General features: G+C 36.7%; 56 protein-coding genes (1 of these 56 only partly in view). 27 read left to right on the top strand and 29 right to left on the bottom strand.

Annotation, left to right across the window (positions count from 1 at the left end; translation table 11 throughout):
• On the top strand, positions 1-1,655 hold the 3' portion of the coding sequence (locus ACO052_RS05275) for a carboxypeptidase-like regulatory domain-containing protein (protein ID WP_422106952.1). Its footprint begins 925 nt before the window's first position; 1,655 of the gene's 2,580 nt are visible here — the last part of the coding sequence; its start codon lies beyond the left edge, outside the window; it ends in the stop codon at positions 1,653-1,655.
• A 77-nt stretch (positions 1,656-1,732) separates the two neighbouring features.
• Here ACO052_RS05275 and gldD read toward each other — a convergent pair whose 3' ends face one another.
• The 4 genes from gldD to mutY all read right to left on the bottom strand — a co-directional run bounded on the left by gldD (position 1,733) and on the right by mutY (position 5,209).
• The gene (gene gldD / locus ACO052_RS05280; protein WP_422106953.1) at positions 1,733-2,302 is read right to left on the bottom strand and encodes a gliding motility lipoprotein GldD; all 570 of its coding nucleotides are present in this window, start codon (positions 2,300-2,302) and stop codon (positions 1,733-1,735) included.
• A complete protein-coding gene (locus ACO052_RS05285; RefSeq protein ID WP_422106954.1) occupies positions 2,299-3,618 on the bottom strand; it encodes a gliding motility-associated protein GldE in 1,320 nt (439 codons plus the stop codon). Before ACO052_RS05285 ends, gldD begins: the two co-directional genes overlap by 4 nt.
• Before the next feature lie 17 nt (positions 3,619-3,635).
• Positions 3,636-4,085: a single-stranded DNA-binding protein gene (locus ACO052_RS05290; RefSeq protein ID WP_422106955.1), complete on the bottom strand. Its 450-nt coding sequence runs from the start codon at positions 4,083-4,085 to the stop codon at positions 3,636-3,638.
• Between the two features lie 74 nt (positions 4,086-4,159).
• Positions 4,160-5,209: an A/G-specific adenine glycosylase gene (mutY, locus tag ACO052_RS05295; RefSeq protein ID WP_422106956.1), complete on the bottom strand. Its 1,050-nt coding sequence runs from the start codon at positions 5,207-5,209 to the stop codon at positions 4,160-4,162.
• A 133-nt stretch (positions 5,210-5,342) separates the two neighbouring features.
• Here mutY and ACO052_RS05300 point away from each other — a divergent pair, with 133 nt between their 5' ends.
• A complete protein-coding gene (locus ACO052_RS05300; RefSeq protein WP_076619727.1) occupies positions 5,343-5,633 on the top strand; it encodes an HU family DNA-binding protein in 291 nt (96 codons plus the stop codon).
• Positions 5,634-5,949: 316 nt separating this feature from the next.
• Positions 5,950-7,494, top strand: a complete 1,545-nt coding sequence (locus ACO052_RS05305) for an Rne/Rng family ribonuclease (RefSeq protein ID WP_422106957.1) — start codon at positions 5,950-5,952, stop codon at positions 7,492-7,494.
• Positions 7,495-7,571: 77 nt separating this feature from the next.
• On the opposite strand, the gene ACO052_RS05310 is transcribed toward ACO052_RS05305, so the two are convergent.
• From ACO052_RS05310 to ACO052_RS05320, 3 genes are all read right to left on the bottom strand, one after another.
• Complete coding sequence (locus ACO052_RS05310) at positions 7,572-8,609, bottom strand: aldo/keto reductase (RefSeq protein ID WP_422106958.1); 1,038 nt, start codon at positions 8,607-8,609, stop codon at positions 7,572-7,574.
• An 80-nt stretch (positions 8,610-8,689) separates the two neighbouring features.
• Positions 8,690-9,649, bottom strand: a complete 960-nt coding sequence (locus ACO052_RS05315; protein WP_422106959.1) for an OmpA family protein — start codon at positions 9,647-9,649, stop codon at positions 8,690-8,692.
• Positions 9,650-9,713: 64 nt separating this feature from the next.
• Entirely contained in the window at positions 9,714-10,475 is a 762-nt protein-coding gene (locus ACO052_RS05320) for an exodeoxyribonuclease III (RefSeq protein WP_422106960.1), read from the bottom strand.
• Positions 10,476-10,699: 224 nt separating this feature from the next.
• Here ACO052_RS05320 and ACO052_RS05325 point away from each other — a divergent pair, with 224 nt between their 5' ends.
• Together ACO052_RS05325 and ACO052_RS05330 are read left to right on the top strand one after the other, a co-directional pair.
• Positions 10,700-14,125: a hypothetical protein gene (locus ACO052_RS05325; RefSeq protein WP_422106961.1), complete on the top strand. Its 3,426-nt coding sequence runs from the start codon at positions 10,700-10,702 to the stop codon at positions 14,123-14,125.
• 79 nt (positions 14,126-14,204) lie between these two features.
• Positions 14,205-14,753 (top strand): hypothetical protein, encoded by a 549-nt coding sequence (locus ACO052_RS05330; protein ID WP_422106962.1) that lies wholly within the window; start codon positions 14,205-14,207, stop codon positions 14,751-14,753.
• Between the two features lie 67 nt (positions 14,754-14,820).
• On the opposite strand, the gene ACO052_RS05335 is transcribed toward ACO052_RS05330, so the two are convergent.
• Together ACO052_RS05335 and ACO052_RS05340 are read right to left on the bottom strand one after the other, a co-directional pair.
• Entirely contained in the window at positions 14,821-16,362 is a 1,542-nt protein-coding gene (locus ACO052_RS05335; protein ID WP_422106963.1) for a glycine--tRNA ligase, read from the bottom strand.
• Positions 16,363-16,424: 62 nt separating this feature from the next.
• Entirely contained in the window at positions 16,425-17,312 is an 888-nt protein-coding gene (locus tag ACO052_RS05340) for a hypothetical protein (RefSeq protein WP_422106964.1), read from the bottom strand.
• Between the two features lie 75 nt (positions 17,313-17,387).
• Between ACO052_RS05340 and ACO052_RS05345 the strand changes: the two genes are divergently transcribed.
• On the top strand, positions 17,388-18,056 hold the full coding sequence (locus ACO052_RS05345; RefSeq protein WP_422106965.1) for a ComF family protein: 669 nt from the start codon (positions 17,388-17,390) through the stop codon (positions 18,054-18,056).
• A 55-nt stretch (positions 18,057-18,111) separates the two neighbouring features.
• Positions 18,112-19,728 carry an Ig-like domain-containing protein gene (locus ACO052_RS05350; protein WP_422106966.1) on the top strand — a complete coding sequence of 539 codons (1,617 nt, stop codon included), beginning with the start codon at positions 18,112-18,114 and terminating at the stop codon, positions 19,726-19,728.
• Here the strand turns inward: ACO052_RS05350 and ACO052_RS05355 are convergent.
• The 3 genes from ACO052_RS05355 to ACO052_RS05365 are packed head-to-tail and all read right to left on the bottom strand — an operon-like array spanning position 19,712 to position 22,176.
• The gene (locus ACO052_RS05355; RefSeq protein WP_422106967.1) at positions 19,712-20,491 is read right to left on the bottom strand and encodes an amidohydrolase; all 780 of its coding nucleotides are present in this window, start codon (positions 20,489-20,491) and stop codon (positions 19,712-19,714) included. The genes ACO052_RS05350 and ACO052_RS05355 overlap by 17 nt on opposite strands.
• Before the next feature lie 3 nt (positions 20,492-20,494).
• Complete coding sequence (locus ACO052_RS05360; RefSeq protein WP_422106968.1) at positions 20,495-20,983, bottom strand: hypothetical protein; 489 nt, start codon at positions 20,981-20,983, stop codon at positions 20,495-20,497.
• Between the two features lie 50 nt (positions 20,984-21,033).
• Positions 21,034-22,176, bottom strand: a complete 1,143-nt coding sequence (locus ACO052_RS05365) for a methionine aminotransferase (RefSeq protein WP_422106969.1) — start codon at positions 22,174-22,176, stop codon at positions 21,034-21,036.
• Positions 22,177-22,359: 183 nt separating this feature from the next.
• On the opposite strand from ACO052_RS05365, the gene ACO052_RS05370 reads away from it, so the two are divergent.
• The 4 genes from ACO052_RS05370 (at position 22,360) to ACO052_RS05385 (ending at position 29,240) form a co-directional block, all read left to right on the top strand.
• A complete protein-coding gene (locus ACO052_RS05370; protein WP_422106970.1) occupies positions 22,360-25,212 on the top strand; it encodes a TonB-dependent receptor in 2,853 nt (950 codons plus the stop codon).
• The gene (locus tag ACO052_RS05375) at positions 25,190-26,221 is read left to right on the top strand and encodes a phytase (RefSeq protein ID WP_422106971.1); all 1,032 of its coding nucleotides are present in this window, start codon (positions 25,190-25,192) and stop codon (positions 26,219-26,221) included. Before ACO052_RS05370 ends, ACO052_RS05375 begins: the two co-directional genes overlap by 23 nt.
• Positions 26,222-26,322: 101 nt before the next feature.
• Entirely contained in the window at positions 26,323-27,099 is a 777-nt protein-coding gene (locus tag ACO052_RS05380) for a hypothetical protein (protein ID WP_422106972.1), read from the top strand.
• A gap of 50 nt (positions 27,100-27,149) precedes the next feature.
• Complete coding sequence (locus ACO052_RS05385; RefSeq protein WP_422106973.1) at positions 27,150-29,240, top strand: S46 family peptidase; 2,091 nt, start codon at positions 27,150-27,152, stop codon at positions 29,238-29,240.
• A gap of 208 nt (positions 29,241-29,448) precedes the next feature.
• Here the strand turns inward: ACO052_RS05385 and ACO052_RS05390 are convergent, their stop codons facing one another.
• The 3 genes from ACO052_RS05390 to ACO052_RS05400 form a co-directional block, all read right to left on the bottom strand.
• On the bottom strand, positions 29,449-29,994 hold the full coding sequence (locus tag ACO052_RS05390) for a DUF1569 domain-containing protein (RefSeq protein ID WP_422106974.1): 546 nt from the start codon (positions 29,992-29,994) through the stop codon (positions 29,449-29,451).
• Positions 29,995-30,810: an SDR family NAD(P)-dependent oxidoreductase gene (locus ACO052_RS05395; protein WP_422106975.1), complete on the bottom strand. Its 816-nt coding sequence runs from the start codon at positions 30,808-30,810 to the stop codon at positions 29,995-29,997.
• 81 nt (positions 30,811-30,891) lie between these two features.
• The gene (locus ACO052_RS05400) at positions 30,892-33,273 is read right to left on the bottom strand and encodes a TonB-dependent receptor (RefSeq protein WP_422106976.1); all 2,382 of its coding nucleotides are present in this window, start codon (positions 33,271-33,273) and stop codon (positions 30,892-30,894) included.
• Positions 33,274-33,532: 259 nt separating this feature from the next.
• Between ACO052_RS05400 and ACO052_RS05405 the strand changes: the two genes are divergently transcribed.
• Entirely contained in the window at positions 33,533-34,606 is a 1,074-nt protein-coding gene (locus ACO052_RS05405; protein ID WP_422106977.1) for a sensor histidine kinase, read from the top strand.
• Positions 34,607-34,609: 3 nt separating this feature from the next.
• Complete coding sequence (locus ACO052_RS05410) at positions 34,610-35,362, top strand: LytR/AlgR family response regulator transcription factor (protein WP_422106978.1); 753 nt, start codon at positions 34,610-34,612, stop codon at positions 35,360-35,362.
• Positions 35,363-35,384: 22 nt separating this feature from the next.
• Here ACO052_RS05410 and ACO052_RS05415 read toward each other — a convergent pair whose 3' ends face one another.
• Both ACO052_RS05415 and ahcY read right to left on the bottom strand, forming a co-directional pair.
• A complete protein-coding gene (locus ACO052_RS05415; RefSeq protein ID WP_422106979.1) occupies positions 35,385-35,855 on the bottom strand; it encodes a very short patch repair endonuclease in 471 nt (156 codons plus the stop codon).
• Between the two features lie 240 nt (positions 35,856-36,095).
• Positions 36,096-37,412 carry an adenosylhomocysteinase gene (gene ahcY, locus ACO052_RS05420; RefSeq protein WP_422106980.1) on the bottom strand — a complete coding sequence of 439 codons (1,317 nt, stop codon included), beginning with the start codon at positions 37,410-37,412 and terminating at the stop codon, positions 36,096-36,098.
• A gap of 131 nt (positions 37,413-37,543) precedes the next feature.
• On the opposite strand from ahcY, the gene ACO052_RS05425 reads away from it, so the two are divergent.
• The 8 genes from ACO052_RS05425 (at position 37,544) to ACO052_RS05460 (ending at position 45,256) form a co-directional block, all read left to right on the top strand.
• Positions 37,544-38,176 carry a 4'-phosphopantetheinyl transferase family protein gene (locus tag ACO052_RS05425; protein ID WP_422106981.1) on the top strand — a complete coding sequence of 211 codons (633 nt, stop codon included), beginning with the start codon at positions 37,544-37,546 and terminating at the stop codon, positions 38,174-38,176.
• Positions 38,169-38,900, top strand: a complete 732-nt coding sequence (locus ACO052_RS05430; RefSeq protein ID WP_422106982.1) for a geranylgeranylglyceryl/heptaprenylglyceryl phosphate synthase — start codon at positions 38,169-38,171, stop codon at positions 38,898-38,900. Before ACO052_RS05425 ends, ACO052_RS05430 begins: the two co-directional genes overlap by 8 nt.
• A gap of 86 nt (positions 38,901-38,986) precedes the next feature.
• Complete coding sequence (locus ACO052_RS05435) at positions 38,987-39,247, top strand: hypothetical protein (protein ID WP_422106983.1); 261 nt, start codon at positions 38,987-38,989, stop codon at positions 39,245-39,247.
• On the top strand, positions 39,231-39,863 hold the full coding sequence (pnuC, locus tag ACO052_RS05440) for a nicotinamide riboside transporter PnuC (protein ID WP_422106984.1): 633 nt from the start codon (positions 39,231-39,233) through the stop codon (positions 39,861-39,863). Before ACO052_RS05435 ends, pnuC begins: the two co-directional genes overlap by 17 nt.
• Entirely contained in the window at positions 39,824-40,393 is a 570-nt protein-coding gene (locus ACO052_RS05445) for an AAA family ATPase (RefSeq protein ID WP_422106985.1), read from the top strand. Before pnuC ends, ACO052_RS05445 begins: the two co-directional genes overlap by 40 nt.
• A complete protein-coding gene (locus ACO052_RS05450) occupies positions 40,390-41,946 on the top strand; it encodes a DUF4301 family protein (protein WP_422106986.1) in 1,557 nt (518 codons plus the stop codon). Before ACO052_RS05445 ends, ACO052_RS05450 begins: the two co-directional genes overlap by 4 nt.
• 2 nt (positions 41,947-41,948) lie before the next feature.
• Complete coding sequence (gene arfB, locus ACO052_RS05455) at positions 41,949-42,353, top strand: alternative ribosome rescue aminoacyl-tRNA hydrolase ArfB (RefSeq protein ID WP_422106987.1); 405 nt, start codon at positions 41,949-41,951, stop codon at positions 42,351-42,353.
• Between the two features lie 662 nt (positions 42,354-43,015).
• Positions 43,016-45,256 (top strand): TonB-dependent receptor, encoded by a 2,241-nt coding sequence (locus tag ACO052_RS05460; RefSeq protein ID WP_422106988.1) that lies wholly within the window; start codon positions 43,016-43,018, stop codon positions 45,254-45,256.
• Between the two features lie 61 nt (positions 45,257-45,317).
• On the opposite strand, the gene ACO052_RS05465 is transcribed toward ACO052_RS05460, so the two are convergent.
• A complete protein-coding gene (locus tag ACO052_RS05465; protein WP_422106989.1) occupies positions 45,318-45,758 on the bottom strand; it encodes a hypothetical protein in 441 nt (146 codons plus the stop codon).
• Positions 45,759-45,943: 185 nt separating this feature from the next.
• On the opposite strand from ACO052_RS05465, the gene greA reads away from it, so the two are divergent.
• Positions 45,944-46,417, top strand: a complete 474-nt coding sequence (greA, locus tag ACO052_RS05470) for a transcription elongation factor GreA (protein WP_422106990.1) — start codon at positions 45,944-45,946, stop codon at positions 46,415-46,417.
• Between the two features lie 100 nt (positions 46,418-46,517).
• Positions 46,518-46,913, top strand: a complete 396-nt coding sequence (locus ACO052_RS05475; RefSeq protein WP_422106991.1) for an HIT family protein — start codon at positions 46,518-46,520, stop codon at positions 46,911-46,913.
• Position 46,914: 1 nt separating this feature from the next.
• Here the strand turns inward: ACO052_RS05475 and ACO052_RS05480 are convergent, their stop codons facing one another.
• Positions 46,915-48,126, bottom strand: a complete 1,212-nt coding sequence (locus ACO052_RS05480; protein ID WP_422106992.1) for a sensor histidine kinase — start codon at positions 48,124-48,126, stop codon at positions 46,915-46,917.
• 123 nt (positions 48,127-48,249) lie between these two features.
• On the opposite strand from ACO052_RS05480, the gene ACO052_RS05485 reads away from it, so the two are divergent.
• The 3 genes from ACO052_RS05485 to aat all read left to right on the top strand — a co-directional run bounded on the left by ACO052_RS05485 (position 48,250) and on the right by aat (position 50,515).
• A complete protein-coding gene (locus tag ACO052_RS05485) occupies positions 48,250-49,119 on the top strand; it encodes a flavin reductase family protein (protein WP_422106993.1) in 870 nt (289 codons plus the stop codon).
• Positions 49,120-49,252: 133 nt separating this feature from the next.
• Positions 49,253-49,630, top strand: coding sequence for a DUF3127 domain-containing protein (locus tag ACO052_RS05490; protein WP_422106994.1), 378 nt, complete (start codon positions 49,253-49,255; stop codon positions 49,628-49,630).
• Between the two features lie 261 nt (positions 49,631-49,891).
• Positions 49,892-50,515 (top strand): leucyl/phenylalanyl-tRNA--protein transferase, encoded by a 624-nt coding sequence (gene aat / locus ACO052_RS05495; protein ID WP_422106995.1) that lies wholly within the window; start codon positions 49,892-49,894, stop codon positions 50,513-50,515.
• Here the strand turns inward: aat and ACO052_RS05500 are convergent.
• The 3 genes from ACO052_RS05500 to ACO052_RS05510 are packed head-to-tail and all read right to left on the bottom strand — an operon-like array spanning position 50,512 to position 52,348.
• The gene (locus ACO052_RS05500; RefSeq protein WP_422106996.1) at positions 50,512-51,192 is read right to left on the bottom strand and encodes a DUF2490 domain-containing protein; all 681 of its coding nucleotides are present in this window, start codon (positions 51,190-51,192) and stop codon (positions 50,512-50,514) included. The genes aat and ACO052_RS05500 overlap by 4 nt on opposite strands.
• Positions 51,179-51,757 carry a hypothetical protein gene (locus ACO052_RS05505; protein ID WP_422106998.1) on the bottom strand — a complete coding sequence of 193 codons (579 nt, stop codon included), beginning with the start codon at positions 51,755-51,757 and terminating at the stop codon, positions 51,179-51,181. Before ACO052_RS05505 ends, ACO052_RS05500 begins: the two co-directional genes overlap by 14 nt.
• A gap of 18 nt (positions 51,758-51,775) precedes the next feature.
• A complete protein-coding gene (locus ACO052_RS05510) occupies positions 51,776-52,348 on the bottom strand; it encodes a DNA-3-methyladenine glycosylase I (RefSeq protein WP_422106999.1) in 573 nt (190 codons plus the stop codon).
• An 82-nt stretch (positions 52,349-52,430) separates the two neighbouring features.
• On the opposite strand from ACO052_RS05510, the gene ACO052_RS05515 reads away from it, so the two are divergent.
• On the top strand, positions 52,431-53,048 hold the full coding sequence (locus ACO052_RS05515; RefSeq protein WP_422107000.1) for a thioredoxin family protein: 618 nt from the start codon (positions 52,431-52,433) through the stop codon (positions 53,046-53,048).
• A gap of 41 nt (positions 53,049-53,089) precedes the next feature.
• Here the strand turns inward: ACO052_RS05515 and ACO052_RS05520 are convergent, their stop codons facing one another.
• From ACO052_RS05520 to ACO052_RS05550, 7 genes are all read right to left on the bottom strand, one after another.
• Positions 53,090-53,824, bottom strand: coding sequence for an energy transducer TonB family protein (locus ACO052_RS05520; protein WP_422107001.1), 735 nt, complete (start codon positions 53,822-53,824; stop codon positions 53,090-53,092).
• A gap of 89 nt (positions 53,825-53,913) precedes the next feature.
• Positions 53,914-54,672: a tRNA pseudouridine(55) synthase TruB gene (gene truB, locus ACO052_RS05525; RefSeq protein WP_422107002.1), complete on the bottom strand. Its 759-nt coding sequence runs from the start codon at positions 54,670-54,672 to the stop codon at positions 53,914-53,916.
• Positions 54,669-55,463 (bottom strand): undecaprenyl-diphosphate phosphatase, encoded by a 795-nt coding sequence (locus ACO052_RS05530; RefSeq protein WP_422107003.1) that lies wholly within the window; start codon positions 55,461-55,463, stop codon positions 54,669-54,671. The genes truB and ACO052_RS05530 overlap by 4 nt, the downstream gene beginning before the upstream one ends.
• A gap of 60 nt (positions 55,464-55,523) precedes the next feature.
• Positions 55,524-55,793 (bottom strand): DUF3098 domain-containing protein, encoded by a 270-nt coding sequence (locus ACO052_RS05535; protein ID WP_422107004.1) that lies wholly within the window; start codon positions 55,791-55,793, stop codon positions 55,524-55,526.
• 40 nt (positions 55,794-55,833) lie between these two features.
• Positions 55,834-56,193 (bottom strand): hypothetical protein, encoded by a 360-nt coding sequence (locus ACO052_RS05540; protein ID WP_422107005.1) that lies wholly within the window; start codon positions 56,191-56,193, stop codon positions 55,834-55,836.
• 41 nt (positions 56,194-56,234) lie between these two features.
• A complete protein-coding gene (locus ACO052_RS05545; protein WP_422107006.1) occupies positions 56,235-56,777 on the bottom strand; it encodes a hypothetical protein in 543 nt (180 codons plus the stop codon).
• A gap of 5 nt (positions 56,778-56,782) precedes the next feature.
• Positions 56,783-57,661, bottom strand: coding sequence for a cell division protein FtsX (locus tag ACO052_RS05550; protein WP_422107007.1), 879 nt, complete (start codon positions 57,659-57,661; stop codon positions 56,783-56,785).
• Positions 57,662-57,671 lie beyond the last annotated feature (10 nt).

A 57,671-nucleotide genomic window follows, 5' to 3' on the forward strand; every position in this document is an offset into this window, starting at 1 on the left:
TTAACTTCTTAATCACAGGTGCTCCTCAATATCACGGTCAACGTTGGTCACAAAGTGAATCGACTATAGATCGCGATCCAAAATTCAACCAGCACTGGGGATTCACTGAAAGTGCGGTTAATGGTCAGTATACATCAGAAATAGATTCTGAAAGACGTAATTTTTACCACAAGCCAGTTATCAACTTAAACTGGGACTGGACCATAAGCGATAAATCTAGCCTTTCTACCGTATTATATGCCTCGTTTGGACGTGGTGGTGGAACGGGCCCTAGAGGTGAGGGACGTATAAGAACTGATGATGGACAAGTTGATTACTTTGCTATAGAGCAAGCCAATGAGGCCATAGGTGTTTCTATGGGCGGTGATGATGGTCCTGGTTACATTCGAAGAGCGTCTATGAATAACCATGCCTGGTATGGAATCGTATCGAACTTTAATACCGAATTAAGCGAAAACTTATCATTTAATGTAGGTACGGATTTAAGATATTACGTAGGGGATCACTTTAGACAAATTGTTGACTTATATGGTTTACAAGGCTGGGAAGAAGATGGTGTGACTTATACTGAGACTTTTGAAGCGGATCCTTGGGCAGCATTATTTAATTTTGCCGATGAAGAAGACCGTATCGATTACGACTATTCAGAAACTATTACTTACCAAGGGGTATTTACGCAATTGGAATATTCAACAGATAAATTCTCTACCTTTATTCAAGGAGCAGTGTCTAATCAATCGTATGTAAGAGAAGGAAGACACGTTTCTTATTCTGATGCAGATCGCGGTGAATCCGATAAGTTAAACAAGATTGGATTTAACTTAAAGGGTGGTGTAGCTTACACCTTGGACGATGCTAATAAATTCTTCTTTAATGCAGGGTATTACTCGAGACAACCCTTTTTAGATAATGTCTTTGAACAAATTAGACGTAGCAATGATCTTGTAAGCCCAGAAGTGGATAACGAGGATATTACTGGTTTTGAAGCGGGGTACCAATTTAAGATAGGAGATAACTTTACAGCTTCAGCTAACTTTTATCATACAACATGGGAAAATAGAGTTCTTGTCGGAGGTGGCGGAATAGAAATTATTGATGGTCAAGAAGTAGAAGTTAGCTTCTTTGAAAGAGGTATTAACCAAAAACATATTGGTGCAGAATTAGATTTCATATTTCGTCCAGTAACCTGGTTGCGAATAAATGGATATTTATCAGCAGGTAGTTGGAAGTTTGAAGGATCTAGTACCTCTGACATATTCAATGAGGATACAGGTGATTTAATTACCTCAAGTACCGCGGAAAACAGAGATGGTGTAAGAGTTCCGGGAATTGCGCAAACTACTGCAGGTTTATCGGCAAGTGCAAATATTATAGAAGGCTTATCTGTAGATGGTGGCTTCAACTATTTTGATAATATTTATCAGCACGAATTTTTTGCAGATATTCAAACTAAGGACGTTGGTAAACTTGATGCTTACATCTTAACTGATTTTGGTTTAACCTATACCTATAAGTTAGGAAATAATGACTCATTAGTATTGAGAGGAAACGTATTTAATGCTTTCGATGAAGTGGTATTAAGTAATACAGACAGATTCGGATTCTTTAATACTGATGGTAGAACTTATAACGTAAGTTTAAGATACAACTTCTAGTACATTAGAAGTATTTAAATAGGACAAAAAAGCAGCCTGATGGCTGCTTTTTTTTATGTCTTATCTCGTTAAGAAAATTACTCTTCCCAACGTACCGATTCCATAAGACGTTTAATGTCTTTTTTTAGATATTCTGAAGCTGGGTATATAGAGTCGTAATTGGGCTTTGCATAGAAATACAAAGATCCACTCAAAAAATGGTTAATACTGTCTGTGACATAAAACTGGGATTGAGAGGCCGCGTCACCTCCTATTTCGTAGAACATACCATATACCTTATGCTCATGGTTTTCGTAAGGGTTATAAGAGATCTCATCGGCTTTAATCGTGTGTTTTTGAGTAAGGTTTTGCGCATCGCGAAGTAGACTATCCAAGTTATTATCTCTAACTTCCTTGTAGGTAAGATATATCGTAGCTTTGAGAGATGGGTATTTTACGTCGACTCCTTTAGTTTTACCCGATGTTTTTACGTTCGGGATAGGCGCTGATAAGGTGTTCTTCTCAAAAGTAAATGGAAGTGGAACTACAGTTTTTTTGTAAATAGCCTTTGGATATTCTAATCTTAAATAGCCCTTGGGCTTAGGTAGTGGATCATCTCCACAACCTAATAAGAAGAGACTCAATATAGGTGCGATTAGGCGCTTCATAGATTTGTATTCAATAAAGTAAGCTTGATCTGTTTTATACGCTTGCGCTCAAGAGCTTCAATAGTAAAAACGTAATTTTTGAAATTTATTTTACTTCCTACCCTTGGAAAACCACCAGAAATTTCCAAAACAAAACCAGCGAGTGTTTCGGCTTCACCTTTACGGTTTTCAAAATCCTCGGTTTCATCTTCTATGCCTATAATTTTATAGACATCTTTTAGGGGTGTTTTGCCTTCAAAACTATAGTTATAATCATCGAGTTTGGTGTAAATGAGATCATCATCATCATATTCATCACTGATGTCGCCTACAATTTCTTCAATGACATCTTCAAGTGAGACAAGCCCCGAAGTGCCACCATATTCATCAACGACGACAGCAAGGTGAACTTTCTTAGTTTGAAATTCCACCATGAGGTCATCTAACTTTTTATTTTCTGGTACAAAGAAGGGTTCTCGCAAAAGACGTGTCCAATCGAATGTTTGCTTGTTTAAATGCGGTAGTAGATCTTTGACGTAAAGTATCCCTTTAATGGTATCAATGCTTTCTTCATAAACAGGAATCCTCGAGTATCCTTTGTCAACGATTTCTTCTAAAATAGCTTCAAATGGGGTCTCTATATTGAGCGCGAATAAATCCATACGTGGTCGCATCACTTGTTTTGTATCCGTATTGCCAAAAGAAACAATCCCTTGAAGTAGTTTTTGTTCTTCTTGGGTCGTATCGTTATCGTCTGTTAATTCTAAGGCCTGTGACAACTGATCAACACTGAGATTGGATCGCTGCTTTCCAAACCGGTCTTCGATTTTTAGCGTCCCATAACGCATTGGGAGACTAATCGGAGAAAACACAACATCTAATATTTTCAATGGTCTGGCCATAAACGACGAAAACTTTACACTGTTTCTACTGGCGTAAATCTTTGGTATAATCTCCCCGAAAAGTAAAATCAAAAATGTGGCAGAAACCACTTCTAATAAAAACCGTACTATCGTATTGGTGATATCACTAAAAAGCGTTTCGCCTATATAGGCAAATAACAGTACTATGGCGATATTGATAAAATTGTTAGCCACCAAAATGGTCGCTAATATTTTTTTAGGCCGCTCAAGTAACGATGCAATAATTTGCATGGCTGAGGATTTATTCTCAATACCTTCGTCGATGTTAGATTTTGTCAATGAAAAGAGTGCAACTTCAGCTCCAGAAATCAATGCTGAACAGACCAGTAGTATAAATAGCAATACGACACTCGTAATAAATGAAGTATTGGAAACTAATATATTTGAAAATAAAACCGAGGGTTCAGGATCCAAGATATGAATATATTAAATTAGAATGGTAAGTCGTCGTCGTCATCAGCTTCAGGTACAACAGGATTTTGAGTAGGTTGTTGCGGTTGAGCAGGCTGATAGGTTGTAGAAGGCTGCCCTTGCTGCTGTTCGTTCTTGTTGGTCAAGAATGTAAAGTCGGTACACTGTATCTCAGTTGAGTAACGTTCCATACCCTTATCATCTGTCCACTTTCTGGTTTTAATACGCCCCTCTATATAGACTTTGTCTCCTTTGCTAAGGTACTTTTCACAAATTTCTGCGGCTTTATTTCTTACAACGATATTATGCCATTCTGTATTAGAAACACGCTCATTAGTCGTCTTGTTGGTGTAGGTTTCATTAGTCGCCAACGGAAATCTACCTACGCAATTTCTATCATCGAAATAGTGCATTTTTACTTCATCTCCCAAATGCCCGATTAACATGACTTTATTTAACGTTCCTGACATAATAAAATTGATTTAGCCTACAAAGGTAGTTATTTTGAAATCCTATCTTTAAAATTAATAAAAAATTGTGAGTTCTAGAGCTTGTTAAAATTAAAGGTATTAATAAAGTCGCCTATAAGAACGGGAGTAGGATAAGACTTTAATCGATGAATTGAAATAGCTTCTTTAGGGAGCTCATCGGTCTCTATAATCCAAAATTTTGTATGAAGATGTTGGTGGGACAATTTATGAACGATATCGTCTTGGTTATAAAGTGAATGTTCAAAGGCAATATCCTTTAAAATACTATTTTGAATATCCAAATAATGAAATTCCTCTGAGGATAAGCTTCTATTGGACTCTATTAATGGGAACTGGAAAAGATTTTGCCAAATACCTTTGCCGATACGCTTCTCGATTATGGTGTTTTTATGTTTATCAACGCATACCAAAAAATTAAAATATTTAGTAGTGACTTTGGTTTTCTTCAATTTAACAGGAAGCTGGTCTATTAAGTTCTTTTGTAGGGCTGTGCAACTATCGTTCAACGGACAAACCATACAATAGGGGTTCTTGGGTTTACAATGTGTTGCTCCAAATTCCATAATGGCCTGATTAAAAACTGCAGGTCGTTCTCTGTCTATAAGCGAAGTTGCAAGCGTTTTGAAAGCTTTAATTCCGGCCGTTGAATTTATCGGTGTATCGATTCCAAAATAACGCGCTAGTACGCGATAGACGTTGCCATCAACTACTGCGGCAACCTCATTGAACGCTATGGAAGCAATAGCGCTTGCCGTATAATCACCAATACCTTTTAATTTAATGAGATCTTTATAGTTATCGGGAAAAACACCCTTGAGTTCAAAAGCTATATGTTTAGCCGTGCTATGCAAATTTCGCGCTCTCGAATAGTAACCAAGTCCTTGCCAGAGCTTTAAAACCTCTTGTTCTGAGGCATTTGCAAGGTCAAAAATGGTTGGGTAAGCCTTAACAAAAGATTCATAATAAGGCAACCCTTGTTTAACTTGAGTTTGCTGTAAAATGATTTCGGACAGCCAAATATGATATGGATTTCTGGTATTTCTCCAAGGTAAACTTCTCTTATTTACTGAATACCAGTCAATTAGTTCGTTCTTAAAATTCATTCACTTTTTCAATGCTAGCACAAAATTAATTCTTTATTGCGTTAAATTTTAATTAATTACGCTTGAAATATTGAAATTAAATTACCTATATTTGCATCCCTTAGAATTTATAGTAACCCTAAAACTAATAACAATGACAAAAGCCGATTTAGTAGCTAAGATATCTGATAAGTTAGGTATGGAGAAAGGTGACGTTCAAGCTACAGTAGAAACCTTTATGGAAGAAGTAAAATCATCTCTTGAGAGTGGTGATAATGTATATTTAAGAGGTTTCGGAAGTTTCATTATTAAAACCAGAGCTGAAAAAACAGGTCGTAACATTTCTAAAAATACGACGATTAAAATTCCAGCTCACAACATACCAGCTTTTAAACCAGCTAAAGTGTTTTTAGAAGGTGTAAAATCTAATGTTGAAGTTAACTAAGACTTTAAAAAAATATTAATTAAAAAAAGCATTATTAATTATGCCAAGTGGTAAAAAAAGAAAAAGACACAAGGTAGCGACGCATAAGCGTAAAAAACGTAGACGCGCTAATCGTCACAAAAAGAAATAAGCTGGGGAAAAGTAGTTTTAAGACTACTTTTTTCAGTTTTAAAAAGCGTTCTTTGATATAAAATTAGATGTATATAATAGAGTACATCATAATTTGTTGGATCATCCGATAAACTATCGGAATCCTGTGTCAAATAATTTAGTAAAATCCATCTTGACGTTTGTTGTCAAGATATAAATTAACATTATGAACAAGGAATTAATCGTAAGATCGAGTTCAGATATTGTTGATTTTGCCTTATTAAAAGATGGAAAACTTATTGAATTACACAAAGATGAAGAGGACAACAACTTTGCGGTCGGTGATATATTTATTGCCAAAATACGTAAAGTTATTCCTGGTCTAAATGCCGCATTTGTTAATGTAGGTTACGAAAAAGATGGTTTTTTACACTATCATGATCTTGGACCAAAACTCCCTTCACTTTTAAAATTCATTAAACGTGTAAGCACAGGGAAATTAAGAGATTATAGACTCAAAGACTTTCCATTTGAAAAGGATTTAGATAAGCATGGCGCGGTTGCCAATGCCTTAAAATCCAATCAATCGATTTTAGTACAAGTCGTAAAAGAACCCATTTCCACGAAGGGGCCACGCATTAGTTCAGAATTGTCTATTGCTGGTAGATACATTGTCTTGGTGCCATTCTCTAACCGTATTTCAATTTCACAAAAAATCGAAACACAAGAAGAGAAAGACCGATTAAAAAGACTCGTAAAAAGTATCACGCCCAAGGGATTTGGGGTAATTATTCGTACTGTAGCAGAAGGCAAAAAAGTTGCCGAGCTCGATAATGATTTACAGAACTTGCTGGCAAGATGGACAGCAATGTGTAAAAAGTTGTACAAAGCCCATCACCCGACAAAAGTACTGGGAGAAATGAATAAAGCGTCCTCGATTTTAAGGGATATTTTTAACGATTCATTCTCTGGTATCGTGGTAGATGACGAAGAATTGTACATACAAGTAAAAGATTATGTGCAGCAAATTGCACCAAAAAAAGAGTCTATTGTAAAGTATTACAAAAACGGAATTCCGATTTTTGAAAAATTTGGTATTGAACGCCAAATAAAAACATCGTTCGGGAAAACTGTTTCCATGGCTAGAGGCGCTTATCTGGTTATAGAGCATACCGAAGCTATGCATGTTATAGATGTTAATAGCGGTAACCGTTCTAATAAAGAAAAAAGCCAAGAAGATACGGCTTTAGAAGTTAACCTTATCTCTGCCACTGAAATTGCCAGACAATTGCGCTTGCGCGATATGGGCGGTATCATCGTTATCGATTTTATCGATATGGGAAGAGCAGAAAACCGTAAAAAACTTTACAATCATCTCCGCGATGAGATGAAAGACGACAAAGCAAAGCACAAAATATTGCCGCCGAGTAAGTTTGGTTTAGTGCAAATTACCAGACAACGCGTTAGGCCAGAGCGCAATATTAAAACCAAAGAAGAGAACCCTAATCTTGCAGGAGGTGATGAAATAGAAGCACCAATTAAAGTGGTACAGCGCATAAAACAAGATTTAGAGCGACTTCTTAAAAAAGACTATAAAAAGATAACGTTGAACGCACATCCTTTTATAGCGGCCTTTCTCACCAAAGGGTATCCATCGATTCGTACAAAGTGGTTCTTTGAACATAAAAAATGGGTAAAAGTCTTACCTAGAGATGCTTACACTTATCTTGAATATCATTTTTTTGATAAAGATGGTAACGAAATCAAATAATATCTATTAGAAAAAAGCCCAATTGTCCCGATAACTATCGGGATTCAATTGGGCTTTTTGTTTTATTACTACAAATATTAAGGCGCCGGATTAGGAATCTCAGCATGAACTGTGTTTATAGCGTCCATTACTTCTTTGGAAAGCGAAATATGTATACTATCAATATTTTCTCCAAGCTGTTCTAAATTGGTAGCTCCTATAATATTACTAGTTAAGAATGGTCTTTCATTCACAAAAGCCAATGCCATTTGGGCCAAAGTCATACCGTGATCTTCAGCAATCTTTAAATAGCGTTTAGTGGCTTCAGTGGCTTGTTCTCCACTATAACGCGCAAATCGTGGAAACAATTTTAAACGTGCATTATCGGCGGCCGTCCCTTTAATGTACTTTCCAGATAAAACCCCAAAAGCCATAGGTGAATAAGCCAAGAGCCCAATATTCTCCCGATGTGCAATTTCAGCCAGTGCCCCCTCAAAAGGTCTACACAATAGTGAATAAGCATTTTGTATGGTGATCATTCGAGGTAAATTGTTGTATTTAGCTTCCTCCAAATAGCGCATTGTACCCCAAGCCCCTTCATTAGAAATACCAATATGTCTTATTTTACCCGATTTAATAATCTCGTCTAGATGATGAAGAATTTCATTAAAGTTATCTTCCCAAGGATCGCTAGGATTATGAACATAATCTCGCATGCCGAATAACTGCGTTTGACGTTCAGGCCAGTGCAACTGGTACAGGTCAATATAATCGGTTTGTAAACGTTTTAAGCTATTATCGACGGCTTCGTTTAAGGCATGTTTGCTAAATCCTGTAGTTCTGATATGAGCCGTATAATCACCAGGTCCCGCGATTTTAGTTGCCAAAACAACCTTGTCTCTATTCCCAGTTTTAGTAAACCAATTCCCAATAATACGTTCGGTATCTGCGTAAGTAGCAGCTGTGGCCGGTACAGGGTAGAGTTCGGCCACATCAAAAAAGTTAACCCCTTTATCTAAAGCCATATCCATTTGAGCAAAACCTTCGTCTTGTGTGTTTTGGTTGCCCCAGGTCATGGTGCCAAGACAAATTTTACTAACTTTTATATCGGTGTTGGGTAGTGTGGTGTATTTCATAACATTTCCTACGAAAGCAGGAATCTTTTAAATTAAACTATAGTTTCATAATGAGATTCCTGCCTACGCAGGAATGACAATTATATATCATTCAATAATTTCGAAATCTCATCGAGTTTTGGTGTCAAAATCACTTCGATTCGTCTATTTTTTGCTTTGCCAGCAGCGGTGTCATTGGTAGCCACTGGGGCATATTCACCACGTCCAGCAGCAGTTAGATTCTCAGGGTTTATGGAGGCATTTTCTCTTAAGATGTTGACAATGGCGGTGGCACGTTTGGTGGATAAATCCCAATTGCCATTTAACTGTGAGCTGCCTTTATATGGAACATTATCCGTATGCCCTTCGATCAAAATAGCGACATCAGGATTTTCTGCTAATACATTACCTAATTGCTGAACGGCTTTACGGCCTTCTGTGCCTACAGACCAGCTTCCAGATTTGAATAAGAGTTTGTTTTCCATAGATACATATACTTTTCCGTCCCTTTGTTCAACAGTTAGTCCTTTCCCTTCAAAATTCGTTAAAGCTTTTGAGATGGCATCCTTAAGGGTACGCATATTGGCATCTTTTGCAGCGATAACACTTTCGAGTTCGGCAACGCGTTTAGAACGATTGTCTAACTCTTTCTTAAGGTTTTCCAGACGTTCGCTTTCGGCAGCAAGGGCTTGTTCCTTAGCTTCGAGCTTTGCCAAAAGCTCCCTGTTCTTTTTAGAATTTTTTGCAATTTCAGCAGAACTGTTTTTTTCTAGAGCGTCGTATGAGGCTTTTAAATTATTGAGATTGGTTTTGGCAGCAGCATAGTCCGAACGCAATTGATCTCTTTCTTTTACCGCATCGTCGTAGGCTGATTGTAGACTGTTGAGGTCATTAGTTAATTTGGTTTTATCGGCCGTAAGCGATTCAAGATCGTCGGTCAATTGCCTATTCTCCTTTTTAAGATTAGCATATTTATCTTCAAGATCGGTATAGATTTTTTTGGATACACATGACGTTAGTGTAAATAAAGCAACGGCTATTAATAAATTTTTTTTAATCATTTTTAAAGTTTTTAGGTCATTTTTACACCCCTCGAGGGGACAATTTAAATATGGGACTATAATATTAAATATCGAGTTCTAATAAAATGGGGCAATGGTCACTATGCACGGCCTCGGTTAGTATAACGCTGCGTTTAATGTTTTCTTGTAAAGGTTCGCTAACCATAGCATAATCCAATCTCCAACCCTTATTATTTGCTCTGGCATTGGCGCGATAGCTCCACCATGAGAATTCCTGTTTTTCGGGATGTAAGTATCTAAAACTATCGATGAAGCCACTATCGATAAAGTGGCCGAGCCATTCGCGTTCTTCGGGCAAATACCCAGAAACGCCTTTCATTTTAGGATTGTGGATATCGATAGGTTCGTGGCAAATGTTATAATCTCCACAGACCACGAGGTTTGGTTTTTCTTTACGAAGATTATTCAAATAGGCATGGATAAGATCCATATACTCAAATTTATGAGCTAATCTGGCATCGTTGGTGCCTGAAGGTAAATACATGCTCATAATGGAAACGTCATCATAATCTACCCTAAGATTTCTACCTTCAAAATCCATGGATGCTATACCGGTGCCAAATTCAATATGTTTGGGCTCACTTTTACACAAGACAGCGACACCACTATAGCCTTTTTTCTGAGCGCTAAACCAATAATTGTATTCGTAGCCCGCATCCGCAAATAGCTGTAAATCGAGCTGCTCCTTTAGAGCTTTGATTTCTTGTAAGCAGATAACATCTGGATTTGAGGCTTTTAACCATTCCATGAAGCCCTTATTTATGGCGGCTCTAATACCATTGACGTTATAGGATGCGATGTTCATAATTTAAATCGGTTGAATTATTTTTGCCAAAGGCCAATTAAGGGTCTAAATTAAATAATAAGCTACTTTTACACTATTAATTTGAGCCTATTTTAACAATAAAATATTTCAAGTTTTAAGTAGTTATTATTCTACATGAAACATCAATTACTAATTTTAAATCTAATCGTAGAAAATTTTAAAGATGTTCCATCTGACCGATTTAAAAAAATAAGGATCTGCAGATGAAAAAAGCGCTATTTCTATTCCTATTATGTATTTCTTTTTGGGGTTATGCTCAAGAGAAAACTAGTAATTATAGAAAAAAGCGTTTTGCGGTAAAGGATTCCATTCAGATTGATTCGGTCAGTATTAATTCTTCAAAATTTTTAGTGAAAACTAAAGAAGGGCAGGTACTGGATTCGACATTATACTCCATAGACTATGCTAAAGCCCTTTTAAAGTTTAAGCAACCTATTCCTATAGATACCATACAAATAGAGTACTTACGATATCCAGACTTCTTAACTAAGGTGTACCAACAATTAGATGATAAGGTGATTGTTGATCGCTCCTCTGGAGCCCAAGCTTTATACAAACTCCAAAACACCAAAAAGCGAAATGCATTTACACCTTTTGAAGGTTTAACTACTTCTGGTAGTATCTCTAGAGGGGTGACTATTGGGAATAATCAGAATTCTGTTTTAAACAGTGAATTGGATTTGCAGATTTCTGGAAAGTTAAGCGACAAAGTATCATTAAGAGCATCGATACAAGATGCCAATATTCCTTTGCAAGAAAGCGGTTACTCGCAGCGTTTAGATGAATTTGATCAAGTGTTTATCGAGCTATTTAGCGATAATTGGAACATTCGGGCAGGAGACATCGATTTGATAAATACCAATAGTTACTTTGCCAATTTTTCAAAGCGTGTCCAGGGCTTATTAGTCAATGCCAACCTTAGTGAAAAAACGACGGTGTTTGCCTCTGGTGCCTTGGTACGAGGTCAATTTACCACAACGCAGTTTACCGCACAAGAGGGTAATCAAGGACCATATAAATTAAGAGGCCCCAATAATGAATTGTTTGTGCTTGTCGTTTCTGGGAGTGAAACGGTGTACGTTAATGGGATTCCTTTAGAGCGTGGTGAGAATAGGGATTACATTATTGACTACAATGCAGGTGAGATTATTTTTAATTCGACGTATCCGATTACTTCAGAAATGCGTATTACCGTGGATTACCAGTTTAGTGAGCGTAACTATTCGCGTTTTACGGTCTTTGGTGGTGGATCATTTAAGACGGAAAAGCTGAGTTTAAATGTTTCCGTGTATTCCGAAAGTGATGCTAAAAACCAACCACTACAACAAAATTTATCAGCAGAGCAAACACAGGTTTTAGCAGATGCTGGCGATGATACGCGTCTCATGGTGGCCTCTTCCGCAACAGAAGAGTCATTCTCGGAAAACAGGATTCTTTACCGAAAAGAAATCATCGACGATGAGGAAGTGTTTGTGTTTTCCCAAAATCCGGATGACGAATTGTTCAGTGTTAGTTTTACATTAGTAGGTGCTAATCAAGGCAATTATGTACTTATTAATGACGATGCGGTAAGTAATATTTTTGAATACGTTCCTCCAGTTGGTGGAGTCCCTCAGGGCGACTACGCCCCCATTTCACAATTAGTGGCACCAGAGCGTTTGCAAATTGCGGTTTTAAATGGGCGCTATCAGCCTGGAGATAAGACCAATGTGTTTTTTGAGCTTGCTGGAAGTAAAAACGATCTTAACCTATTCTCGAGTATCGATGATGACGATAATGATGGTTTTGCAGGAAAATTAAGTGTCAACCAAAAGTTGATAAAAACCGATAGCCTTTGGAATTTATCTGCTTTAATTGATACGGATTTCATTCAAGAGAATTTTAGAACCATTCAGCGCTTATATAGAGCGGAATTTATTCGTGATTGGAATTTAGAGGATAATAGGGATGACCAAGGGAATAATATTATTGGCAATCAACTGTTGCTGACCTCAGGATTGCAACTATCCCATGCCAAAAAAGGAACGGCTTCATATAGTTTTGAGTATTTGGATTACGCCAGTAATTTTAATGGGAGTCGACATAACGCCTCAGCCAATTTGCAACTGGGTAATGTGAATATCTTCTCGAATACTAGTTTTTTAAATAGTGAAAGCACTGTAAATCGTTCCACTTTTTTAAGATCGTTTAATCGCGCTGTTTTTGCTAAAAATAACAAATGGATAGGCGCAAAGTTTGCTGTTGAAGACAACGAACAAACTGTTATTGCAACAGACTCATTGACGCCATTAAGCCAAAAATTCACAGCTTATGAGGCCTTCGTAGGTATAGGAGATAGTACTAAGGTCTATACTGAAATAGGTTATATAAGACGTTTTAATGATAGTCTGCGAAACAATCTGGTAGAACGTGTCAATGCCTCTAATACCTATTACTTGAAATCGCGATTGATTCAAAATAAAAACACGAATCTACAGTTGTTTGTCAATTTTAGGGACTTAAAGGCAGAGGACAATACCTCCGAAGATGAGCAAAGTTTGAACAGCCGATTAAACTACAACCAGAAATTATTCAACAATCTCATTCTATGGAATACTAGTTTTGAGACCAATTCGGGAACTCTACCACAACAAGATTTTACTTATGTGGAGGTGGAAGCGGGCCAAGGTACCTACACTTGGATCGATTACAATGAGAACGGGATACAGGAACTTAACGAATTTGAGATTGCTCAGTTTGCGGATCAAGGCAATTATATCAGAGTCTTATTGCCCAATCAGGTGTTTGTGAGAACCCATCAAAACCGATTGAGCCAAACGCTAACGATTAATCCAATTCAGTGGAGCAAATCCAAGAATAAGACCAAAAAGTTCTTCTCACACTTTTACAACCAGACCTCATATTTAATTGATAGAAAAGTACGACGCGAGGGTAACAATTTTAATCTCAACCCTTTCGAAGGTGATGAAGACAACCAATTGGCCTTAAATAATAGTGTGCGAAATGTGTTATTCTATAACAGAGGAAAACAGCGCTACACGACGTCTTATACGTTTTTAACCAATACAAGCCGCAGTTTATTGTCCATTGGTTTTCAAGAAAATGTGCTGACCAATCATCAATTGAACTTTAACCATAAGTTTGCCAAAAATTGGCTTATCAATGCCTTGGCTAGTTTTGGAACCGATGAGAGTATAAGTGAAAACTTTGCGACTAGAAATTTTAATATTGAAGAGGAACGCTTTCAGCCAAAATTATCCTATCTGTTTAGTGAGAATGCGCAGTTCGATGTGTTTTACCAATACACTTCTAAGAACAATACCATTGGTAGCTTGGAATCTTTGGCACAGCAAAATTATGGCTTGTCCTTTACCTATAATAAAGCGGCAAAAATTGCCTTGACCGGTGAATTTAATGTTTTTCAAAACAGCTTTGAAGGCGACCCTAACACACCTGTGGCCTATCAAATGTTAGAGGGTTTGCAGCCAGGCCAAAACTTTACATGGAGCTTATTAGCGCAAAAAAAATTGACCAAGTTCTTGGACCTTAACCTCAATTATTTTGGAAGAAAGACAGAGACCTCACAAGTCATCCATACAGGGACCATTCAGTTAAAGGCGTATTTCTAAAATTAAGAGCTTTCTTACGCAACCATTTTCTAGTTTTTGTATCTGATAGGTATACCAATTAATGAAACAAACTATGAAAATGAAAACAATAGGCCTTACACTTTTGGCCATTTTAGCAACAGCATCTATTAGCGCACAAGACCGCACAGAAGATGAAAAGGATAAGGTTTTTGATACTAAGCATGAGGTACGTCTAGGAGTGATAAAACTACTAGCAGGCCCTATTTTTGAAGGAGGTTATGAGTATATTATAGATTCCAATCAAGGTGTTGGGGCCTACGTACTGGCAAATTTTGATTCTAGTAACGATTGGTTTGAAAATTACTCTTTAACGCCATATTATCGCATGTATTTTCAGACTAAGGAAGACTATGGCGCTAAAGGCTTTTTTGTAGAGGGGTTTACATCGTTCTTTTCTAGTGATTTTGATTTGGAAGATTCCTTATTCGGTGACGCTAATAATGAAGATGTATTTGATATTTCCATCGGACTTTCGGTAGGAAAAAAATGGATTAATACCACTGGCTTTGTGTTTGAAGCTAAATTTGGAGCAGGGAGAAATTTGTTAGGTAATGCGGACGTTGATGCTCTTATTAAGTTTGATTTTTATATTGGTTATAGATTTTGAAGTAATTAAAAAAAAGCCTGAGTGATGACAACTCAGGCTTTTTTTGATATTCAATTGCTTTGTATTATCACATACGCATCAACCAATGCTTGACATCGACTTCCTGTTTAATGAGGTCTCTCAGTGCTTCAATCTTTACACGTTTTTGCTCCATGGTATCCCTGTGACGTATGGTTACGGTATTGTTTTCAATACTTTCACCATCAACCGTAATACAAAATGGCGTTCCAGCAGCATCTTGTCGTCTATAACGCCTACCGACAGCATCTTTTTCATCGTAGGCCACATTAAATTCCCATTTAAGCTCTTCCACAATGTCCTTAGCCATAGTTGTTAAGGCTTCATCTTTTCTCACTAAAGGAAGAATTGCTGCCTTTGTCGGGGCTAGTACGGCGGGTAATTTTAGAACATCGCGTTTGGTTCCGTCTTCTAAAGTTTCTTCGACTAAAGAATTAGAGAATACCGCCAAAAACATACGGTCTAAACCAATAGAAGTTTCTAATACATAAGGGGTATAACTGGCGTTTTCTTCATGATCGAAATATTGTAATTTTTTGCCAGAGTATTCTTCGTGCTGGCTCAAATCGAAATCAGTCCGTGAGTGGATGCCTTCTAATTCCTTAAATCCAAAAGGAAAGTTAAACTCAATATCTGTCGCGGCATCTGCGTAATGGGCCAACTTTTCGTGATCATGAAAGCGATAGTTGTCATCTCCCATACCTAAAGACTTGTGCCATTTTAAACGGGTCTCTTTCCAATAGTCAAACCATTCCTTTTGTGTACCTGGTTTAATGAAGAACTGCATTTCCATCTGTTCAAACTCACGCATTCTAAAAATGAATTGTCTGGCAACAATTTCGTTCCTAAAGGCTTTACCAGTTTGGGCGATACCAAACGGAATCTTCATACGACCTGTCTTTTGTACGTTGAGGAAATTGACAAAAATACCTTGAGCCGTTTCTGGTCTTAAATACACCGTTGTAGAGCTATCTGCCGATGCCCCCAACTGTGTGCCGAACATAAGATTAAACTGTTTAACCTCAGTCCAGTTTTTACTTCCAGAAACTGGGCATGCAATTTCTAAATCCAATATAAGTTGCCTAAAACCTGCGAGATCATTGTCTTCCTGCACTCTGGTTAGTTCGGCCGTAATCTCATCGATTTGTTTTTGACGACGTAAGACATTGCCGTTGGTAGACCTAAATTCACTTTCGTCAAAAGCATCGCCAAAACGCTTCTTTGCTTTTGCAATATCCTTATTTATTTTCTGCTGAATTTTTTCTCTAAAATCTTCTACCAAAACATCAGCTCTATAGCGCTTTTTAGAGTCCTTATTATCAATCAAAGGGTCATTAAAAGCATCGACGTGACCTGAGGCTTTCCACGTTGTTGGATGCATAAAAATGGCCGCATCGATACCTACAATATTATCGTGCATTTGTACCATTGCTTTCCACCAATAGTCTCTAATGTTTTTCTTTAACTCAGCTCCGTTTTGTGCGTAGTCATAAACGGCACTTAAACCGTCATAGATTTCACTACTTTGAAATACGTAACCATACTCTTTTGCATGAGCGATTACTTTTTTGAATTTGTCCTCGTTTGCCATGCTGCAAAAATAAAAAACCGCTCAAATTAATAGAGCGGTTTCACAAAATTTATAAAATGAATTTATTTTAGTTGAATGCTAGTGCTTCCTAATTTTCTGTTCTCGTGGAAGACATTTACGAAATAGACTCCTTTTTTTAGTGGCCGATCTTCTTTGTAAGTAGCCACCGTAGAACAAATATTTAAATCTTTATTGTCAAAATTAATGATTTCTTTCTTGCTGTAAATCAATGAAGAATTGTCAAAAAACACCTCTCCTTTATCCGCAATAATATTATTGTCAGGACTCACAATTTGGATGTAAATTTCTTTTTTGCCTTTTTCCGTCAAAGGATTTTCCGTAAGATGGATACAGACATCCATGGCATTAACACGTCTTGCCCTAAGTGTGGATCTCTTTTTTGAGTTATTGATCTTAAACGTTTCTACCGCTATTCCATTGGCTTTTAAAATGGCAGCTTCATCTATAGTTTTGTTTAAAGCGTCATTAGCCTCTTCTAAGGCATTTATGGCCAAAGTCTTTTGTTCTATAGTATTCATGGCATAGCGCTTCTCTTTCTGTAATTTTAGATTAGCAGAATTAAGAGAGTCTATGGTAGCCAAAAGCACCTTGCCCTTAGTCTTTAATACCAAAAGTTGGCTTTTAAATCGGGTGATTATTGATAAGTCACTTTTTAATAATCTTAAAGAATCTAAAGCCGTTTTAGTTTCTAATTTTGCTTCTTGGAGCTGCGAAGACATAAGATCATAATCTTGGCTCAGTTCATCATAACTTGTTAACATTTCTGATAGCTCTTTTTCTATCAAAATCTTTTCTTGTTTTAGGAATTCTTCGTAGGATTTAATGGATTTGTAGTTTGTAAAACTATAAATTCCCAAAACTGTTAAAACGACCAATAAAGAACTTATAATTAATCTGTAGTTAAATAATTGAGGGTTAACTATCATCATTAATTTACTTAGTTGACACGAAATTAGAGTATATTGAAGTGCATTTTTATTTTATTCGATTAAGTGGTAAAAAATTTGTTAAACTTATTCTTTCCAAAAGTCTGTGAAGCGTGTAATAATGTTTTGACAGATAATGAGTTAGTGGTATGTTTATCCTGTAGGCATCAATTACCCGTAACTCACTTTCACTTTGATCGTTCTAAAACCGTTGAAAAGATCCTTTACGGACGTGTAAAACTCGAAAATGCGACAGCGCTGTTGCATTTTTCAAAGAAAGGGATCGTTCAGCAATTACTACACAACTTAAAATATAGAAGGCATGAGCATATTAGTAGTTTTTTGGGTAAATGGTTAGCGGCTGAGTTATGCGCTGTAAATACTTATAATGATGTTGATGTGGTCGTCCCGGTACCTTTGTACAAAACCAAGTTACGAAAACGTGGATACAACCAAGTAGCGAAATTTGGAAAAGAAATTGCCAAAGCACTGCATACCGAGTATAATGATGGGGTGCTTATTAAAACGAAACCTACAAAAACTAAAGTATTTAAGGGGAGATTATCGCGATGGAATGACGATGGTGCTGTATTTGCCATTTCGGAAGATACAGCGCTTCAAGGAAAACATATTCTTTTAGTCGATGACATTATTACGACTGGTGCTACAGTTGAAGCTTGTGCCAAAGAATTGTTGAAGATTGATAATATTAAGTTAAGTCTTGCAACTATGGCAATTGCCGATTGATTTTTTCGTTTGTAAATTTTAAAATTGTTTCTTTGTGCAAAATTGTTTTGAGTTAATGCCATTAGTTGTATTGAGATTTTTGAAAGTTGTTTTTCTGGCTTTAATTTTGGCCAGTTGTGCCAATCGTGGTTCACCTCAAGGGGGTGAAAAAGATGAAGATCCCCCTGTGATTATAGACGAAGATCCTCAGAATTTTTCAACTAATTTTAAAGGCGGGGAAATCAGAATTTATTTTGATGAATATGTCAAAATAAACGATTTAAGGAAACAACTAATTATTTCGCCACCCATGGATACGGATCCTTTAATTGTGCCTATGGGTGCCGCAAGCAAGTATATTTCCATAAAAATAAAAGATACACTAAAAGACAATACAACCTATGCTTTTAATTTTGGTGAGAGCATCGTAGATAATAATGAAGGTAATCCCTATCCCTATTATCGCTACGTGTTCTCTACGGGTGATGCTATTGATTCTTTATCTGTAAAAGGATATGTAGAAGATGCTTTGCTCAAGGAGCCTGATACATTTATTTCGGTTATGCTATACGAGGTAGATTCGACATATACAGATTCTATTGTATATAAACAAAAGCCTAGATATATTACCAATACGCTCGATAGTGTGACAACCTTCAGTATCGATAATATCAAAGCAGGGACCTATAAGCTTATTGCCCTCAAGGATAAGAATTCAAACTATCAGTTTAATCAAAAAGATGATAAAATCGCATTTTATGAGAATCATATTTCTGTTCCGACAAGCGCAGAATATAAATTGACGCTCTTTAAGGAAGATGTGAATTTTAAAGCAATTAAACCAAAACAAGATGGAGCCTCAAGGATTATGTTTCCTTATGAAGGGAGCTATGAGGCTATGAGAATAAAAGTACTAGGAGATGTGCCAGAAGGTTATGCGACACGAATAACTAAGGATACAGAAAAGGATACCTTATACTATTGGTATAAACCAAAATTTGAGGTTGATACGACGTTTTTTATTGTTAGCAATGAAAAATATGTAGATACCTTTAAACATCGCTTTAGAAAATTAGATGCAGATTCTTTAGAAATAAAATTAATTACAAGAGGGACATTAAGTCCTGAAACGGATTTTACAATTGAAGGTAATATACCATTTACAAAGATTGATACCTCAAAAATAAAATTGATAAACGGAGATTCTCTAGCAATAAGTTATAAGGTAGAGTATGATACTATATTTAACAGGTATAAATTTCCTGTAGAAAAAGAGGAAGGCCAGAAGTACTTTTTTAAAATGCTTCCTGGAGCATTCACCGACTTTTACGAAGGGACAAACAAAGATACCTTAAACTATACTTTCAGAACGAAGAACAAATCTGAATATGGAAATATTCGCGTCAACTTGATTAATGCTAAGTTTCCATTAATTGTACAGTTAGTCGATGATAAGGGTGATGTTTTGTATGAGCATTATACGGAGGAGTCTCCCATTGTTGATTTTACGGATTTGACTCCTAAACAATATTTCCTTCGGGTCATTTATGACACTAATGGTAACCGAAAGTACGATACGGGCAATTATTTATTGGGAATTCAACCTGAGCGCGTGAGTTATGCTCCCAAGGATCAAGTTCCTGAGGTACGGGCGAGTTTTGATCAAGTTATTGAGTTTACACTTCTAGATTAAAGCTGTCGCGATCCTTTAAAAAACCAAGTTTTTCCCTATATCTATTAATGTGGTCTTTTTCTAGAGTGACGATGTCAATAGCTTCCCTGTTCTCTGGAATAGTATCGATTCTATTCCCTAGAACATCATAGGCTGCCGAATGTCCTGTATATTCATAATTATTGCCATCTAAGCCTACACGATTAACGCCTATACAATAACTCATGTTTTCAATGGCACGGGCTTTAAGTAAGTTATCCCATGCACTTATCCTTATTTTTGGCCAATTGGCCACATAGATTAAAAGATCATAGTCTTCACTATTTCTAGCCCATACAGGGAAACGCAAGTCGTAACAAATTAAAGGGCAGATTTTCCAGCCCTTGTAATCAAAAACCACCTTTTTTTCACCTGCCTTATAGACCTTGTGTTCGCCAGCCAGTGTAAATGTATGCCTTTTATCATAAGATGTTACTTGTCCGGAGGGCTCTACAAATACAAGGCGATTGTAATAATGCTTGTTTTCGGTAACTACCAAACTTCCGGTAATTGCCATTTGCTTTTCTTTGGCTAACTGTTTTAACCAATGTATGGTTTCACCATTCATAGTTTCGGCAACCGAAGTGGCATTCATCGTAAAACCAGAAGTAAACATTTCGGGTAAAACAATAAGGTCGGCACCTTTTATCGTATGCACCTTTTGTTCAATATTTTTTCGATTTGCCTCAGGGTTTTCCCAGATTAATTCGGTTTGTATAATGGCAACAGTTAGGGTTTTGCTCATGAGTTATAGTTTGCGTTTTGCTTTTTCTACTTTTTCTGTGAGTTTTTCAATTTTTTCGAGCCATTTACTTTCATCTATGGGAGATAATTTTCCCTTCTTCTTAAGCTTTCCGTACTTCTTCTGTGCTTTTGCCAGTTTATCCTGTGCCTTTTTGTAATTGCCTTTAAGTTTTTGTTCTTTTCGTAGGGCTTTCTCGACTCTTTTTTGCTCTTTTTCGGCCTTTTTTACTTCTTTTTCAAGCTTTTTGGCCTTCTTTTCCTTTTTTCTTTCCGCTTTTCTTGCTTTTTCTTCGAGCTTCATTTTATCAGAAGCCATTGTAGCTTCCTTTAAGATGGTAGATCGTTTTTCAGCATTTAGCCTGTCTGTTACATCCTCACCATTAAGAAAAATTCGCTCTTTTTTAACCTCATAAATCCTTCCGTCCTTTTCGACTTTTTGAGCAAAAGAGCATAATGAAAATGCAACGAACAAGATTGTCATAAAAAATTTCATACTATTTGTTTTAATTCAATCTTGAGACACAGAAAAGTACAAAAAGTAACTCAAATTCTACACAAAATCTCTGCTGCTTTAATCAAAGTCTCGTCGGTTTTTGCGAAACAGAAGCGCAACACCTTATCATCTTTACCATCTTCATTAAAAACAGACAGTGGAATGGAGGCAATCTTAAAATCCTTGGTCAATCGCTTGGCAAAATCTACGTCGTGCTCATCCGTAATGTTCGAATAATCCAACACTTGGAAATAAGTACCTTGTGATGGTCTATATTTAAAACGGGATTCTGAGATTAAATTCAGGAACAAATCACGCTTTTGCTGAAAAAATGTATTGAGACTTAGATATGTTTTGGGGTCCTGCATGTAATCTGCTATGCCTTTTTGGGCAGGGTGGTTGACAGAGAAAACATTAAATTGGTGCACTTTTCTGAATTCAGACATTAAGGGTTCAGGAGCGCAACAATAGCCAATTTTCCAACCCGTATTATGAAAAGTTTTACCAAAAGACGCCGTAATAAAGCTTCGTTGCTTTAAGCTACTAAACAGGCAAATACTTTGATGTCGCGTCTCATCAAAAACGATATGCTCATACACTTCATCACTGAGTACGATAATATTGGTGTCATGAGTTAATTTTTGAAGTTGTAACATATCTTCTTTAGACCAAATCGTCCCACTCGGATTATGAGGGGAATTAATAATGATCATTTTGGTCTCACTAGAAACCTTCGAGGACACTTCATTCCAGTCAATTTTATAGTCTGGTGCCGATAATTGAATGGGTATGGCTTTGCCACCATTGACTTCGATTGCTGGCTGATAACAATCGTAGGCAGGTTTAAAAATGATGACTTCATCACTTGGTCTTATAAATGCTGAAATAATGGTATAAATGGCTTGGGTAGCACCAGCTGTTACCGTGATTTCTTTTTCAGGATGATAAGTGTGGTTGTATAATAATTCGTATTTATTGGAAATGGCTAATCTCAGATCCAGGTTTCCCGCCATGGGTGCATACTGGTTATAACCGTTATTCATGGCGTTGCTTACCAAGTCGTTCAACTTTTGTGAACTGGGATAGTTGGGGTACCCCTGAGATAAGTTCAGGGCATTATGCTCTCTTGCTAGGGCGCTCATCACCGTAAAAATCGTGGTACCTACATGAGGAAGTTTTGAATTATAAACCATACCGAAATATACTATAAGTTGAAGTTAAATCAAGCTGAAAATAAATAAAACGTTTCATAAAGGTTAATTGTAATTTAAATCGTGTCCAAAACATATAAAACTGTAATAATATGGTAATAATGACATAAAATACTCGGAGAAGGATTTCATTTAATTTGATGGATTAACTAATCCAACTAAAAGATGAAAAAAAACTACATTATTGCAGCACTATTATTCTTCGTTGCATTTTTAGGTTCTTCGCAAGAAGGAAACATTCAAGGTGTTATTACAGACGAGCAAGGTATTTTTGTGCCTTATGCAACGATTTCGGTTGCTAATTCAAAAAAGGGAACTGTATCTGATTCTGAAGGTAGATTTTTATTGTTAGAAGTACCTGTGGGAAAACAGACATTAACTATTCGATATTTAGGTTATGCAGATCAAAATATTGAAGTAGATGTCATTGAAAATACAACAATAGAAGTAAAAGTCGTTTTAGAACAACATTCAGAGACATTAGACAGTGTAATACTCACAGGTTTTATAGGTGGTCAGGCCAAGGCATTAAACACTCAAAAGAACAAGCAGAATATTACCAATGTAGTTTCTGCAGACCAAGTAGGTAAATTTCCGGATGCTAATATCGGGGATGCTGTTAAGCGCATACCAGGTATTACCATGCAAGTAGATCAAGGTGAAGCTAGAAATATAATTATTAGAGGTTTAGCTCCACAATTAAACTCTGTGACTTTAAACGGCTCTAGAATCCCATCAGCCGAAGGTGATAACCGTAATGTACAGATGGATTTAATTCCAGCTGATATGATTCAACAAATTGAAGTTAATAAAGCAGTTACACCTGATATGGATGGCGATGCTATAGGTGGTTCTGTAAATTTAATAACACGAAGCGCACCAGAAGGATTTAGATTATCAGCAACTGCAGGTACAGGTGTTAATTTTATTACTGATAAAAGAATACTTAACGGAACATTATTATATGGCGATAGAAGTAAGAACGGAAAATTTGGTTGGATGTTTGCTGGATCTATCAATGACAATGATTTTGGTTCTGATAATATTGAATTTGAATGGGCTAACGAAGCCGAAGACCCAATTTCTGGTGAAGATGTAGAAGTAGCTCCGTATGTAAGTGAGCACGACATAAGAACATATATTGTACAACGTGTTAGGAGAAGTTTTTCAGCAAATTTTGATTACAGATTTGATGCGAACAATGCTATTTATTTAAAAACAATGTATAACTGGCGAGATGATCGCGAGAATCGCTATAGACTTCGTTATAGAGCTATAGAACCGACAACAATTACCAATGGTGTTGGTTCAAATTTTCAAGGAGAAATTAGAAGACAAACAAAAGGGGGTATAGATAATGACAGAAATCAAAACACCCGTTTAGAGGATCAGCGTATGCAAAACTACACGCTTGGCGGTGAGCATTTACTTGGAAAGGTAAAATTTGATTGGTTAGCATCTTATGCAAGTGCTTCTGAAGAGCGTTTAAATGAGCGTTATATTTCTTATGAATTGGAAGAAGGTTTAGATGGAGAGCCCGTAGCATTTGATGTTGACCTTAGAGATTCGGAATTTCCTGTAATTGTACCTGCTAATACAGATGACGCAGCATTAGACAGGTATTCATTGAGAGAAATAACCGAAGAAAACCAATTCACAGAAGAAGAGGATATCAACTTTTTTGCTAATGTAGAATTGCCGTCAGATTTCTTCGGAAAAGGAGATGGCTTTATAAAGGCCGGTCTAAGGGCAAGACTTAAGAGTAAAATTAGAGATAATGACTTTACTGAGTTTGAACCATTGTCTGGGAATTTTGATTTTGATGCCATACCGCGCACCAATCAAACGGATCCCGATTACTTAGCTGGTGGCCAGTATGTTGCTGGAAATTATGCTTCTCCTAATTTTTTAGGGCGATTAAATTTGAATAATTCAGGATTATTCGATGCTACTTCACTTCCAGAAGAATTTTTGTCACAAAATTTTGATATTACCGAAGATGTATTTGCTGGGTATGTCATGGCCAATCAAAAGCTATCTGAAAAATTTTCAGTTTTGGCAGGTGTTAGAATAGAAAACACATCAATAGACACAGAAGGTAATGAAGTCAGCTTTGACGAAGATAGTGATTTTGAATCGTCAACTGTTATAAGAGATGATAACTCATATACTAATGTTTTACCGAGTATTCATTTAAAATATGATTTAAATAGAAAAACAGTCTTAAGATTAGCTTGGACCAATACCCTAGCGAGACCTGATTATCAAGACCTTGTTCCATTTAGAAACATTATTAATGAAGATGAAGAAATAGAATTAGGTAATCCAGGTTTAGAGGCAACAACTGCAATGAATTTTGACTTAATGGCAGAGTATTATTTTGATAACGTTGGTATTATATCAGGTGGTGTGTTCTATAAGGACATTCAAGATTTTATTTATGTATCACAGACTATCGCTGCGGATAATAATGATTTAGGGCCAGGTACTGCAGGATACAATGTATTTCAACCTTTAAATGGCGATGCTGCGGAGGTGTTGGGTTTTGAATTAGCATTCCAACGTCAGTTAGACTTTCTACCCGGCTTCGCTAAAAACTTCAACATTTACTTAAACTATACTTACTTGGATTCAAGTACGGAAGGCGTGGCTGATCAAGCTGGAGAATTAAGAGATGGCTTAGGTTTACCAGGGACTGCACCAAATATGTTTAATGGTTCATTAGCCTATAACGATAAAAAGTTCAATATTCGTTTATCAGCCAATTACTCTGATGCTTATGTCGACGAAATTGGTGGGGATGCTTTTACTGACCGTTTCTACGATGAGCAGTTTTTCTTAGATTTTAATTTAAACTTTGCAATTAATGATAATCTAAGAATATATGCTGACTTGAATAACATTACAGACCAACCACTTCGTTATTTCCAAGGTGTAAGAAGCAGAACTATGCAAGCGGAGTATTACGGAAGACGTTTAACTTTTGGATTGAAATATGATTTATTTAAAAGAAAGTAAATACAGTTTTGTTGTCATTTTAATCACAGTTGTCTTGACCTCTTGTGGTCATCAACTGCCAGAAATTAAAGCAACTGCGGTTACAGAAATGACGCCTCACGATACGGATGATCCAGCCATTTGGATTAACAGAGAAGACCCTGAAAAGAGCGTTGTTTTTGGTACGGATAAGGATGAGGTTAATGGTGGTGTTTATGCTTTTGATTTGGACGGAAAGATTATAGAAGAGAAATCAATAAAAGCCTTGGGTTACCCCAATAATGTCGATGTTTCATACGGGTTTAAGTTAAATGATTCCATCACAGTTGATGTAATGGCATTTACGGAAAGGGTCAAAAATCAAATACGATTATATGCCGTTCCCGATATGAAAATGTTAGATAATGGCGGCTTTAAGGTTTTTGAAGATGAGACTGATATTATTAATCGAAGGCCAATGGGTATTGCATTTTATAAAAATGCGGAAGACAGGAAAATATATATTATCGTAAGCAGGAAACAGGGGCCTTTTAAAAACTACTTGTATCAATATCAATTGGTTTCCGATAGCTTAGGGATTAGAACGGATTTAGTAAGAAAATTTGGTGAATTCAGTGGTAAGAAGGAAATTGAAGCTATAGCAGTTGACAATGAGTTAGGGCATATTTATTACGCTGATGAGGACCATTGTATTAGAAAGTATCATGCTGATCCCAAAAAGGGGGATAATGAGTTAGCATGTTTTGGTGCTGATCACTTTAGGCGAGATATAGAAGGTATAGCCATTGCTAAATACTCTAATGATTCGGGATTTTTAATTGTCTCAAATCAACAAGCGCATAGCTTTTGTGTGTTCGACCGAAAGACCAATGAGTTTATCAAGGAGATAAATCTTGGAACTGTAGAAACCGATGGTTGCGAAGTGACTACTCAAGCCCTAGGAAATAGATTTCCCAATGGCCTATTTGTGTCCATGACCGATTCCAAAGAATTTTTATTTCACGATCTAGGAAGTCTTAATCTAAAGTAGATTAACCTTCATAATTATTTAAGTTAATTGAGCCCTTTCTAGAAATAGAAAGGGTTTGTTTTTACAGGCAATTATAATAACCCTCTAGCGTTCTTATGTATATGAAAAGAACACTACTCCTTATCGCATTGATTCTAATTTTTGCTTGTAAATCCGAATTCAAAAAAGATGTGATGACAACTGAAAATAGGGATATCCATAAAAACGATGTGCCAGCGGGTCCGTTCTTGGATTCTTTAAAACTCGGTATCAGTTTTACTCCAAAAGGTGAATACAGCTCAATTCTAGATATAATTAGGACCGACAGACGCTATTTTTTGAATTTATACGCTACTAATTCAACAAAAGCTGTAGACTCGGCATCAAGATACCTGTATTCAAAATTGTTAAATGATATTGTTCCACATTGGTATGGTACAACTTGGGATTTTAATGGGCATACAGACATTCCAAATCATGGGGAGATCGCCTGTGGTTATTTTGTGTCTACGACCCTGAAGCATTTAGGACTTAACCTCAATCGTTATAAAATGGCTCAAGCCGCTGGTTTGGATGAAGCCAAGCTTCTACAGCCTAGACAGGAGCTTAAGCTATATGCCAACCTTACTTTTGAGCAACTAAAAAATAAAGTTAACAGTGTTTATAACGATGGCATTTATTTTGTCGGATTGGATAATCATGTGGGTTATGTGCTCATAAAAGATAAAACGCTTTACTTTTTACACTCAAGTTATTGCGATGATAAAGTGGTTATAGAACTTGCGGAAACATCACTGTGCTTTGACTCTAATATTTATGTTTTTGCTGAAATTACCACCAATACAACTCTTATTAAGAAATGGATTCATAATGAGAGGCTCAATATGTCTAGTAATTAACCAGATATTACTTTCTTTTCTATCTTTATGGCCATTCTAAATTAAACACTATGAAAGTCTTAAAAATTATCATCTTTTTTATTGTATTACAAGTTTCTGCCCAACAAGGTGGTATGTGGATCCCTTCACTTTTAGAAGGTCTGAACGAAGATGAAATGCGCAGCTTAGGAAGCAAGCTGACAGCCAAAGATATTTACGACGTCAATAATTCTAGCCTTAAGGATGCCATTGGTCATTTTAATGGAGGCTGTACAAGTGAAGTGATTTCTCCAAAGGGGCTTTTGTTGACCAATCACCATTGTGGATTCAGTCAAATACAGTCACATTCATCTTTAGAGAACGATTACTTAAAGAATGGTTTTTGGGCCATGTCTTTAAAAGAGGAGATTCCTAATGAAGGCTTGTTTGTAGAATTTATAGTTAGGATCGAAGATGTTTCAGAGGCGATGTTGGCCAATGTAACGGATACTATGACACCTCGCGAAAAACAATCACAGATAGATAAAAACAGAAATGGGGTTGAAAAAGATGTAAAAAAAGAATTTTGGCAAGGGATTAAAATAAGACCTTTTTATAAGGGCAATCAGTATTTTTTGTTTGTGACAGAACGTTTTGAAGATGTACGTTTGGTTGGTGCTCCTCCTAGCAGTATAGGTAAGTTTGGTAGTGATACTGATAATTGGGTCTGGCCAAGACATACAGGGGATTTTTCCATTTTCAGAATTTATGCCGATAAGAATAACAGACCAGCAAAGTACAGTAAAGACAATGTGCCTTATAAACCTAAGCACTTTCTACCTGTATCTTTAGATGGTATTGAAGAAGGGGATTTTACGATGGTGTTTGGTTTCCCGGGACGAACCAATGAATACCTCCCTGCTGTGGCTGTTGAACAAATCACACAAAAAGTAAACCCTTCTAATATCGCTATAAGAGAAGCTGCATTAAAAGTCATAGATGCTAAGATGAAAGCGGATGATCAAATTAGAATTCAGTATGCCTCTAAGCAAGCCAGAATTGCAAATGCTTGGAAAAAGTGGATTGGTGAGAATCTAGGTATTGAAAAGAGTGGAGCCATAGACATTAAACGTCAATTTGAAGCAGAATTTACGAAGGCATTAAAAGCGCAAGGCAAGGAAAATGATTATGGCATACTGTTGCCAGAATTCGATAGACTTTATAAAGAATTTGAAGACATTAATGTAAAACGAGGAAAATTTATTGAAGTCTTTTTAAGGACCAATGAGCTCATGCAAATGATGCTGCGTTTAGCTCAACTCGAAATGTCAGTAGGTCGTGGAGAAGAGGCCTTCAATGAGGAGCGTGAGAGAATGATCAATCGTTTAAAAGGAATTCATAAAAATTATAATGTTGAGGTGGACAAAGGGGTTTTTGAAGCTGTTATGCCTTTGTTTATGCCAGATAAGGTTGATGTGTCTATTTATGAAAGCACTAGTTTTACGGATTTGGATAAAGCATTAGAAGCTCTAGAAGGCGATTCCGAGAGTGTCGTTGCAAAATTGAATTCTGATAGGGCTTACCAATATGCTAAGCCTATTATTATGCAATTTTATACCAACTATGAGCCCGAATTTCAGCGTCTGAATACCGAAATAAATGCACTTCAAACAACATATATGAAAGCCTTAATGGAAGTGATGCCAGGCGAACGCTATTTTCCCGATGCCAATAGTACCTTACGTGTCACCTATGGCAAGGTGAATGGTTATGCACCAAGGGATGCCGTTTATTATAATCCGGTGACCTATTTAGATGGTGTTATCGAAAAATATGTGCCTGGGGATTACGAGTTCGATGTACCGCAGAAATTAAGGGATTTGTATAATGCCAAGGACTATGGTGTTTATGCAGATAAAAATGGGAAATTGCCTATATGCTTTTTGGGCACTAACCACACTACAGGAGGAAATTCGGGGAGTCCCGCTATTGATGCCCAAGGAAATTTGGTGGGCTTAAATTTTGATCGTGTTTGGGAAGGGACTATGAGTGACATTTATTACGACCCTGAAATATGTCGGAATATTATGGTCGATTTGCGTTATGTACTTTTTATTATTGATAAGTATGCAGGTGCAAAACATCTTATTAAAGAGATGAAATTGGTGCATCCGAAAAGTTAACTTACAGTATACAGTAACAGGTTTTTAATTTTAAGATGTCACTTCGAGTGTCACGCCATAGGCATGATGTATCGAGAACTAGTTAAGGCTTACGTATAATGACTTCTCGATAGCTCTGCTGAGCATAGCCGAAGTACAATTTTCTATCTACTCCGACAAGCTCAGTATGACAGAAAATCACTCGGAGTGACAACTGGATAAAAAACATCTATTTCTTTAAAATATCACTCACAATCTTTAAATGATGCTTGGTGTGTACTTCAATAAATCTTATGGCTTGGGCTTTATTAAGTTGGCCAAAATAAGGATGTTCAAAATTGGTGTTCTCATCTAATGTGTTGAGCGTATTAATGTTTGCTTTGGCTTCTTCCAATTGTGTATAAATGTCTTCTGTAAGAATGACTTCTGGAGGTCTGACCACTTTGGGTGATTGTGCACGTCCTCGCGGAATATAACCGGCAGTTAAAGACATGACCCGTGCTGCATTTACAGAGCTAGAATAGTCATTTGGGTTAGATGTTTCTAAAGCTTCAGTGATTCTATTAATTGTTTTTAAAGTATGATCGAGCTGCCAGGCGACATCAACTTTTGAAACTTCAAGGTTTTTTCGGTCTCTGTATTGAATAGCATTTTCTATTTCAACTAGCAAAGGCTCCAATACTTTTGGGTCGTCTTGATTCATTTTAACTTTAGAGTATATAAACATCGAAATTACAAAGAGACTTGTAATAATTAGAATTCTTTTTTTCATCATTTAGCTTCTTTGGTGCTTTGTGAAACCTTGCATCACTTTTCCCATAATACGAATTTTACCCCATCTTGGCGTCATTCGTAAATTATAAACCAAAAATTTGGTCAAAAACCCGGGCAATACAGTAGACTTCTTTCCTATGGCATTTATAATGGGTATGGCAATATCTTTAGGTTTTAATGCTTTAGACATCTTCATGTCTGCTCGAGCTGAGAATCCAGTTTCAACCGGACCTGGTGCCGCACATAATACATCAATACCCTCAGATTTTAATTCAATCGAAAGTGCTTCGCCTAAAGATTGTACATAGGCTTTTGTCGCTGCATAATTGGCAGCATTGGGCACACCCTGAAACGCTACCATGGAGCTTAAAAAGACAATAGCTCCCTTTTTTGATTGACTTTTAAACGCATTGACAAAATGGTGTGTCAAAATCAATAAGGCTTTGCAATTGAGATTAAGCATGTTCATTTCATCGTCTAGATTAGAATTGATAAACTTACCTGATGTTCCAAACCCCGCATTTAGGATGACGATACCTAAGTTCAAATGTTCAGTTTCCTCAATTAAATGTATAACATCATGTTCTAACGATAAATCACCAGCAATCGTGACCACATCAATGTTGTATGTCTCAGTAAGATGTTCTTTTAGTGCGTCTAATAAACGTTTTCTTCTGCCAGTAATGACCAGATTAAAACCTGCCTCGCCCAATTTAAGTGCTAGTTCCTTACCTATTCCAGAAGTTGCACCGGTGATGAGGGACCAAGTTCCATAATTTCCTTTTAGACGCTTTATGGTGTGTTGTTTTAGTTTCATTTTGATTTAATTTTAAAGAGCCTCACCTGGGTGAGGCTCATGGTTTCAGTCACAAATGCACAACTTTACTATTAATCAATTTTAAAACTGAAACCTATATCCGAAGTCAGGGAAAAACCCAATCTGATTAACTTGATCAACATTATTGGTTAATCTGTTATAGCGTCTTACAAATACATTTTCATTATTGGTCACATTTTGAAGATCGACATAAAACTGATGGGATTGTTTTTTGGTCTTGCTATTAAACTTAACCCCGAATTTAAAGTCCCATCGAAAGTAGTCATCAAATTGTTCGCTAAATGCTATATCTTCTAGTAAGACTTCAAAACCTGCTTGTTGCGAAGCTTCAAGGTCCACTGGCGTAAAATAGCGACCACCTGCAAAGGAAATACGTGTATCAAAGAATAACTGGTTTCGCTTTGCTTTACCGATATAAATTTCACGTCCAGCCAGTAAATTCAAGACATAGCCATTGTTAAATGGTGTATTGCGCTCAATACCGTCGCTACCTTCATATTTACTTTCGAAAATAGATGTGGTCAATAGCCCATAATACCCATCACTAAAGAACTTTTCTACGGTCAATTCCAATCCTTGATTATAACCTACACCTTCATTTACCAAGGATACTCTGTCATTATCAAAATCAAAATCAGTGCCTTCGGTCAGTGAAGAATAACTCGACGGAAATGCTTCCACGGCTGCATTACTGATGTCTTGGTAATACACTTCTAGTTTAGCCCTCCAACTTCTCGCTATTTTAACATCATAACCTATAACATAATGTGCACTTCTTGTAAATTCTAAGTCGCGATTCGTTTGAATTAATTCTCCATTCACATCTTCGTTTAAGAAAAGTAAGGGTAATGGCACATTTTGGTAATGAATACCATAGCCAAAGTTGAGGCTATGCTTCGCTGCAATTTTATAATTTATCGCAGCTCTGGGACCTATAGCAAATTGCTCATTGAGGTTACTGTATTGAGAATGCAAACCGGCATTGAGGGTCAATTTTTCCGTTAATCTAAACTGACCTTGAAGGTAAGGTTGGATAAGATTGAAGGTTTCGTCCGTATCTCTAAATGTAAATAAGTCAGGGTCACCATCTCCGTCGTTATCTCCTTGTTCTGTTCGGTCTCTTAATAAAGATTCTATTCCAAAATTTTCGTAGACAACACCAGCTCTTAAGGTTATTTTTCGATTGAGTTTTGTATTAAACAGTGTTGACAGTGCAAATCGGTTTTGTGTATCATCAACATCAGTAAATCTAATCACGCGTTCCTCAGGAGTGTCTTTATCAATAAACCGATCAGCTTTAAACGTATTGGTAGACGTCGATAGCGATGCAATCGATTTTAAATAACTTTTCTTTCCAATATTGATGCGGTGTTTTAAGCCTACAACGCCAAAACCTGATTCTACGAAGGCATTTTCATCTTCTGCAGCAAAGAGATCATCCTCATCAATATCGTCCCCAAGAAATTCAATATCAGAATTTCCAAGAATTCCAAAGAGGCTTAAATTACCAAGTTTTCCATTGCCAAAATCTACATTAAACGAGATGTCGCTATAATTTGGAGTAGCAGCTGTTCCTCCTGCACCAGCACCTATAAGTCCAACCAGAGAATATCTTGCTGCCACCAAAAACGACCCCTCCTTTTTACCTAAGGGACCTTCGGCCATGGCTTCAACACCAGTAAAGATTCCCATTTGAGCTGTATACTCATAGGTGTCCTTGTTCCCTTTTCTAAAACCCAGATCAAAGACACCTCCCAAAGCATTACCATATTCAGCAGGGAATGCTGAGGTTAAAAAATCAGAATTTTTAAGCATGTTGGTATTTAATGCAGAAACGGGGCCACCAGTCGTTCCAAGTGTAGAATAGTGATTGGGACTAGGAATTGGGATTCCTTCCAATCTCCACAACAGACCTGTTGGCGAATTTCCCCTTACTACGATATCGTTTCTACTATCATCTGGTGCTGAGACTCCTGCGAAATTAGCGGCCAATCGACCTACATCACTTCGGCCCCCAGAGAAACGATTGACTTCTTCCAAACTAAATTGACGCGCAGAAACCACCGCTAATTTGTTGATAGATCGGTCTTTATTCGTTTCTGGTGTGAGTACTACTGCATCTAACTGATCGAAGGCCTCTATGAGGCTTATATTAACGACAGCATCTTTCCCCGTAGTGACTACAATATTAGGGATGGTTACAGTTTCAAAACCGATATAACTTATTCTTATAGTCTGTCTTCCAATAGGTACATTTTCTATAATATAGTACCCGTTGTCATCGGTAATGGCCCCCATGGATGCTTGGGTATCTAACAGTTCTACCGTAGCACCAAAAAGTGGAATTTCAGATTGTTTGTCTATAACTTTGCCTTTAATAATTCCGGTTTGGGCAAAACTAAATGCACTGGATAAAGCAAAAAGAAGAAATAAGGTTTTCATTGGTTTTTTATTTGTTTACTCAAAACTCTTCAGATATCATTAAAGATGAAAGACAATAGTTTTTAACTGTTGAATTTAGTCCTGAAGTGTCATATACTTTAGTTTGAAGACGAGTTAACAGATCAAAGGGGTTTACCGACAATTGAATGTTAAATCCTGACAATTGATTGGAATATTTAACAGCCCAGTTGTTGTTGATACCATCTATTAATTGAGTATAGTATCTTTGATTACTATTTAAAGCGTTTTGAAGTCGATTATGATGATAAGTAAAGGTTATTTAAAGAAGATAGGACTTAGGTTTCTCGTTATAAATATCGTTTTTCTGACTATAAAGCTTTTTGTTGAGAAAGACCCTAACGAAAGCTACCTCAATAATACCACGATATTCTATTACATTTCGACTTTTGTTCTGTTTATGACCACTTGGGAGGTGAATGATTGGCTCATAAAGAAGAGTAAAAACCTAGATCAAAACAATGAGCTCGTTACAAACATCGTTATTTTCTTCTTGACGATTTCGTTTGTTTTATCCCTAGCTGCGATTATTTACTATTTGGGCATTTTTGAATTTGAATCTATTTGTCAAATAGAAACGGATGAGCCTTGGAAAGCGTTTAAGATAGATATGTTTAGAGCATTAGGTTTAGCTTCGGTATTTTCGGTGTTTAACCAATTCTATTGGGTGTATAAGGACAAAAGGACTCTCGAATTATCCTTACTAGAACTTAAAAAAGAAATAACAACATCTAAATACAATTCGCTTAAAAGTCAGATCAGCCCGCATTTTTTATTTAATAGCTTAAATACGTTAACATCCTTAATGTATGAGGATAGGGATTTAGCCTCAGATTTTGTGACCCGTTTGGCGACTTGCTACCGCTATATTTTAGATAATAGAGAAGAGGATTTAGTTAGTTTAGATAAAGAATTACAGTTTTTAGATTCCTTTATTTTCATGATGAAAGTAAGGCACAACGAAGCTATTTACATTAATACCGCCATTAATATAAAGACTAATACGGTACTCATTCCTACATTATCTTTGCAGATGCTAGTCGAAAATGCCTTAAAACATAATTACTATTCCAAAGAACAGCCCATAACTATAGATATTCAGGTTAAGGACAACCGCTTAGTCGTTAAAAATAATATCAGAAAGCGAATCGATTCAGAGACCTCTACAAAATTGGGCTTGGCCAATATTAAAAAGCGCTATGCCTTTTACACCAATAAGGATGTGATTGTTGATGAAGAAAACAATACCTTTAAAGTGAGTATGCCATTATTGAATAAAGGTGACGTTAATATTAAAGATTTAACCGTAGCTTAACTAATGAAAGCTGTAATAATAGAAGACGAAGATATTGCCTCTAGACGATTAAGACATTTAATTGAAGCTTTAGCTCCAGAGTGTGAGATATTGACACAACTTTCTTCGGTTGAAAGTGGCCTAAAGTGGTTTGCCGAAAACGAACTACCAGACCTTATATTTTTAGATATACAGTTAAATGATGGTTATGGTTTTGATATTATAGATCAATTACCTAAGCACCCGCCCATTATATTTACCACGGCTTATAATGAGTATGCGATTCGTGGTTTTAAGTACAACGGATTAGACTACTTGTTAAAACCTATTGATAAAAATGAGTTAAAAAAGGCATTGGAGAAATACACTAATATTATTGATAGCAGACCACATAATGGTGCCGATATCGATGCCATTAGACAATTGTTTGCCAAGGAATTCAAAAAGCGTTTTATGGTAAAAATTGGCAATCAATTTAGTACTTATAAGGTTGGAGATATCGCTTATTTTATGGCAGATGAAGGCGTTATATTTTTGTATACCAATAAGGGCCAAAAATGCCCCATTGAGTATACCATCGATCAGCTTGAAGACATTTTAGATCCTATCCAATTTTTTAGAATCAATAGAAAATATATGGTGTCGGTGAATGCGGTTGAAGAAATTCACAGCTATTTTAACTCTAGATTGTTGCTGAAATTGAATCCACAACAAGAGGAACAAATCATTGTGTCCAGAGAACGTACCACCAACTTTAAGAAGTGGTTGGATATGTAAGTAAATTACCAAAAACGAGCCATTAATAGTTTTTACCCGTGTTGATATACATCATAACGTCATTAATGCAGGTCTTAAGATTGTTTTTGATTTCATGTGCCCAAAACCGAAATACCGTATAGCCCATCTCTCGTAATTGTTGATTGACTTCTCTGTCGCGTTGCATATTGCGTTCAATTTTAGGAATCCAAAAATCTTTGTTGGTTTTCAGTTTAACCTTGCGCTCGTCCCAATTATAGCCATGCCAGTACGCACCATCAATAAATACGGCAAGCTTATATTTCATAATACTCACATCCGGGCGACCAGGTAATTGCTTGCTGTCTACACGATAGCGTACATTTTTTCTCCAAAGCGCTTTGCGAAATAATAACTCGGGCTTGGTATTCTTAGCACGAATTTTACCCATGATTTTAGAGCGCTTTTTTGTGGTGTAGAAACCAGCGTCTTCACTAAAACGCGGGACTTTTATTTTCTCTTCTTTGTATGGCATACACTTAGAAGATACGAATTATTTAAATTATAAATTTGTCAGTTCGAGTGTCACGCCTAAGGCTTGATGTATCGAGAACTTACTTAAATATAATAACTTCTCGATACAATTTTTTCGTTCCTCAAAAATCACTCGAAGTGACAATAAAGAAGTGAATTATGTAAAACAAAAATCCCAAACATTGCTGCTTGGGATTAATAATTTCTGTTTGAGATTCTTCGCTTTCGTTCTGAATGACAATTAATATCTGTAGTATTCAGGCTTAAAAGGGCCTTCAACTGTTACTCCAATATATTCAGCTTGGTCTTGCTTTAATTCAGTCAACTCAACACCGATTTTTTCTAGGTGCAGTTTGGCTACCTTTTCATCCAAGTGCTTTGGTAACATGTACACTTTGTTTTCGTACTTGTCAGAATGGTTCCAAAGCTCTATTTGTGCTAAGGTTTGATTAGTAAATGAGTTGCTCATTACAAAACTTGGATGCCCTGTTGCTAAACCTAAATTCACCAAACGCCCTTCGGCCAAAACGATAATATCTTTTCCGTCGAGGGTGTATTTGTCAACTTGTGGTTTGATGGTGTTTTTAGTATCACCATAATTTTCATTTAACCACGCCATCTGGATTTCATTATCAAAGTGACCAATATTACACACAATCGCTTTGTCTTTCATCGCCTTAAAGTGCTCCGCTCTTACGATATCTTTATTACCAGTAGTGGTAATGACAATATCCGAATTGCCCACAACAGTTTCTAAACGTTTTACTTCATAGCCATCCATTGCCGCTTGTAATGCACAGATGGGATCGATTTCAGTAACGGTTACAATGCTACCAGCACCTTTAAACGAGGCAGCAGTTCCTTTACCAACATCACCATATCCACACACGGTAACACGCTTGCCAGCTAACATAATATCAGTTGCTCTTCTTATAGCATCTACGGCAGACTCTTTACAACCGTATTTATTATCGAACTTACTCTTGGTCACAGAATCATTAACATTAATAGCTGGTAATGGTAAGGTTCCTTTTTCAACACGTTCGTATAGTCTATGAACTCCTGTGGTTGTTTCTTCAGAAAGGCCTTTAATACCCTCTACTAATTCAGGATATTTATCTAATACCATGTTGGTTAAATCACCACCATCATCCAGAATCATATTTAGTGGTTGTCTGTCTTCTCCAAAGAACAAAGTTTGCTCTATACACCAGTCAAACTCTTCTTCTGTCATGTCTTTCCATGCATATACTGCGGTTCCAGCAGCAGCAATAGCAGCAGCAGCTTGATCTTGTGTAGAGAAAATATTACAAGAACTCCAAGTCACTTCAGCTCCTAAAGCTTGTAAGGTTTCAATCAAAACAGCAGTTTGAATGGTCATGTGCAAACAACCAGCAATTCGAGCACCTTTTAAGGGTTGCTCATTTTTGTATTCTTCGCGCAAGCTCATTAAACCTGGCATCTCGGCCTCAGCTAGCTCAATTTCTTTTCTTCCCCAAGCCGCAAGCGACATGTCTTTTACTTTGTTAGGTACGTAAGCCGTAGTTTTTGTACTCATATAGATTGTCTTATTTTTATATATAAACTAACCTTTGGCTTTATGGCTTAAATAACTAAATTCGCTAAATCAAAAAAGTACCAAATTCGCCTAAGGCGATGCAAAGGTAATCAATAGGTTTTAAATATTAAATGCCACTGTATAAATCCATTACCGTAAATTCACAAACAACTGTTAAAATCTGGAAGATTGAAGAAAGTTATGAGGAACTAATAGCTCCTCTAGATTTAAAACCCCAAAGTTTAGAACGTGTTCAAGGGATGAAAAGCGAGTTGCATCAACGCGGTTTTCTCAGTGTAAGACATTTGCTTAGGGCATTTGGTTACACTGACCAAGAGTTGTTTTATGATGATTATGGTAAACCGCATCTTAAAGATGGAAACTATATTTCTATTACGCATTCATTCACATTTTCTGGTGTCATTATAAGTGATAAGGAAGTTGGGATAGACATCGAAAAGCAGCGTGATAAAATTGGCATTATTGCTAAGAAATTTGTGGATTATGAATTTAATTATTTGAATAGTACGGCAGAAAACTACATTAGAAAGCTGACGGTGATTTGGGGAATCAAGGAGTCGCTTTATAAACTATTTGCGACGCCAGGGATGTTGTTTAGGGAGCATTTTTTAGTTATCCCATTTATGCTTCAGGATGGTGAAACGATAGCCTGGATTGATTATAATGACAAAAAATATAGGTATAATACGGCCTTTTTAGAGTTCGATGGGTTTACCTGCGCTTATGTTGTCCCTAATGAGTAGCATCTATCAACATATATTGGACTCGGTTTCAAAATCTGAAAAACTTTTAGCGGTTTTGATAGATCCTGATAAAATGCAAGTTGATCAAGTTCCTGAATTTATGTCTAAGGCCAATCAATCCATAGCAACACATGTTTTTGTTGGTGGCAGTGAAGTTAAAGAAGGACTAACAGAAGCTTTAGTGGTTAAAATTAAGAAGCATACAAATCTTCCGGTAATTTTATTTCCCGGAGATGTCGTTCAGGTTAATGATAAAGCGGATGGGATTTTGTTTTTATCCTTAATTTCGGGGAGGAATCCAGACTACCTCATAGGAAAGCATGTAGAGGCCGTATCAAAACTAAAAATCACAAACTTGGAGGTATTACCAACGGGTTATATGCTTATTGAAAATGGAAGGCAGACTTCAGTAGAACGTATTAGCCAAACGACGCCTATTAAACGCGAAGCCATTAAAACCATAATAGATACAGCAAAAGCTGGGGAGTTGTTAGGTATGAAGCTAATTTATTTGGAAGCAGGTAGCGGAGCGACCCACCCCATAGAGCCTGAAATCATACGAAAAGTAAAGCAAGAGTTGTGTGTTCCTTTGATCATCGGAGGTGGAATTAGATCTAAACAAGAACTGGAATCGGCATTTAACGCGGGTGCTGACCTAGTGGTTATTGGTACTGCTTTTGAAAATAATAACGATTTCTTTAACCAATTAAAAACCGGTCGCTGAGGAGTTCAGTGAGGCTCTAGAACTGCCTAAGCGACCATAATTATATAAAATGTGACTTTGAGAACCTTAGTCACCAAGATAAAAAAATGAGAATATCAGTTGAACTAACATTATCGCCACTTCAGGATGATTACGAAACACCCATTATCAATTTTATTAAAAGATTGAGAGACTCTGGATTTACTGTACTTGAGAACCCATTGAGTACCCAGATTTATGGTGACTATGATGAATTAATGCCATTTTTGACTCAAGAAATAAAGCGCTCGTTTAATGAGGTCGATGTTTCGGTATTGCAAATGAAAATTGTAAAAACGGATCGAAGTGATTATGAGCCAGATTTTTGATTTTCTATTTGGTCAGTATGCAGCATCGAAAACAATAGACATTGTTCTTGAGATTGTTGCTATAATATTTGGATTCTTATCGGTTTGGTTTTCTAAACGGAATAAGGTCTTAGTATTTCCGACAGGAATGATAAGCACTGCCATATTTGTGTATTTATTGCTTAAATGGGAGTTACTAGGGGATATGATGATTAATGGATATTACTTTATAATGAGTGTTTATGGTTGGTTTATTTGGACCCGTAAAGTAGATGAAACGCATGTCACACCAATATCAATAACCACCATAAAGGAAAGAAGAATTAGTGTATTGATTTTTTTAGCGACACTATTATTTGTATATATTGTTTACAAAACTTTTGACAAATGGAATGGTTGGGTTGCTTATGTAGATACAATAACTACAGCCATCTTTTTTGTAGGAATGTGGTTAATGGCAAGGCGTAAAATTGAAAATTGGATATTCTGGATTATTGGTGATATCATATCAGTACCTTTGTATCTGTACAAAGGATTTGCATTTACAAGTTTTCAGTATTTAGGTTTTACTATCATAGCCATTTATGGATACTTAGCATGGAAGAAACACTTAAACAGCAACCTTCAGACTGCATAAAAGTCGTTTTATTTGGTCCAGAATCTACTGGTAAAACAACATTATCAAGACAGTTGGCCAGGTATTATAATTCGGTTTGGGTACCGGAGTATGCACGTGAATATCTTCAAAATAAATGGAATAATGAGCGTAAAACCTGTGAGCCAGAAGATTTATTACCTATCGCTTATGGGCAAATGAAATTGGAAAATGAATTAGCCCAGAAAACAAATTCTGTTTTGATTTGCGATACGGATTTGTTAGAAACAAAAGTCTACAGTGAAGCCTATTATTTGGGGACCTGTGACCCGATTTTAGAGGCACATGCTCTAGAAAATTCTTATGATCTCTATTTTTTGACCTATATTGACACGCCTTGGGAAAAAGACGATTTAAGAGATAAACCCAATGAAAGAGAACATATGTTTAGAGCCTTCGAAAATGCGTTGATTGCCCATAACAGACCTTATGTGTTATTAAAAGGGAATAAAAAAGAACGGTTGGAAATAGCGGTTAAACATATCGATAACCTACTTAATAAAAAGAAATGAGCTTTACAGAAAACGACCTCAAACAAATTGAAGCTAAAGGATTGACTTTAAAGCAAGTTGAGTCCCAAATAGAATTGTTTAAATCGGGAATTCCCTTTATGAATATTTCGGAGGCAGCAACCAAAGGGAGCGGTATTGTTGGGCTGAACGATGAACTGATTGATGCTACTATAGACCATTTTGAAGAGCATAAGAACAACTTATCGCTCTTAAAATTTGTTCCAGCATCGGGTGCAGCCACCAGAATGTTCAAGTTTTTGTTTAAGTTTTTAAAGGAATACAACCCTCAAAAAGAGTCTCTAAACGCCTTTATTAATAAGAATAATTTTAGAGACTTGGCACTATTTTTAGTAGGTCTAGAGAAGTTTCCGTTCTATGAGCAAGTTATAGAAAACCTTGGGTCAAGAGGGATTGATTTTAGTAGTTTATCAGAGGAAGATAAGGTTTTACATTTCGTTAAAACCATGTTGGACGAAGATCAGCTCAATTTTGGGAACTCCCCAAAAGGATTATTGCCATTTCATAAATATAAAAGCAATCATATTTCTACAGCTTTTGAAGAGCATTTGTACGAAGCGGCCCTATATGCTTCTGACGAAAATGAAGCAGAACTTCATTTTACCATATCCGAAAAATACAAGGATAAATTTGATGAAGAGTTTAAGCGTATTGAGGAGTATGTAGAAGAGAATACTGGGGTGTCTTTTAATATTTCATTTTCCTATCAGCACGAATCTACAGATACCATTGCTGTGACTCCAAAAGATGAACCTTTTAGAAATGATGATGGAACACTCTTATTTAGACCCTCAGGCCATGGGGCTTTGTTAAAGAATTTGAATGCGCTCGAAGCCGATATCATATTCATTAAAAATATTGACAATGTTGTTGTAAAGCAGTATAAGCAAGAAATGGTGATGTATAAAAAAGTGCTGGCTGGAATTTTGCTTAGACTTCAGGAAAAGGCTTTTGAGTACATGCATGTGTTGGATAAAACAAATATATCGGAAGAAGAGTTTGTCCAGATCGAGAGCTTTCTCGTCGATGATATGGACATAAAGATTTCGAGAGAGTATCACAAGTATTTGGACAAGTATAAAATCGAATATTTACGGGAAAAACTCGATAGGCCGATTCGTATTTGCGGTATGGTTAAAAATGAAGGTGAACCTGGAGGTGGACCGTTTTGGGTACGAGATTTATATGGCAATGAATCCTTACAGATTGTGGAGTCAGCACAAATCAACTTAAAGAATAAAAAGCAGAAAGACATCTTAACAAATGCGACACATTTTAATCCTGTAGATCTGGTTTGTGGCGTTAAGAATTACAAAGGGGAAAAGTTTAATCTCGAAGACTTTGTAGACCATGATGCTGCTTTTATTACCATGAAGACCAAAGTCGGAAAGGATCTAAAAGCCCTTGAATTACCTGGACTTTGGAACGGAAGTATGGCCAATTGGACTACTATTTTTGTAGAAGTACCTATTATTACCTTTAATCCTGTAAAAACTGTAAACGATTTACTAAAGGCGCCACATCAAATTCATTAGTTGTGCAGATTGAAGTCTTAAAATCGGAATTGACTTATAAAGCAGTACGAAGTTCTGGAAGCGGTGGACAAAATGTCAATAAGGTTGCCTCTAAAGTGGTCTTGTATTTTGACTTAGAAAACTCCAAAGCGTTTTCTGATGAAAAAAAGCAACGCTTAAAATCGTTTTTCAAAAATAGATTGAATAAGCAAGGGATATTGATTCTAGATTCTGACGAAAGTCGAAGTCAGTTTAGGAATAAAGCCTTGGTCACCCAACGCTTTCTAGGACTCATTGAAGAAGGCTTAAAAGAGGATAAGGAACGCAAACCAACGAAGATCCCAAGGGCTGTAAAGCAAAAGCGATTAGAAACTAAGCGCAAAAACTCAGAAAAGAAAGCGTATCGCAAAAAGCCCAATATTGATTAAAACGTTATGCTGTCACTTCGAGCGATTTCATTCCAATAGCTTTCGGGATCGAAATCGTACTTCGACTTGTGCCACACTGAGCCTGTCGAAGTGCTCAGCAGAACTATTGGGAAGTTTTAGACTGTAGGTTCTAAAAGTTCTCGATACATCCCGACGTTCACAGTCGGGACACCTGTCTGCCGAGCAGGTAGGCTCGAACTGACATTTCAAGTTCAATTAAAAGAATTCATCAATAATCATTTGCCATTAGTAATTTGTAGTTTATCTTTGCGCCGTTCTCAAAAAGGGGTGCTTTTTTTAGTATTCAGTTTTCGGTACTCAGTAGGCAGTTTCTGCTGCTAACTGCATACTGTGACTGCATACTTAAGGGGCTGAGATCATACCCATTGAACCTAGAACAGGTAATGCTGTTTAGGAAGCGAGCGTCAAGAAAATGTCTTGTGGTTCCTGAGCTTGTCGAAGGACTGATATTTTCGGCGCGTGCGATTAGGTCATCAATGTTGGTTTATACTTCAGAATCTGATAGGACTTAATCGATAGCCATAAAGAGATTCAGAGTCAATAACCAACGTTCCTAGTCACACACGTCCAAAGCTCAATTATTATTTTATTAACCAAGAATAATAACCTCTTTTTATTCGATTATAATTTATTTAATCGTGATGAAAAATTTATTCAACAATCTCTCAAAAAAAACCAGGCAGAGATTATCACTATTCATTTTTTTATTAAGTCTGAGTTCTATTTACGGGCAAGAAAAACAACAAGATTCCATTAAGGTAGAAAAGCTAGACGAAGTTTTGGTAAAATCGGTTCGCGTAGACGCCAAATCACCAATTACACACACCAATGTGTCCAAAAAGGAAATCGCCAAACGCAATTTGGGTCAAGACGTTCCTATTTTACTTAATTTTTTGCCTTCAGTTGTTACGACCAGTGATGCCGGTGCAGGTGTCGGTTATACAGGGATTAGAGTCAGAGGGGTAAGCTCACAATCTACTAATATGACCATCAATGGAATTCCGTATAATGACGCAGAATCCTTAGGTACCTTTTGGGTAAACTTAGGTGATTTCGCATCATCTATAGAAAGTCTACAGCTACAACGTGGTGTAGGGACATCTACTAATGGTTCTGGAGCATTTGGAGCGAGTATCAATATTCTTACAGATGCTGTTTCGCAAGAGGCTACTGGTGAAATTTCCAATTCCTTTGGGAGTTTCAATACCAGAAAGCACACCGTTAAGTTCAGTACAGGACTGATGAATGATCATTTCGAAATTGCAGGAAGATTATCCAACATTTCATCAGATGGCTATATCGATAGAGCATCGGCGGATTTAAAATCCTATTTCTTGCAAGGCGCTTATATAGACGATAATACACTTATCAAAGCTGTAGTATTTGGCGGTAATGAAGTCACTTACCAAGCATGGAATGGTATTACTGCCGAACAACTTAGAGAAGATCGCACGTTTAATCCTTCAGGTGAATATACTGATGATGAAGGAAATACACGGTTTTACGATAATGAAGTCGATAATTATAGTCAGGACCATTATCAATTACATTGGAACCAACGCTACAATAATAACTGGTCTACAACCTTAGGTTTAAACTATACTTACGGTCGCGGTTATTTTGAACAGTTTAGAGAAGATGACGATTTTTCGACCTATGGTTTTGAAGAATTAACGGTTAATGGTGAAACGGTTAATACCACTGATTTGATTCGCCGTCGCTGGTTAGATAATGATTTTTATGTTATTAATGCCAGTGCCAATTATAAGAACAATGATATCGATATGATTTTTGGGGGCTCATTTAGTCATTATGATGGAGATCACTTTGGTGAGGTGATTTGGGCAGAATTTGCGAGTCAGAGCGAGATAAGAGATCGTTATTATGATGGTAATGCGAAAAAGAATGAATTTTCAACATTTGCAAAAGCAAATTATAAGCTAAATGAGCGCATTCAATTATATGGTGATTTACAATTGCGCAACGTCAACTATGAAACTTCAGGAATCAACTCAAATCTTACAAATTTTAATGTTGACGAGAATTATACATTTTTTAATCCAAAAGCTGGGATTACTTACGCCTTAAATGATAATAATGATTTCTATTTTTCATATGCACGAGCTAACAGAGAACCTAGCCGAGACGAATTTGAAAATAATCCAGATATTGAGCCAGAACAACTCAATGATTTTGAATTAGGTTGGCGACATAGAAAAGGAAATTTCAGCTTCAGTGCTAATGGTTATGTAATGCTCTATAATGAACAGCTAGTACTTACAGGTGAAATTAATGACGTAGGCGCACAATTGAGGGATAACAGTGGTGAAAGTTATCGACTAGGCCTAGAATTAGAAGCTGTAATACCTGTTACTCCTAAGTTAACTTTACAACCTAATTTAACATTAAGCACAAATAAGAACCAAGAGACCATAGTTTCGATTGATGGCGAATTCCAAAACCTGGGTAGCACGGACATTGCGTTTTCACCCGACATAATTGCAGCCAATGCCATTGTATTTCAACCGATTCGGAGCCTACAAATGTCCTTGTTAAGTAAATATGTAGGGGAGCAATTTATGGGTAATACTGAAAATCCAGAATCGAAATTAGACAGTTTCTTTGTCAACGATTTTAATGTAACCTATACCTTGTCATTCGGAGGAAGCGAGGAATCTCAAAAAAGGCCATTCTTTAAATCTGCTGTTTTTACGGGATTAGTCAATAATATTTTTAATGAAAAATATGTGTCTAACGGGTATTTTGGATCCTTCGATTTTGATGATTCAAGTAGTCCAACAGGAATCACAACGGGGTTTTTCTCTGGGTTCTATCCACAGGCGACAACAAACTTCCTATTGGGATTAACGCTTAATTTTTGATTCGTAAAGCATTAAATCAATATAATACCAAGGGTTTCGAGATGAAGCCCTTGGTATAGCTTTAATTTATAACTAAATATTGCTCATTGCCTAGGTTATCCACTCTATAGGGTTTTAATGTACAGGGGCTCGAGTTTCCATCAAAACCTTGACCAGTGAGTAAACTGTATTGGTTGGGAGCATCTTCACAACCAGATTCTACGATACCTCCACCAATATCAGTGAGGGTAGAACATGCAGCTGGTGGGCGACTCGGATCTGCTGCATCCCAAGCTAAAAGCGTAGAAGAGTTTAAACGCCATAACCAGATGCCACTATTGCCTTGTCCTGCAACATAAACGCCATTACCAGGGAATTGTAATTGATTAAATTGAGGTAAATTGGTATTGACTGTGAGATTAACCCCAGCATCAAATAAAAAGTTACAATTAGGATTGTTATTATCATCTCCACTGCATGAAACGAGGATAAAAGAGAGGATAATTAAGAGCTTTTTCATCATATTTTTTGTGGTTCAATTTACGATTATTTCAGCTATGCCGTAAATATTTTGTATATTTGCAATGTAATCTCGTTGACGCGAGATTTTTTCTTTGTCCCGACTCAAGTGCTGAACAATGTCGAAGCATGTTTCGGGATCTTTTTTAAATAGCACAACTGAGATTACGAGTATTAAACGAATGAATTATGAGTAAAGTATCTTATTACACAGCAGAGGGATTAAAAAAATTAAGAGAAGAATTAAATCACCTTAAAGACGTTGAGCGCCCTAAAGCGTCTCAAGCGATAGCCGAGGCTAGGGATAAAGGAGATTTAAGCGAAAATGCAGAATATGATGCGGCTAAAGAGGCACAAGGCATGTTAGAGATGAAGATTTCTAAAATGGAAGAAACTTTGGCAAATGCTAGAGTTATTGACGAATCCCAGTTAGATACCTCAAAAGTATTAGCCCTATCTATCGTGAAAATTAAGAATCAGACCAATGGCATGGAAATGACCTATACCCTAGTCGCTGAAAGTGAAGCAGATTTAGCTGCAGGGAAGATTTCTGTAAACTCACCTATCGGTAAGGGTTTATTGGGTAAATCCGTTGGTGATACGGCAGAAATACAAGTACCAAATGGAACTATGAAATTTGATATTTTAGAGATTTCTAGGTAACCGTATGTTTACTTTAGAAAAATCCGTGACATATAAGAAGATTGAAGATTCCTTTTAAGGAATCTTTTTATCTTTATGGGATATTCAAATTCTTCACGCTATGGCTACGTTATTTACAAAAATTATTAGTGGTGAGATCCCATCATATAAAGTTGCGGAAACCGAAGCGTTTTTTGCATTTTTAGATATCAACCCAAACTCAAAGGGTCATACCCTATGTGTTCCGAAAAAGGAAGTTGATAAGATATTTGATTTAGACGAACCTACGTACTTAGGTTTGATGAAGTTTTCTAGGGATGTGGCCTTAGCCATTGAAAAAGCAGTGCCCTGCGAACGCGTAGGAATGTCCGTCATTGGACTTGAAGTACCTCATGTACATGTGCACTTAATTCCCCTGCATACTATGGAGAATGCGCGTTTTACCCATAAGGTAGCGCTAGAGGCTGAAGAGTTTAAAACGATTGCCTCAAAGATTGCGGAACACTTTAAACCGTAGCTTAAGCTATTTTTAGTGCAATCTGGATTGTGGTTCCTTTTCCGATTTCAGAATGAAGCACTTTGATTTTACCTTTATGGTAGTCTTCTATAATACGTTTGGCCAGTGACAAACCAAGCCCCCAGCCACGCTTTTTAGTGGTGAATCCAGGCTCAAAAATCTTGGCAAATTGATGTTTGGCTATCCCTTTACCCGTATCCGATACTTTGATAGATACTTGTTTATCCGACTGTGCAATCTGAAGTTTTAAATGACCTTTGCCTTTCATGGCATCAATGGCATTTTTAACCAAATTCTCAATGGTCCAACTGTAAAGTTGAGGGTTGAGTCTAACAGGTATTTCCGCATCTGGACTTTCTATTTCAAAATCTATCAGTTTTGAGGATCGTGACTTTAAATACGTATAAGACGATTTAGTGGCTTCAACAATATCTATCATTTCTAAGGTAGGCGCTGATCCAATTTTGCTAAATCGGTCGGTTATGGTTTGCAAGCGATCAATGTCTTTTTCAATTTCAGAAATATACTCCGGATTAATATTCTCGGTTTTTAAAATCTCTGTCCAACCCACAAGAGATGATAAAGGGGTGCCTATCTGATGTGCGGTTTCTTTGGCCATACCAGTCCAAAGCTTATTCTGTTCGGCATTTTTGGAACTACGGTAAAAAAAGTAAACGACGGCCGCAAAGAGAATAATAATTAATAAAAGTGCAAGCGGATAGTATTTTAGTTTATTGAGTAAAGGGGAATTGCCATAATATAAGGTCTGACCTAAGTCTTCCATAATTAAAGGCTCATTTTGTTTTTCGAACTTAGAAATCAGATCAATTTTATGCGCTTTTACATATTCTAAATCAATTTTTTCATTTTGAGCTATAGCAAAATTGCTGTTTTCTTTCAATCTGTTTTTACCAAAAATATTTCTTGAGTTGATAACAGTGTTGTCCTTACCAACTAATAACATTGGTGTTGTAATTGTAGTGTCTATAACTATATATTCAGCGACTTCATTGATTTCAATATTTTCGCTAGATGAATTAATGTTCCTCGCAAATTCTGTGTAAGCAATAGTCCAGCTTTTCATTTTTGAGCGCTCTTCAGCTTTAAATTTTTGAAAAAAGGAATAGGTATTCCATAGAATCAAAGACACAATAGTAAATGAGGAAAGAATAATAATCCAACGGATTACATTACGGTTAGAGCTAATGGCCATCAGTTAGTGCAATTTCTTTTTAAATATAATGTAAAACTGTTAATAATATTGTCTTAATAGCGATGCAAAACACTTTCATCAGCAAACCAATATAATTATATTTGTTGAATATCAGTTGACTAGATGATTTCATTAAATCCCAAAGACCTTTCTACAGGTAAACTACATGGTTATTTGCTCAGCGCTGTAGCGCCAAGGCCTATTGCTTTTGCAAGTACGATTGACCTAAATGGCAATCCAAATTTATCGCCTTTTAGTTTTTTTAATGTGTTTAGTGCTAGGCCACCTATTATGATATTCTCGCCTGCGAGACGTGTTAGGGACAATACAACTAAGCATACCTTACAAAATGTAGAAGCGGTTAAGGAAGTGGTGATTAATATCGTTAATTACGATATTGTACACCAAATGTCTTTGAGTAGTACCGAATACCCCGAGGGCGTTAATGAATTTGAAAAAGCGGGATTGACCATGCTACCGTCAGAAGCGGTAAAGCCGTTTAGAGTAGCCGAGTCTCCAGTTCAATTTGAATGTAAGGTCAATGATATTATTAAACTAGGAACAGAAGGTGGTGCCGGGAATTTGGTGATTTGCGAAGTCGTAAGGTTACATATCTCGGATGAGGTTATGAACACTGACGGTACGATTAACCAAGAAGCTTTAGATGTTGTAGCTAGAGCTGGTGGTAGTTATTACAGTAGAGCCAAAAAAGGCTTTTTCGAAATTCCAAAGCCTTTAAGAACCATGGGTATAGGGGTTGACGCTTTACCAGATCATGTGAAGAATAGTATGATACTAACAGGAAATAATCTTGGTATGTTGGCTAATGTAGATGTGCTACCCTCTCAGGAAGAGGTCGATCAGTTCGTCATGGATATTAGTGAACGCTATCCGGAAATTAAAACGGCTTCACATAGAAAAAAGCATAAGTTGGCCCAGAATTATTTAAGTTTTGGAGACGTAGAAAGTGCTTGGAAGTTATTACTTTCGTAACCTAGAAATTTAGCACCGGAAAGGAAATTTCTGTAAAGGAACACAGTTTTGGTTTTAGAGTAAACCCCAGCATATTAAAATCTCGACTATCGAGTAGAGAACAACATTAAATTAAATTATAGATTAAGCAACAATGGAAGTACAAGGACGTATTAAGGTGATTGGAGAGACACAAACTTTTGGAAATAACGGCTTTAGAAAAAGGGAAGTCGTGGTAACCACCGAAGAGCAATATCCACAGCATCTCATGATAGAGTTTATCCAAGATAAAACGGATTTACTGAATAACTATCAGGTTAGTCAACAGGTTAAAATAAGTATAAATCTAAGAGGACGAGAGTGGGTTAATCCGCAAGGAGAAACAAAATATTTTAATTCTATCCAAGGATGGAGAATAGAAGCCTTGCAGCCCGAAGCGCCCAGTGGTGATATGCCTCCGGTACCACCTGCAGAAGCTTTTGAGCCCGTTAGTGATTTAAACGAAGACGATCATGATGATCTGCCCTTCTAAGTAGAACATTTAACAATTATATAAAAGGACTTGTTTTTATTTAAAACAAGTCCTTTTTAATTTTAAAAGAAAAAGTCCTGATGGTTAGTCAGGACTTAGTATTGTGGTTTTAGGTTTCGATCTTTACAAACAAACTTAAAAAAAAGCAATGATGAACAAAAAATTTATTTTATAAAGACCTATTCAAATATCAATAAAATTCTTATACTTTCAAAACAAAGGGCCCTATTTAACAGTAAAATTCGCTAAAAAGCTTGATTTATGTACTTTTTAACCCAAAAAATAGCATTTCCTGATGTCTCAGAAGCTACATCTGAGGGGCTTTTAGCTGTTGGTGGTGATTTATCTACTGAACGACTGCTGCATGCTTATGCCAATGGGATTTTTCCTTGGTTCGAAGATGAGGAACCGCTATTGTGGTGGTCGCCAGATCCAAGGTTTGTACTTTTTCCAAAAGATTTGAAGGTATCAAGGAGTATGGCACAACTACTGAAGAAAGACCTTTTTAAAGTTACAGTAAATAAAAGTTTTGAATCTGTTATAGAACAATGTGCCATTACCAAGCGTGAAGGGCAACAAGGGACTTGGATTACTGAGGATATGAAGCGTGCTTACACTAAACTGTATCAATTGGGCTATGCAAAATCCGTCGAAGTTTGGCTAGATAGAGCCTTGGTAGGAGGCTTGTATGGTGTAGACTTAGGGAATGGTGTGTTTTGCGGAGAAAGTATGTTCGCTAATGTAAGCAATGCCAGTAAGGTTGGATTCGTCCATTTGGTTCAGAATTCTAATTATAACTTAATTGATTGCCAGATCTATACGAAACATTTGGAAACCCTAGGCGCGAGACATATTTCGAGACAAGAATTTCTAAAATACCTTTAGATTTTGAGTATAGCAGATGTCAAGAGAAATAATCTTTCTTCCGTCTTAATATTAAAGGCTTCGAAGCGATATTCCAAACCCAACTGAAGTTTCAATGTCTCAGAAATTAACCAGCCGATCTGGGACGTGGTTCTATGGTCAAGTTCAGGCTTTATCTTCGCACCAATACTCAGCAAACCTTCCATGGAGGTGATTAAATAAGCTTCGCCTACGTCGAGCTTTTCACCATTTAGTGGAAAATCTAAAGCCAACCGATAACGACTTCTAAAAATTGTGAGTTCATCTAAAATGCGCTGCTCGAATCTAACACGATGCCCGAATCGTAGGGCTTGATTACTTTTTGTATAATTAAATTGCTGGGTTAAGCGCAATTCGTTACTTCCGCCATCAATGGATGCTCTCAACCGATATTGTACACCTAAACTAAGTGCATTGTTATAATCTAGATTTAAGGTAGAAAAATGAACAAAGTCCAGTTGTCTGTTTTCAAAACTAAGGGCATCGTCTTGATACATATAATAGCGAGAACGCAGGGCAAAATTAAACTTATAATGACTGGAAAATCGTTTGTTTAAAGCAAAACCGCTTTCGCCTAAACCTTCAAAATTAGATTGCGCTGATGATTGAATGCCTACAAAACATGTGAAGACATATAGCAAGTATCTAGTATAAGACATGCTCGTAGGACGTCTGATTTACAATTCTGAAACTTATGAAGGTCCCTTCGCTATCGAATTCAAATTCTCTCAATTCGCGCTGTTTATCAACTTTGACTTCCGCAATGATTTCAAATTTAGGTGCAATACTGGTTTTTTGAGATAATATTTGGTTGACGAATTCAGAGGATTCAAATTGTGGATTGAAAATATATTGCTTTTGGACTTTGATCAACTTGTGTTTTTTAAAAGAGGACTTAAAATAGTTTTTAATAGTGACTCTTTTTTCCTCATCTAGAGCTTTGAATTTAGTTAGGACCTCTAAGTCCTCAATGATACCTTCATTAGAAAATTCCAAGCTATAGCGTTTACCCTTGTATTTAAATTTGGCCTCAAAACTGTGTTTCTGTCCATCGGTTTCTTTATAAAAATTGATGCGCTTACAATGTTTTGGAAGTGTTTCGATAACCTTTTGGGCGGCTACAGGAAACTCGGATAGCAATATCCGTTCTTCCTTTTCGTTTTTGGTTTGGCTTAGAGCGAGCTGTCCAAAGCACAATAAAATAAGTAATACATCTAGTCGCATTGGTCCTAAACTATAAGGTTATACTTCATTATACCTAAAACAAGAAACTTCATGGTCATTCACTATCCCAGTGGCCTGCATAAATGCATATACGACGGTTGTACCTACAAATTTAAATCCTCGCTTTTTTAAATCTTTACTTATGGCATCACTCAAGGGTGTATTGGCCGGTGCATCTCTATGATCTTTTAAGGCGTTTTTTATAGGTTTTCCATCTACATAAGCCCAGATGTATTCAGAAAAACTCCCAAATTCTTTCTGTACTTCAATAAAAGCCTGAGCATTGGTTATTGTGGCCTTTATTTTGAGTTTGTTTCTTATTATTCCTGAATTTTGAAGAAGTTCCTCATATTTGTCGTCGCCATAATTTGCAATGGTCTTATAGTTAAAACTGTCAAGAGCTTTTCTAAAGTTTTCACGCTTTCTCAAAATGGTTATCCAACTTAACCCAGCTTGGAAAGTTTCAAGAATTAGGAATTCAAATAAGGTATGGTCATCATAAACAGGAACCCCCCATTCCTCATCATGATACTTAATATAAAGAGGATCATCTTTGGGCCAAGCACATCTTTGAACATCTCCGTTTTTCATTTTATGAAAGGTTTTTTATCATAATTCTACTAAGGTAACATATGTCACATAATTTATGACAAAACAAAGCTAATTTTGTAGTATGGAAGTATTAGAAAACACAATGATAAACGACACCATCGCCCAAAGCTTGGAGCATTCAATGACTTATGACAATTACAGAACCTTGGTCTCAAACTTAGTTGAAGAAAAATCAACAACAGGACATGATAAGACGGAGGCCTTAATAAATTATACGATGTTGAATGACAGGCGTATGAAGCGTTGGGATAAAACTGTAAAGCTTACTGAAGCAGCTATTGAAAAGATAAAAGCTTTTGATAAAAAAGTCACATGGCTGGTGCTAACAGAGAGTTGGTGTGGGGATGCCGCACATATAATGCCCGTCATAGATATGGTGGCGAAGCTCAATGACCAAATAGACTATAAAATAGTCTTAAGGGATGATAACGACAAATTGATGGATCAATTTTTGACCAATGGAGGTAGAGCCATCCCAAAGTTAATAATGGTTGATAATGAAACCAATGAAGTTCTTAATACCTTTGGACCTAGGCCAACAGTGGCAACTGAAATGGTAAATGCCTATAAAACTGAACATGGCAAATTAACACCAGAGTTTAAAGAAGACTTACAACGATGGTACAATAAGGACAAAGGGCAATCCACAGTTGAAGATTTGGTCAATCTTTTGAGTTAAGTTATTGGTGGCTGAGCCTGTCTGTAGACAGGCGTAGTCGATCAATTTTTCCCTTTAAATAGGAAGGTGATCGTACCAATCTGCTCTTTTTTACTTGAGGCATCAAAATGAACATCTTTAGCATATTCTAAGGCGCGGTCCGTTAAGCAAGCATTATTTGAATTTGATGAGCCATTAATAAAGGCATCAATGACCTCGCCATTGCCGTTCACGGTGATGCTAACGACAATTTTACCGCCTTTTTCGCAAAGGTACCTTGGAATATCATAATTCTGCATAGTCCTACCCGTAAGGGAATAGGTCAATGTACTCTTAGATTTCGCATGTTCATCGGCGATCTTTTTATTTTCTAATCGCTTATTAAGTTCCTCTTGAAGCTTTTTATAGGATTCAGTATCTTCTGAATTTAGCGCATAAGCGTTGCTGTTAGCATAAGATTTATTGATGTTAGTTTCCTCTTGGACATCGTCAGCTTTGGCATCTTCCAAGGCTTTGGTGGTGCGCTCAAAATCATTGGCACTTACAGTCTTAAAATTCCGCATTAACTCTTTGAATTCTTGATCTTCGTTAAATGCCTTATTGGTTGCGGTTCCATTTAAGGCTTCGAGTATTTCTTGCTCTTCCTCCGTTAACTCTGGTTCAGGTTCGATCTCATAATAACTTTCCGTAATGAGATTCCCTTTTTGTTTTAATTGAATACTAAACATAGCAAGCACCACAGTTCCTGTGAGAAGAAATGTGATAATAGCGGCTTTATATTGTTCAATGAGTTTCAAAATATACCGATATTTCTAGCATTTAGATATACGAATATAATAATGAAAAAGTTTAGATGCCCCTCATAACCTCATGTTAAATATGTGTTTTAAGGGAGATTAGCCAAGAATTCCTCGGGGCTTAGCGCATCTTCGACTCTAAAATCTCCGATACGTGTGCGTCGTAATTCAGATAAATGTGCACCAGAATTTAGTGCTTTTCCGAAGTCATGAGCCAAAGAACGGATATATGTGCCTTTGCTACAGACTACTCTAAATTTTAACTCTAAACCTGTACTGAGTGTGTCGCGCTGAGCTTGTTGAAGCGCAGTCGAAGCACCTGTGCTGAGCACAGTCGAAGCATCAATGTTGGTAATTTCAAATTCAGAGATTTCGACTTGTCGCGATTTGATGTCCACATGTTCTCCAGCTCTTGCAAATTCATACAAGCGTTTCCCCTCTTTTTTTATGGCGGAAAACACTGGTGGGAATTGTTCAATAGTACCTACAAATTGTTTTGCAGTTTCATGAATCAAGTCCTCCGTAATATGATTTGTCGGGAAAGTAGCATCAATATCGGTTTCCAAATCGTAAGAAGGCGTCGTACTACCTAAAACAAAAGTACCTGTATATGCTTTTTCCTGACCTTGAAAGGTATTGATCTGTTTGGTCATTTTGCCCGTACAAATTACGAGTAAGCCTGTTGCTAAAGGATCTAAGGTTCCCGCATGACCAACCTTGATTTTTTTGATAGCGAATGCTTTTCGGATGGCCCAACGTAATTTATTCACGGCTTGAAAAGAGGTCCAGTGCAGCGGTTTGTCTATAAGTAAGACTTGGCCATTTTTAAAATCCTCTAAGGTTTTCATGAGGCAAACGACCAAATAATAGCTATTAGACCAACGACAATACAATAGATAGCAAAATAGGTCAGCTTACTTTGCTTTACAAGTGCTATCATCCATTTACAGGCAAACAAACCTGCAATAAACGCTGCAACGAAGCCAATACTTAAAGTCGTAAAGTTGGTGCTTTCATAAGTAATCTCGCCACTTAAAACGTCCTTGGCTATTTTTCCAAAAATCAGCGGGACCACCATTAAAAATGAAAATCGGGCCGCTTTGGTTTTATCATTTCCTAGAAGCACAGAGGTAGAAATCGTAGCACCTGAGCGCGAAATTCCAGGTAGCATGGCGATCGCTTGTGAAATTCCGATAACAAAGGCATTGCTATAGGAGACACTTTTATCCGTGTCTTTGGCTCTATCTGCCAAGAATAAGAGGATAGCCGTCACAATAAGCATAAATCCTACGAGCATAATATTGCCGCCAAACAGCTGCTCTAATTGGTCTTCAAAAAAGAGCCCAACAACTACAGCAGGTAACATGGATATGGCGATCTTCATTAAAAATTGTAAGTCTTCATTCCATTCAAATTTTAGAATACCTTTTATAATTTGAATAATGTCTTGTCTAAAAATAACGATAGTGCTCAACGCCGTAGCGAAATGAAGAACCACTGTAAACAAGAGACTTTCTTTGGGTACAGAATTATCACCAAGAATGGCTTTTCCTAATTCAAGGTGGCCACTAGAAGACACTGGTAAAAATTCGGTAAGGCCCTGTACAATGCCTAAGATAATCGCATCAATAATTTCCATAAGGGCAAATATTACACTTCAAATGTCAAATTCCAAATAGAACGATTTGGTATTTACGATTTAGTTTTTGGGTTTTTTGTCTTTATCAGGATTGAGAAGAATGGCGTAGACCTGAATGCCAAAACCAATTAACACTAAGGTTGGCGCTAAACGAATACGTCTCCAACTAAATACATCTGGATTCCAAACATTAGGATCATCACTTCCGCCACCAGCCATTAAGATGAAGCCGATAACAATACATGCCAAGCCAATAAGCATGAACTTATAGTTTTTCTTTCCGAAGATAAATTCTGCCTTTGACTGCTCTTTGCGTTTTTTTTCTCCCACGTTGTTATATTAAGTCCTACGAAGCTTTAGCGAAGTAGGATTAGTTTTCAAATTCCGTAAAGATTATGTCATCGCCTAAGGCCATTTGGGAAATATGCTCTGAGGTAATGCCACCAATTACTTTTGCTAAGTGCAAAGTAACGGTTTTATTTAAAACTTTTGTCTTAAGGGAATCTAAATTTAAACCGCGTTCCAATCCGCGGTTGATATAATAGAAATCTGTGCCATCATCATGGAAAACAATATCCTTAACACCACCTTCGGTAATTTTAGTGATTTTAACAGCAATAACTTCGCAGTCTTCGGGCTTGGTGTTTTGGATGATGCAGGATTTTAGGAGTAGCATACAGGCGATAATTACTAATAAACCAATACCTGTGGAGATAACTTTAGTTTTCATGGTTGGTAGTTTTAAGATAAACGAAAAGTCAACCCTAAATATTATTTGATGATTTCAAGTTTGCCGTAAGGCAGAAACGGTTGGTTGAGAAGTCCAATGGCGTAGGTTATCCTTATAGTGTCATTTTCCTGAATATAGATTAAATTTTCGTTAGAAAATTTATTTTCTGTACTGAACCAATGACGGCTATTCACAGCTTTTAACCCTACGACATTATCATTGTCAATTACTGATCTATGTATAACTTCAAAATGTTCTTCAATACTATTTTTTGCGTAGATTTTATTGAGATAAAATGCGGTTTGATCTTTAACCATTCCTACATAGAGTGCGGAAACGAATCCAAAAAAAACACCATAGGCAAAGCTCTTGGCAATTTTTATAAAATTGTCTTTTTCTTGTGAATGTCTCAAAACAAAGCCCATAACAATGAGCAATACAATACAAAAGATAATAATGTAACTAATAAGACTTAATTCAAATTTGTTTAAATCATCATAATCTTTAAAAAAGAAGTCCAGTAAACTCAGGAGCCCAATATAAATCATGGGTAAAGCGAGTAATTTTTCTATTGAAAACTTCATTGCACCTAGTAATACAACTGATCCGTCTTTAAATTCAAGAAGCGTTGTGTAGCGATAAAGGTGCTAATCCAAGTAATAACGATGCCCAAAACGAAGACGCCGGCAAAAAGGCCGATAATCATTACCGTGTTTCTGAGGAGCTCTAATTCAGGGAAAGTACGATCTAAGTAATAGAGGACTATTGCCATACCGATCAAGGCCACCACAGCGCCAATAATACCAAGTTGAATGCTCTTCCAAACAAAAGGTTTTCTAATAAAGCTTTTGGTGGCACCAACCATTTGCATGGTCTTAATAATAAATCGTTTAGAGTATACCGCTAATCGAATGGAACTATTGATCAACAACACAGCAATTAAAGTAAAAAGTCCACTAATAATTAATACCCAAAAACTAATCTTATTGACATTATCATTCATTAACTCCACCAAATCATTGTCGTATCGTATTTCTTCAATAAAGGATTTATTGCTTAAGTCATCCGATATTTCACTCAGCTTTTCGGTCGTAACATAATCGGCTTTTAAATACACATCAATAGAATTTTGAAGTGGATTATACCCCACAAAATCCATAAAATCTTCACCAGTTTCGGTTTTCATCAGTTCAGCAGCTTCTTCTTTAGAGACATAGACAGCTTCCTTAGAGTAGTCTGCCATGGCCAAGGTTTTTTTAAGTTGATTGACTTCAACTTCTTTAGCGGTATCATTTAAGTAGATGGTCATGACGACTTGTTCCTTAAAATGATCGGCTACTTTTTTAGAATTGATGACCAATAAGCCTAAACAGCCTAGGAGAAATAAGACCAAAGCAATGCTGATTACAACAGAAACATAAGATGAAATTAGTTTTCGCTTTTGGTATTTGTCAAAAGATGAAGCCATATAGAACGGA

Origin of the sequence: Winogradskyella sp. (genome assembly GCF_965228925.1) — a bacterium.
In the GTDB taxonomy this organism is placed as follows: domain Bacteria; phylum Bacteroidota; class Bacteroidia; order Flavobacteriales; family Flavobacteriaceae; genus Winogradskyella.

Bases quoted from the DNA above. Each gene is read 5' to 3' on its own strand.
- ACO052_RS05330 (WP_422106962.1), top strand. From the start codon at position 14,205: ATGAAAACAATAGGCCTTACACTTTTGGCCATTTTAGCAACAGCATCT.
- ACO052_RS05325 (WP_422106961.1), top strand. From the start codon at position 10,700: ATGAAAAAAGCGCTATTTCTATTCCTATTATGTATTTCTTTTTGGGGT.
- ACO052_RS05515 (WP_422107000.1), top strand. From the start codon at position 52,431: ATGGAAGTATTAGAAAACACAATGATAAACGACACCATCGCCCAAAGC.
- ACO052_RS05305 (WP_422106957.1), top strand. From the start codon at position 5,950: ATGAACAAGGAATTAATCGTAAGATCGAGTTCAGATATTGTTGATTTT.
- ACO052_RS05395 (WP_422106975.1), bottom strand. From the start codon at position 30,810: ATGAAACTAAAACAACACACCATAAAGCGTCTAAAAGGAAATTATGGA.
- ACO052_RS05460 (WP_422106988.1), top strand. From the start codon at position 43,016: ATGAAAAATTTATTCAACAATCTCTCAAAAAAAACCAGGCAGAGATTA.
- ACO052_RS05385 (WP_422106973.1), top strand. From the start codon at position 27,150: ATGAAAGTCTTAAAAATTATCATCTTTTTTATTGTATTACAAGTTTCT.
- ACO052_RS05320 (WP_422106960.1), bottom strand. From the start codon at position 10,475: ATGAACATCGCATCCTATAACGTCAATGGTATTAGAGCCGCCATAAAT.
- ACO052_RS05370 (WP_422106970.1), top strand. From the start codon at position 22,360: ATGAAAAAAAACTACATTATTGCAGCACTATTATTCTTCGTTGCATTT.
- ACO052_RS05505 (WP_422106998.1), bottom strand. From the start codon at position 51,757: ATGCGACTAGATGTATTACTTATTTTATTGTGCTTTGGACAGCTCGCT.
- ACO052_RS05475 (WP_422106991.1), top strand. From the start codon at position 46,518: ATGGCTACGTTATTTACAAAAATTATTAGTGGTGAGATCCCATCATAT.
- ACO052_RS05510 (WP_422106999.1), bottom strand. From the start codon at position 52,348: ATGAAAAACGGAGATGTTCAAAGATGTGCTTGGCCCAAAGATGATCCT.
- ACO052_RS05430 (WP_422106982.1), top strand. From the start codon at position 38,169: ATGAGTAGCATCTATCAACATATATTGGACTCGGTTTCAAAATCTGAA.
- ACO052_RS05485 (WP_422106993.1), top strand. From the start codon at position 48,250: ATGATTTCATTAAATCCCAAAGACCTTTCTACAGGTAAACTACATGGT.
- ACO052_RS05310 (WP_422106958.1), bottom strand. From the start codon at position 8,609: ATGAAATACACCACACTACCCAACACCGATATAAAAGTTAGTAAAATT.
- ACO052_RS05380 (WP_422106972.1), top strand. From the start codon at position 26,323: ATGAAAAGAACACTACTCCTTATCGCATTGATTCTAATTTTTGCTTGT.
- ACO052_RS05490 (WP_422106994.1), top strand. From the start codon at position 49,253: ATGGAAGTACAAGGACGTATTAAGGTGATTGGAGAGACACAAACTTTT.
- ACO052_RS05450 (WP_422106986.1), top strand. From the start codon at position 40,390: ATGAGCTTTACAGAAAACGACCTCAAACAAATTGAAGCTAAAGGATTG.
- ACO052_RS05355 (WP_422106967.1), bottom strand. From the start codon at position 20,491: ATGAGCAAAACCCTAACTGTTGCCATTATACAAACCGAATTAATCTGG.
- pnuC (WP_422106984.1), top strand. From the start codon at position 39,231: ATGAGCCAGATTTTTGATTTTCTATTTGGTCAGTATGCAGCATCGAAA.
- aat (WP_422106995.1), top strand. From the start codon at position 49,892: ATGTACTTTTTAACCCAAAAAATAGCATTTCCTGATGTCTCAGAAGCT.
- ACO052_RS05375 (WP_422106971.1), top strand. From the start codon at position 25,190: ATGATTTATTTAAAAGAAAGTAAATACAGTTTTGTTGTCATTTTAATC.
- ACO052_RS05390 (WP_422106974.1), bottom strand. From the start codon at position 29,994: ATGATGAAAAAAAGAATTCTAATTATTACAAGTCTCTTTGTAATTTCG.
- ACO052_RS05335 (WP_422106963.1), bottom strand. From the start codon at position 16,362: ATGGCAAACGAGGACAAATTCAAAAAAGTAATCGCTCATGCAAAAGAG.
- ACO052_RS05315 (WP_422106959.1), bottom strand. From the start codon at position 9,649: ATGATTAAAAAAAATTTATTAATAGCCGTTGCTTTATTTACACTAACG.
- greA (WP_422106990.1), top strand. From the start codon at position 45,944: ATGAGTAAAGTATCTTATTACACAGCAGAGGGATTAAAAAAATTAAGA.
- gldD (WP_422106953.1), bottom strand. From the start codon at position 2,302: ATGAAGCGCCTAATCGCACCTATATTGAGTCTCTTCTTATTAGGTTGT.
- ACO052_RS05405 (WP_422106977.1), top strand. From the start codon at position 33,533: ATGATGATAAGTAAAGGTTATTTAAAGAAGATAGGACTTAGGTTTCTC.
- ACO052_RS05550 (WP_422107007.1), bottom strand. From the start codon at position 57,661: ATGGCTTCATCTTTTGACAAATACCAAAAGCGAAAACTAATTTCATCT.
- ACO052_RS05530 (WP_422107003.1), bottom strand. From the start codon at position 55,463: ATGGAAATTATTGATGCGATTATCTTAGGCATTGTACAGGGCCTTACC.
- ACO052_RS05340 (WP_422106964.1), bottom strand. From the start codon at position 17,312: ATGATGATAGTTAACCCTCAATTATTTAACTACAGATTAATTATAAGT.
- ACO052_RS05480 (WP_422106992.1), bottom strand. From the start codon at position 48,126: ATGGCCATTAGCTCTAACCGTAATGTAATCCGTTGGATTATTATTCTT.
- ACO052_RS05415 (WP_422106979.1), bottom strand. From the start codon at position 35,855: ATGCCATACAAAGAAGAGAAAATAAAAGTCCCGCGTTTTAGTGAAGAC.
- ACO052_RS05540 (WP_422107005.1), bottom strand. From the start codon at position 56,193: ATGAAAACTAAAGTTATCTCCACAGGTATTGGTTTATTAGTAATTATC.
- ACO052_RS05545 (WP_422107006.1), bottom strand. From the start codon at position 56,777: ATGAAGTTTTCAATAGAAAAATTACTCGCTTTACCCATGATTTATATT.
- mutY (WP_422106956.1), bottom strand. From the start codon at position 5,209: ATGAATTTTAAGAACGAACTAATTGACTGGTATTCAGTAAATAAGAGA.
- ACO052_RS05435 (WP_422106983.1), top strand. From the start codon at position 38,987: ATGAGAATATCAGTTGAACTAACATTATCGCCACTTCAGGATGATTAC.
- ACO052_RS05410 (WP_422106978.1), top strand. From the start codon at position 34,610: ATGAAAGCTGTAATAATAGAAGACGAAGATATTGCCTCTAGACGATTA.
- ACO052_RS05290 (WP_422106955.1), bottom strand. From the start codon at position 4,085: ATGTCAGGAACGTTAAATAAAGTCATGTTAATCGGGCATTTGGGAGAT.
- ACO052_RS05400 (WP_422106976.1), bottom strand. From the start codon at position 33,273: ATGAAAACCTTATTTCTTCTTTTTGCTTTATCCAGTGCATTTAGTTTT.
- ACO052_RS05365 (WP_422106969.1), bottom strand. From the start codon at position 22,176: ATGGTTTATAATTCAAAACTTCCTCATGTAGGTACCACGATTTTTACG.
- ACO052_RS05360 (WP_422106968.1), bottom strand. From the start codon at position 20,983: ATGAAATTTTTTATGACAATCTTGTTCGTTGCATTTTCATTATGCTCT.
- ACO052_RS05300 (WP_076619727.1), top strand. From the start codon at position 5,343: ATGACAAAAGCCGATTTAGTAGCTAAGATATCTGATAAGTTAGGTATG.
- truB (WP_422107002.1), bottom strand. From the start codon at position 54,672: ATGAAAACCTTAGAGGATTTTAAAAATGGCCAAGTCTTACTTATAGAC.
- ACO052_RS05500 (WP_422106996.1), bottom strand. From the start codon at position 51,192: ATGTCTTATACTAGATACTTGCTATATGTCTTCACATGTTTTGTAGGC.
- ACO052_RS05465 (WP_422106989.1), bottom strand. From the start codon at position 45,758: ATGATGAAAAAGCTCTTAATTATCCTCTCTTTTATCCTCGTTTCATGC.
- ACO052_RS05350 (WP_422106966.1), top strand. From the start codon at position 18,112: ATGCCATTAGTTGTATTGAGATTTTTGAAAGTTGTTTTTCTGGCTTTA.
- ahcY (WP_422106980.1), bottom strand. From the start codon at position 37,412: ATGAGTACAAAAACTACGGCTTACGTACCTAACAAAGTAAAAGACATG.
- ACO052_RS05425 (WP_422106981.1), top strand. From the start codon at position 37,544: ATGCCACTGTATAAATCCATTACCGTAAATTCACAAACAACTGTTAAA.
- ACO052_RS05445 (WP_422106985.1), top strand. From the start codon at position 39,824: ATGGAAGAAACACTTAAACAGCAACCTTCAGACTGCATAAAAGTCGTT.